The sequence below is a fragment of the Faecalibacterium sp. An122 genome, from assembly GCF_002160895.1.
Classification (GTDB): Bacteria; Bacillota; Clostridia; order Oscillospirales; family Ruminococcaceae; genus Faecalibacterium.
Map to the genome: position 1 here is coordinate 1 of NZ_NFLL01000006.1, position 55,889 is coordinate 55,889.

Annotated in this window: 62 protein-coding genes and 4 pseudogenes (1 of these 66 running past the window's edge); 40 read left to right on the forward strand and 26 right to left on the reverse strand. The window is 47.9% G+C overall.

Annotation, left to right across the window (positions count from 1 at the left end; all coding sequences use genetic code 11):
• Window positions 1-322: 322 nt before the first annotated feature.
• The 13 genes and pseudogenes from B5E67_RS05780 to B5E67_RS05840 all read right to left on the reverse strand — a co-directional run bounded on the left by B5E67_RS05780 (window position 323) and on the right by B5E67_RS05840 (window position 12,093).
• The gene (locus B5E67_RS05780) at window positions 323-676 is read right to left on the reverse strand and encodes a hypothetical protein (protein WP_087383824.1); all 354 of its coding nucleotides are present in this window, start codon (window positions 674-676) and stop codon (window positions 323-325) included.
• A gap of 130 nt (window positions 677-806) precedes the next feature.
• A complete protein-coding gene (mobC, locus tag B5E67_RS05785) occupies window positions 807-1,151 on the reverse strand; it encodes a plasmid mobilization relaxosome protein MobC (protein ID WP_087383826.1) in 345 nt (114 codons plus the stop codon).
• Entirely contained in the window at window positions 1,148-1,885 is a 738-nt protein-coding gene (locus B5E67_RS05790) for a DUF3848 domain-containing protein (protein ID WP_087383828.1), read from the reverse strand. The genes mobC (B5E67_RS05785) and B5E67_RS05790 overlap by 4 nt, the downstream gene beginning before the upstream one ends.
• Window positions 1,882-3,375, reverse strand: a pseudogene (locus B5E67_RS05795) (helicase C-terminal domain-containing protein); the annotation flags it as partial. The gene B5E67_RS05790 and the pseudogene B5E67_RS05795, both read right to left, overlap by 4 nt.
• A gap of 104 nt (window positions 3,376-3,479) precedes the next feature.
• Complete coding sequence (locus B5E67_RS05800; protein WP_087383831.1) at window positions 3,480-5,258, reverse strand: reverse transcriptase/maturase family protein; 1,779 nt, start codon at window positions 5,256-5,258, stop codon at window positions 3,480-3,482.
• 533 nt (window positions 5,259-5,791) lie between these two features.
• Window positions 5,792-6,067, reverse strand: a complete 276-nt coding sequence (locus tag B5E67_RS05805; protein ID WP_242956802.1) for a hypothetical protein — start codon at window positions 6,065-6,067, stop codon at window positions 5,792-5,794.
• Window positions 6,068-6,071: 4 nt separating this feature from the next.
• Window positions 6,072-6,314, reverse strand: a complete 243-nt coding sequence (locus B5E67_RS05810; protein ID WP_087383834.1) for a hypothetical protein — start codon at window positions 6,312-6,314, stop codon at window positions 6,072-6,074.
• Window positions 6,315-6,875: 561 nt separating this feature from the next.
• Window positions 6,876-6,965 carry a hypothetical protein gene (locus tag B5E67_RS15830; RefSeq protein ID WP_242956814.1) on the reverse strand — a complete coding sequence of 30 codons (90 nt, stop codon included), beginning with the start codon at window positions 6,963-6,965 and terminating at the stop codon, window positions 6,876-6,878.
• Between the two features lie 257 nt (window positions 6,966-7,222).
• A complete protein-coding gene (locus tag B5E67_RS05820) occupies window positions 7,223-8,221 on the reverse strand; it encodes a DUF5677 domain-containing protein (RefSeq protein ID WP_087383837.1) in 999 nt (332 codons plus the stop codon).
• Window positions 8,222-8,772: 551 nt separating this feature from the next.
• A pseudogene (mobQ, locus tag B5E67_RS16030) lies at window positions 8,773-10,344 on the reverse strand (MobQ family relaxase).
• A gap of 150 nt (window positions 10,345-10,494) precedes the next feature.
• Complete coding sequence (locus B5E67_RS05830; RefSeq protein WP_087383840.1) at window positions 10,495-10,821, reverse strand: DUF3784 domain-containing protein; 327 nt, start codon at window positions 10,819-10,821, stop codon at window positions 10,495-10,497.
• 309 nt (window positions 10,822-11,130) lie between these two features.
• Entirely contained in the window at window positions 11,131-11,439 is a 309-nt protein-coding gene (locus B5E67_RS05835) for a DUF3847 domain-containing protein (RefSeq protein WP_087383843.1), read from the reverse strand.
• 66 nt (window positions 11,440-11,505) lie between these two features.
• Entirely contained in the window at window positions 11,506-12,093 is a 588-nt protein-coding gene (locus tag B5E67_RS05840; protein WP_087383846.1) for a TetR/AcrR family transcriptional regulator, read from the reverse strand.
• A 118-nt stretch (window positions 12,094-12,211) separates the two neighbouring features.
• Between B5E67_RS05840 and B5E67_RS05845 the strand changes: the two genes are divergently transcribed.
• Complete coding sequence (locus B5E67_RS05845) at window positions 12,212-13,219, forward strand: sugar phosphate isomerase/epimerase (RefSeq protein WP_087384103.1); 1,008 nt, start codon at window positions 12,212-12,214, stop codon at window positions 13,217-13,219.
• Between the two features lie 138 nt (window positions 13,220-13,357).
• Here the strand turns inward: B5E67_RS05845 and B5E67_RS05850 are convergent, their stop codons facing one another.
• The 10 genes from B5E67_RS05850 to B5E67_RS05900 form a co-directional block, all read right to left on the reverse strand.
• Window positions 13,358-13,639 carry a DUF6809 family protein gene (locus tag B5E67_RS05850; RefSeq protein WP_087383849.1) on the reverse strand — a complete coding sequence of 94 codons (282 nt, stop codon included), beginning with the start codon at window positions 13,637-13,639 and terminating at the stop codon, window positions 13,358-13,360.
• A gap of 13 nt (window positions 13,640-13,652) precedes the next feature.
• Window positions 13,653-14,027, reverse strand: a complete 375-nt coding sequence (locus tag B5E67_RS05855; protein WP_087383850.1) for a TnpV protein — start codon at window positions 14,025-14,027, stop codon at window positions 13,653-13,655.
• The gene (locus tag B5E67_RS05860; protein WP_087383853.1) at window positions 14,024-15,916 is read right to left on the reverse strand and encodes a recombinase family protein; all 1,893 of its coding nucleotides are present in this window, start codon (window positions 15,914-15,916) and stop codon (window positions 14,024-14,026) included. The genes B5E67_RS05855 and B5E67_RS05860 overlap by 4 nt, the downstream gene beginning before the upstream one ends.
• Before the next feature lie 8 nt (window positions 15,917-15,924).
• The gene (locus tag B5E67_RS05865; RefSeq protein WP_087383856.1) at window positions 15,925-17,535 is read right to left on the reverse strand and encodes a recombinase family protein; all 1,611 of its coding nucleotides are present in this window, start codon (window positions 17,533-17,535) and stop codon (window positions 15,925-15,927) included.
• A complete protein-coding gene (locus B5E67_RS05870; RefSeq protein WP_087383859.1) occupies window positions 17,536-19,245 on the reverse strand; it encodes a recombinase family protein in 1,710 nt (569 codons plus the stop codon).
• A gap of 15 nt (window positions 19,246-19,260) precedes the next feature.
• Complete coding sequence (locus tag B5E67_RS05875) at window positions 19,261-20,895, reverse strand: recombinase family protein (RefSeq protein ID WP_087383861.1); 1,635 nt, start codon at window positions 20,893-20,895, stop codon at window positions 19,261-19,263.
• A 209-nt stretch (window positions 20,896-21,104) separates the two neighbouring features.
• The gene (locus B5E67_RS05880) at window positions 21,105-21,347 is read right to left on the reverse strand and encodes a DUF6870 family protein (RefSeq protein WP_087383865.1); all 243 of its coding nucleotides are present in this window, start codon (window positions 21,345-21,347) and stop codon (window positions 21,105-21,107) included.
• A 520-nt stretch (window positions 21,348-21,867) separates the two neighbouring features.
• Complete coding sequence (locus B5E67_RS05885) at window positions 21,868-22,476, reverse strand: hypothetical protein (RefSeq protein ID WP_143405391.1); 609 nt, start codon at window positions 22,474-22,476, stop codon at window positions 21,868-21,870.
• Between the two features lie 310 nt (window positions 22,477-22,786).
• Window positions 22,787-23,518 carry an ImmA/IrrE family metallo-endopeptidase gene (locus B5E67_RS05895; RefSeq protein ID WP_087383872.1) on the reverse strand — a complete coding sequence of 244 codons (732 nt, stop codon included), beginning with the start codon at window positions 23,516-23,518 and terminating at the stop codon, window positions 22,787-22,789.
• Window positions 23,515-23,775, reverse strand: coding sequence for a hypothetical protein (locus tag B5E67_RS05900; protein WP_004611994.1), 261 nt, complete (start codon window positions 23,773-23,775; stop codon window positions 23,515-23,517). Before B5E67_RS05900 ends, B5E67_RS05895 begins: the two co-directional genes overlap by 4 nt.
• A 204-nt stretch (window positions 23,776-23,979) precedes the next feature.
• On the opposite strand from B5E67_RS05900, the gene B5E67_RS05905 reads away from it, so the two are divergent.
• The 16 genes and pseudogenes from B5E67_RS05905 (at window position 23,980) to B5E67_RS05975 (ending at window position 34,640) form a co-directional block, all read left to right on the forward strand.
• Window positions 23,980-24,399 carry a helix-turn-helix transcriptional regulator gene (locus B5E67_RS05905; RefSeq protein ID WP_087383877.1) on the forward strand — a complete coding sequence of 140 codons (420 nt, stop codon included), beginning with the start codon at window positions 23,980-23,982 and terminating at the stop codon, window positions 24,397-24,399.
• Window positions 24,400-24,444: 45 nt separating this feature from the next.
• Window positions 24,445-24,954 carry an ImmA/IrrE family metallo-endopeptidase gene (locus B5E67_RS05910; protein WP_087383880.1) on the forward strand — a complete coding sequence of 170 codons (510 nt, stop codon included), beginning with the start codon at window positions 24,445-24,447 and terminating at the stop codon, window positions 24,952-24,954.
• Between the two features lie 27 nt (window positions 24,955-24,981).
• On the forward strand, window positions 24,982-25,788 hold the full coding sequence (locus tag B5E67_RS05915; RefSeq protein ID WP_242956804.1) for a hypothetical protein: 807 nt from the start codon (window positions 24,982-24,984) through the stop codon (window positions 25,786-25,788).
• A gap of 25 nt (window positions 25,789-25,813) precedes the next feature.
• Window positions 25,814-26,530, forward strand: a complete 717-nt coding sequence (locus B5E67_RS05920; RefSeq protein WP_081338398.1) for a hypothetical protein — start codon at window positions 25,814-25,816, stop codon at window positions 26,528-26,530.
• 4 nt (window positions 26,531-26,534) lie between these two features.
• Complete coding sequence (locus B5E67_RS05925; protein WP_069432487.1) at window positions 26,535-26,840, forward strand: carboxylate--amine ligase; 306 nt, start codon at window positions 26,535-26,537, stop codon at window positions 26,838-26,840.
• 48 nt (window positions 26,841-26,888) lie between these two features.
• Window positions 26,889-27,431 (forward strand): annotated as a pseudogene (locus B5E67_RS05930) (zeta toxin family protein); the annotation flags it as partial.
• Between the two features lie 67 nt (window positions 27,432-27,498).
• Window positions 27,499-28,506, forward strand: a complete 1,008-nt coding sequence (locus tag B5E67_RS05935) for an O-acetyl-ADP-ribose deacetylase (RefSeq protein ID WP_087383884.1) — start codon at window positions 27,499-27,501, stop codon at window positions 28,504-28,506.
• A 10-nt stretch (window positions 28,507-28,516) separates the two neighbouring features.
• Window positions 28,517-29,062, forward strand: coding sequence for a hypothetical protein (locus B5E67_RS05940; RefSeq protein ID WP_087383887.1), 546 nt, complete (start codon window positions 28,517-28,519; stop codon window positions 29,060-29,062).
• A gap of 10 nt (window positions 29,063-29,072) precedes the next feature.
• Entirely contained in the window at window positions 29,073-29,450 is a 378-nt protein-coding gene (locus B5E67_RS05945) for a hypothetical protein (protein ID WP_087383890.1), read from the forward strand.
• On the forward strand, window positions 29,437-30,798 hold the full coding sequence (locus B5E67_RS05950) for a hypothetical protein (RefSeq protein ID WP_087383894.1): 1,362 nt from the start codon (window positions 29,437-29,439) through the stop codon (window positions 30,796-30,798). The genes B5E67_RS05945 and B5E67_RS05950 overlap by 14 nt, the downstream gene beginning before the upstream one ends.
• 20 nt (window positions 30,799-30,818) lie before the next feature.
• A complete protein-coding gene (locus B5E67_RS05955) occupies window positions 30,819-31,202 on the forward strand; it encodes an MmcQ/YjbR family DNA-binding protein (RefSeq protein ID WP_087383897.1) in 384 nt (127 codons plus the stop codon).
• A gap of 26 nt (window positions 31,203-31,228) precedes the next feature.
• A complete protein-coding gene (locus B5E67_RS05960; RefSeq protein WP_087383900.1) occupies window positions 31,229-32,737 on the forward strand; it encodes a DNA methylase in 1,509 nt (502 codons plus the stop codon).
• Between the two features lie 37 nt (window positions 32,738-32,774).
• Window positions 32,775-33,251, forward strand: a pseudogene (locus tag B5E67_RS15845) (GrpB family protein); the annotation flags it as partial.
• 6 nt (window positions 33,252-33,257) lie between these two features.
• Complete coding sequence (locus B5E67_RS15850) at window positions 33,258-33,671, forward strand: cytidine deaminase (protein WP_242949209.1); 414 nt, start codon at window positions 33,258-33,260, stop codon at window positions 33,669-33,671.
• A gap of 14 nt (window positions 33,672-33,685) precedes the next feature.
• Window positions 33,686-34,240 (forward strand): dihydrofolate reductase family protein, encoded by a 555-nt coding sequence (locus B5E67_RS05970; RefSeq protein ID WP_072849752.1) that lies wholly within the window; start codon window positions 33,686-33,688, stop codon window positions 34,238-34,240.
• Window positions 34,203-34,640, forward strand: coding sequence for a hypothetical protein (locus B5E67_RS05975; protein ID WP_242956806.1), 438 nt, complete (start codon window positions 34,203-34,205; stop codon window positions 34,638-34,640). Before B5E67_RS05970 ends, B5E67_RS05975 begins: the two co-directional genes overlap by 38 nt.
• 249 nt (window positions 34,641-34,889) lie before the next feature.
• Here the strand turns inward: B5E67_RS05975 and B5E67_RS05980 are convergent, their stop codons facing one another.
• Together B5E67_RS05980 and B5E67_RS05985 are read right to left on the reverse strand one after the other, a co-directional pair.
• The gene (locus B5E67_RS05980; RefSeq protein ID WP_055273837.1) at window positions 34,890-35,282 is read right to left on the reverse strand and encodes a hypothetical protein; all 393 of its coding nucleotides are present in this window, start codon (window positions 35,280-35,282) and stop codon (window positions 34,890-34,892) included.
• A gap of 20 nt (window positions 35,283-35,302) precedes the next feature.
• Entirely contained in the window at window positions 35,303-35,827 is a 525-nt protein-coding gene (locus tag B5E67_RS05985) for a helix-turn-helix transcriptional regulator (RefSeq protein ID WP_055273835.1), read from the reverse strand.
• A gap of 384 nt (window positions 35,828-36,211) precedes the next feature.
• Between B5E67_RS05985 and B5E67_RS05990 the strand changes: the two genes are divergently transcribed.
• From B5E67_RS05990 to B5E67_RS06070, 18 genes are all read left to right on the forward strand, one after another.
• A complete protein-coding gene (locus B5E67_RS05990; protein WP_055273915.1) occupies window positions 36,212-36,400 on the forward strand; it encodes a hypothetical protein in 189 nt (62 codons plus the stop codon).
• Window positions 36,400-37,491, forward strand: coding sequence for a site-specific integrase (locus tag B5E67_RS05995; protein WP_087383906.1), 1,092 nt, complete (start codon window positions 36,400-36,402; stop codon window positions 37,489-37,491). Before B5E67_RS05990 ends, B5E67_RS05995 begins: the two co-directional genes overlap by 1 nt.
• Window positions 37,481-37,813, forward strand: coding sequence for a hypothetical protein (locus B5E67_RS06000; protein WP_055273831.1), 333 nt, complete (start codon window positions 37,481-37,483; stop codon window positions 37,811-37,813). The genes B5E67_RS05995 and B5E67_RS06000 overlap by 11 nt, the downstream gene beginning before the upstream one ends.
• Entirely contained in the window at window positions 37,806-37,952 is a 147-nt protein-coding gene (locus B5E67_RS15590) for a hypothetical protein (RefSeq protein WP_156337954.1), read from the forward strand. Before B5E67_RS06000 ends, B5E67_RS15590 begins: the two co-directional genes overlap by 8 nt.
• On the forward strand, window positions 37,945-38,907 hold the full coding sequence (locus B5E67_RS06005; RefSeq protein ID WP_055273829.1) for an AAA family ATPase: 963 nt from the start codon (window positions 37,945-37,947) through the stop codon (window positions 38,905-38,907). The genes B5E67_RS15590 and B5E67_RS06005 overlap by 8 nt, the downstream gene beginning before the upstream one ends.
• 280 nt (window positions 38,908-39,187) lie before the next feature.
• Window positions 39,188-40,327, forward strand: coding sequence for a plasmid recombination protein (locus B5E67_RS06010; RefSeq protein ID WP_055273912.1), 1,140 nt, complete (start codon window positions 39,188-39,190; stop codon window positions 40,325-40,327).
• A gap of 24 nt (window positions 40,328-40,351) precedes the next feature.
• A complete protein-coding gene (locus B5E67_RS06015) occupies window positions 40,352-40,729 on the forward strand; it encodes a TnpV protein (protein WP_055273827.1) in 378 nt (125 codons plus the stop codon).
• A gap of 202 nt (window positions 40,730-40,931) precedes the next feature.
• Window positions 40,932-41,504, forward strand: coding sequence for a helix-turn-helix domain-containing protein (locus B5E67_RS06020; protein WP_055273826.1), 573 nt, complete (start codon window positions 40,932-40,934; stop codon window positions 41,502-41,504).
• A gap of 3 nt (window positions 41,505-41,507) precedes the next feature.
• Window positions 41,508-42,224: an NAD(P)H-dependent oxidoreductase gene (locus B5E67_RS06025; protein ID WP_055273824.1), complete on the forward strand. Its 717-nt coding sequence runs from the start codon at window positions 41,508-41,510 to the stop codon at window positions 42,222-42,224.
• Window positions 42,225-42,368: 144 nt separating this feature from the next.
• Complete coding sequence (locus tag B5E67_RS06030) at window positions 42,369-43,340, forward strand: helix-turn-helix transcriptional regulator (protein ID WP_055273822.1); 972 nt, start codon at window positions 42,369-42,371, stop codon at window positions 43,338-43,340.
• Between the two features lie 289 nt (window positions 43,341-43,629).
• Window positions 43,630-44,208 (forward strand): TetR-like C-terminal domain-containing protein, encoded by a 579-nt coding sequence (locus B5E67_RS06035; RefSeq protein ID WP_055273820.1) that lies wholly within the window; start codon window positions 43,630-43,632, stop codon window positions 44,206-44,208.
• Window positions 44,195-44,926, forward strand: coding sequence for an ABC transporter ATP-binding protein (locus B5E67_RS06040; protein WP_055273818.1), 732 nt, complete (start codon window positions 44,195-44,197; stop codon window positions 44,924-44,926). Before B5E67_RS06035 ends, B5E67_RS06040 begins: the two co-directional genes overlap by 14 nt.
• Window positions 44,923-45,654: an ABC transporter permease gene (locus tag B5E67_RS06045; protein ID WP_055273816.1), complete on the forward strand. Its 732-nt coding sequence runs from the start codon at window positions 44,923-44,925 to the stop codon at window positions 45,652-45,654. Before B5E67_RS06040 ends, B5E67_RS06045 begins: the two co-directional genes overlap by 4 nt.
• A 27-nt stretch (window positions 45,655-45,681) precedes the next feature.
• A complete protein-coding gene (locus tag B5E67_RS06050; RefSeq protein WP_055273814.1) occupies window positions 45,682-46,353 on the forward strand; it encodes an isoprenylcysteine carboxylmethyltransferase family protein in 672 nt (223 codons plus the stop codon).
• A gap of 164 nt (window positions 46,354-46,517) precedes the next feature.
• Window positions 46,518-46,994 carry an MGMT family protein gene (locus B5E67_RS06055; RefSeq protein ID WP_055273812.1) on the forward strand — a complete coding sequence of 159 codons (477 nt, stop codon included), beginning with the start codon at window positions 46,518-46,520 and terminating at the stop codon, window positions 46,992-46,994.
• A 356-nt stretch (window positions 46,995-47,350) separates the two neighbouring features.
• Window positions 47,351-48,010 (forward strand): hypothetical protein, encoded by a 660-nt coding sequence (locus tag B5E67_RS06060; protein ID WP_087383909.1) that lies wholly within the window; start codon window positions 47,351-47,353, stop codon window positions 48,008-48,010.
• A 260-nt stretch (window positions 48,011-48,270) separates the two neighbouring features.
• The gene (mobC, locus tag B5E67_RS06065; RefSeq protein WP_004611979.1) at window positions 48,271-48,600 is read left to right on the forward strand and encodes a plasmid mobilization relaxosome protein MobC; all 330 of its coding nucleotides are present in this window, start codon (window positions 48,271-48,273) and stop codon (window positions 48,598-48,600) included.
• Window positions 48,561-49,928, forward strand: a complete 1,368-nt coding sequence (locus B5E67_RS06070; protein ID WP_087383913.1) for a relaxase/mobilization nuclease domain-containing protein — start codon at window positions 48,561-48,563, stop codon at window positions 49,926-49,928. Before mobC (B5E67_RS06065) ends, B5E67_RS06070 begins: the two co-directional genes overlap by 40 nt.
• A 57-nt stretch (window positions 49,929-49,985) precedes the next feature.
• Here B5E67_RS06070 and B5E67_RS06075 read toward each other — a convergent pair whose 3' ends face one another.
• On the reverse strand, window positions 49,986-50,321 hold the full coding sequence (locus B5E67_RS06075) for a helix-turn-helix transcriptional regulator (protein ID WP_087383916.1): 336 nt from the start codon (window positions 50,319-50,321) through the stop codon (window positions 49,986-49,988).
• Window positions 50,322-50,474: 153 nt separating this feature from the next.
• On the opposite strand from B5E67_RS06075, the gene B5E67_RS06080 reads away from it, so the two are divergent.
• The 5 genes from B5E67_RS06080 to B5E67_RS06100 form a co-directional block, all read left to right on the forward strand.
• A complete protein-coding gene (locus B5E67_RS06080) occupies window positions 50,475-50,936 on the forward strand; it encodes an SLOG family protein (protein WP_087383920.1) in 462 nt (153 codons plus the stop codon).
• On the forward strand, window positions 50,917-51,375 hold the full coding sequence (locus tag B5E67_RS06085; protein ID WP_143405392.1) for a hypothetical protein: 459 nt from the start codon (window positions 50,917-50,919) through the stop codon (window positions 51,373-51,375). Before B5E67_RS06080 ends, B5E67_RS06085 begins: the two co-directional genes overlap by 20 nt.
• 155 nt (window positions 51,376-51,530) lie before the next feature.
• Complete coding sequence (locus B5E67_RS06090) at window positions 51,531-51,737, forward strand: helix-turn-helix transcriptional regulator (RefSeq protein ID WP_087383925.1); 207 nt, start codon at window positions 51,531-51,533, stop codon at window positions 51,735-51,737.
• An 84-nt stretch (window positions 51,738-51,821) separates the two neighbouring features.
• Window positions 51,822-54,587 (forward strand): type I restriction endonuclease subunit R, encoded by a 2,766-nt coding sequence (locus B5E67_RS06095; RefSeq protein ID WP_087383928.1) that lies wholly within the window; start codon window positions 51,822-51,824, stop codon window positions 54,585-54,587.
• 12 nt (window positions 54,588-54,599) lie between these two features.
• Window positions 54,600-55,889: the 5' portion of a type I restriction-modification system subunit M gene (locus tag B5E67_RS06100; RefSeq protein ID WP_087383931.1), read on the forward strand. It continues 279 nt past the right edge of the window; 1,290 of the gene's 1,569 nt are visible here — the first part of the coding sequence; it begins with the start codon at window positions 54,600-54,602; the stop codon falls past the right edge of the window.

A 55,889-nucleotide genomic window follows, 5' to 3' on the forward strand; every position in this document is an offset into this window, starting at 1 on the left:
ACGATGAATCGTCATGCTATCACTTCCTTGCACTGCCTATGATAGAATCCTTTTATGTCTTTTTCTTGTCTTTTTAACACTTTTTTGGGCGTTTTTGAGTTTTCAGATACACCCTAGGGCCAGAATGGCTACGACAGGGGCTGCTGCAATTTTCAGCAGAAGTTTGAAGATAGAGAACAGAGCAGTCATTTTCAGAGCCTCCTTCGTTGTTTTCTGTATTGATTGTCCCAAATTCATGCTCAAAAGGCAAGGATGTCAAAATTGATTTTTAACTAAAAAGAGATGGCCCTCTTTTCAGAGAAAGCCATCCCGGTAATATAGGTTATTCTAATTCTTCATCAAGCAGATCATCCAGAAAGTCCAGCTCCTCATCCTCTCCATCATCCTCATCTACAAACATTTCTCTCGGCGGAAAATGCATTTCATACACATGCTGAGCAAGAGCACGCACTTCTGGACGGCGGTCTTTGGTCCTGTTTCTAAGCCAAGATATCTGATCTCTGGATAACCGCCACGGCAGATTCAGCAGCCGGTTTATGGTCATCATCTCGGACTGCTTTTCAGGCGGCAGAGAAGCGCAGGCTTTACAGATATGGGCAGCATGGCCCCTGTCAGTGAATTTTTCGTTTGCCTTATATTCTCCGCAAACCTTGCAATAATGTCCATGTTTCTTCATAGGATGACTCCATTACAGAATTGTATTGACTGTCGTATTTTATTATCGTCCATCCTTGCCCAGATTGCAAGAAGCGGATAAAAGAAAAATAGGGAGAGACGATGCAGACGCACCGCCTCTCCCCTTTTTCTTATGAGATATTTGCCAGCTGTGTCAGGATCGTATGCACTCCTTCCCAAATCTCCTCCTGACGCCTGGAGAGGTCAGCTAAATCTTCCTGATAGACGCGGCCGGTGGAATTGACCCTTCGGACAAGTTGATTGAGGTTGTTGCTGCTGCGCCGCAGGAGAGAAAGCAATTCTTTCAGCTCCGGCAGATCGAGTTTAACTGCATACCCGTCCAAAGCCATCTTCCGCAGATAAGCTTCCCGGTTGAAAACACCCAGCTGCCCCATCTTTTCCTCAATCTGTTTCAGCTCCTCGGCTGTCACCCGGAAATTGAGCTGGATATTCCTTTTCCGCTTGGGGGCAGTCATCTTTCCGGCTCCCACTTCTTGGGAGGCGCCGCCTTGGTCTTACCGGCGGCAGGCTCCTGCCGCAGCTGCTGGATCACCGACGGCTTTTCCCGTTCCCGAACCAGGTCCCGGACCTGATCCACAAACAAATTGACGAGTCCGGGATGGCTGTCCACCACCCAGTGGGAGCGCCGGTTTCCATCCTCGCTGCCCTCCGGCATGGGCACCGTCTGCGCCCATGCTTTGTTCTCGCAGGAGAACCGGACATCCCAGTCCTTGTCCTGTACCGTCGCAGCAAGGACAGTCTGAACCCGCTCAGCTCCAAACTGGTCCAGGATTTCCTGCGCCGCTGCTTTGGCGTCCAGCCGGTTTTCCTTATATTGAGCGCCAATCGCCGCTTCAACGGCTTCCTTGCAGGAGATATTGAGACGTTTCTCCTGCTCTGCCTTGGCAGCTTTCACCTGTTCTGCCCTGTTTTCAAAGCAAGACCAGATTTCCTCCATGTGGCTGGTTTCCATCTTCTCATACTGATGGTAGAGATCATCCAGCGGCGAGGGAGAGGCCAGCAGGGCAGCAGCCTGGTCGCTGGTCAGGTCGTTGTACTCCAACGAAAGCAGGATATCTTCCCGCATCGTATATTCATAGGCATGATTCAGGATCTCCCGAGGAGACTGGGACAGCAGCCAGTCCTCGAACTTCTCCTGCTCGGTAAACATCTTCTTGTAGAGGGCTGTGTTCAGTTCTTCGTTGGTCATCGGACATCCGCCTCCTTTTCATGGGTTTTGGGTTTGGTGACAGAGGGCTTGCTGGCAGCAGTGGCTTTCAGTTCGGCCAGCACCGAAGGACGGGCACTCTTGGCCATTACCTGTTCGGGCTGGGGCTGCCCCTTGCCATCCAGATTCAGGGCAGTATCCAGTTCCACAAGGCGGGCCGATTTGACCCGCAGGTCATCCTCATAGGGGAAAACCTTTCCCGCTTCCTCCTTGGCTGCGGCCTGCTGCTGATACAAATTGTCCAGCTTCGCTTGGGTCGCTTCCAGACGATAGGGCATCTGGGCAAGTGCGTTGTCGATACGGGTAAGATTGCCGCGGGGGTCGGTTCCAAGACTTACCCGATGGGTCATTTGGCCTTTCAGCATCAGGGTAACTTCCTGCTTCCACGCATCAAACGCTGCCGACATGGCAAAGCCCCGGTAGCTGCCGAGCTGCACCGGGTCGGTGCCCTTCAGCTCCTTGCAGAAATCCAACAGAGCAGCGCCCGCCTTCTCCTTGTCATCCAGCACAGTGCCCCGAATTTCCATCCCGGCAAACCCATCCTTCGGGTGAGGGTGAGCGGCCAGCGTTTCCATATCTGCCTCAAATCCCTGAATGAATCCCTTGTGCTTTTCAATCTCCTGGGGATAGAATTTCAGCAGCTGATCTTCCAGCCGATACTGCTTGCTCTTGTGATCGGCCTTCATCAGCTTGAGCTTGGAAACCTCCACATCCAGGTCCATCCGTTCTTTGATCCGGGGATCACCGGCACACAGGGCCTTGATCTCCGCAAAGGAGAGTGCCGTTTCATCCACATCATCGCAGGAGCGCACCGGGCTTTTACTGCTCATGATCTGGCTGATGAACTTCTGCTTGTTCTCCACCGTCTGCCAGAGGTAAGCGTCAAAGGTTCCCTCTGTCACATAGCGGTACACATGGACAAGCGGATTCTTGTTGCCCTGACGTTCGATACGGCCCTTGCGCTGGGCAAGGTCTCCCGGACGCCACGGGCAATCCAGGTCATGCAGAGCCACCAGCCGGTCTTGTACGTTGGTTCCGGCTCCCATCTTGGCGGTACTTCCCAGCAGGACACGCACCTGCCCGGTGCGCACCTTGGCGAACAGTTTCTTTTTCCGCACCTCGGTGTTGGCATCGTGAATAAAGGCAATCTGTTCAGCGGGCATCCCGCGGGCGATCAGCTTTTGCCGGATATCCTCATAGACCGTAAAGGCCGGCTTTGCCTCAGCCAGCGGCACTGCCTGCTCCAGCGAATGAAGGACAGGATTGTCCACCGCCTTGGCTGCCTTTTTGGACGGGGCTGCCTGGGGCGTCGAGATATCACAGAACACCAGCTGAGTCAGCTTGTCGGCCTGGCCATCCTGCCAGATCTGCATGATGTTGTCCACGCACCGGTTGACCTTGGTGCCGGGTTCGTCCGGCAGCAGCTGGTTGATGATCCGCTGGTCCAGCCCCAGCTTGCGGCCATCGCTGGTGTCGGGTAGGATACCGGCGAGGTAGCAAGTGCCCCTTTTCCGTTATCCCCCCTCGGAACCGGACTTGATACTTTCGCATCATCCGGCTCCCCAGTAATTTCATTTCAAGAACGTGTATTTAATGTTCCATTGTGGATAGCTGTGTGGCATTCCCGACATACCACCAGCGTTTTTCTTTGCCGCGCAGCCATAATCTGAACCCAGACCGGCGGCGCGGACTTGCCTTTGGTCTTTAAATCCGCCAGCTTGCGGATATGATGCACTTCGATATCTTTTCTGCTCCCACACAACTCACAAGTATCTGCTGTCAACCGCTTGATGAGTTCTGTGCGCCCTCCATATACCTTGTAGGGCTTGTCCTCTATGACGGCTTTGCGTTTATGGGCCAGTGAAATTCCTCCCCAGGTAGCTACCAATGGCTTTTTGCCGGGGCGCTCCACAACCACTTGCAGACAGGGGACTGTTTTTCCGCTTGTGCTTGTGGTTGTAGTTTTATACTTTGCCTTTTGCTTTTTGATGGATGAACGATGTTTACAAGCCAATGTTTTCAGCAGAGAGGTTTCCATGATCCAGTAGAGTTTGGAAAACCAAGATAGATTTTGGGCCAGAACATAATACTGTACCAGTCCTCTATATTCCTGCTGAAACCTTTGAACGATAGAGAAATCATCATCGTGAAGCAACGCATTTCTGTGTGTCACTTTTCCATTTCGCTTGAACGACCTGCATCTATCCTCAATCACCCTTGCCGGAACAAACAATGCGATCGCACCATTGGCTCCTCTGCGGCCTTTGGGGTCAAGATAATCATTCACCCTTTGCGCCTTTATTTCATAACCAAGGAACTTGGCAGCCTGGCTACTCGCATTGGTAATTAAGGTCTTTTCCTGCGACAATTCCAGATGAAGCTCCTTTTCGAGAAAATCGTGCATTGCCGCCTTGATTTCCTCAGCATCCGCTTTGGAGCCTGTAAATCCAATGAGAAAATCATCCGCATAGCGGACATATCTGCATCTGCGATAGTTTTCGTCATACGGATCAACCGCTGGAATATTTCGTCGCTCAACTTTAAGTCTGTGGGCAGTTTGAATATCGCTGTTCTTTCTCGCCTTGCTGATTTCAGCGTTCATCCGACTATACACAGGATTTGCCTTTTGCCGCTTTCCCCGTGTGTTGTTGGGAATCAGGACTTTCTCAATCCACTGGTCAAACTCATTGAGGTAAATATTCGCCAGAAGTGGACTGATAACGCCGCCCTGCGGAGTTCCACTGATTGTCTGATTAAACTTCCAGTCCTCCAGGTACCCGGCTTTCAGCATGTTCGCTACCAGCCGGATAAATCTGCCGTCATGGATATTTCTCTCAAGTATTTTCAGCAGAACAGCATGGTCTATTGTGTCGAAGTATTTGGAAATATCCCCTTCGATAAACCAGCGTGTTCCTTTCCATACTTGAATTTCCTGCAAGGCCGTATGACATCCCCTGTTGGGCCGTAATCCATGAGAATGTGTGCTGAATTGCGGTTCATAGTACGCTTCCAGAATCTCGCGCATTACTTCCTGCAACAGCTTATCTCCCCATGTTGGAATGCCCAGGGGACGCTTTTTCCCGTTTTTCTTTGGGATATATTCACGCCTTGCTGGTTTCCACTGATACTTTTCTTCTCTGAGAAGCTCAATCATCCTGTCAATTTTCTGGATTGACATACCATCAACTGTTTCTTCGGTGACGCCTTTTGTCATTGCGCCGTTATTCGGGTATAACTTTGCATAGGCGTTCAGATAAAGATCGCGGTTGAATAAGAGCTTATAAACTCTTTCGATGGGTTTATGCTGTTTTCCACGTTCTTGAATGACTGTTAAAACAGTTTGGGCTGTACGCATCTCACGCACCTACTCCTTTCTAACAAATCGAAATTACCTGCCGTCCTTCGCCATGTGAGCGGCTTTCCCGCTTCCGATTTTACGGCCATCCCTGTTATTTCAGGGTTCTCAGACTACTATGACGGCTCCGTGACCATGGGGGTCGCCCCCTTTAGGCCATCCTGCCATTCGTCAAAAGTGTACGTGTCGAGTGTTCCTTAGGTTCCTCGTTCGTTCCTTTATTCCTGCCCATTGCAGGCTCTTTCACTGCAAAAAGTTACTCACCCAAAATCAACAACAGCGAGCATACAGTGACACCGGTATCAGTCGCTTTCCGGTGGGCGATGCTTTGCACCAAGTCGGAACTGAGGTTCAGGCAGTTTAGCTTTAACCATAGAACACGGAACTTGCGGAGCGTCGAGACCTTGCGGCTAGTCCCTTATCCGCTTTGCCAACATGCGATTGTCCCCTTTGAGTTTCCTCGCCAGGTAGGTTGGTTGTTCCCATCATTTACTTTTAATAATGTCCCCTGTAGGGGAAATACACTTTTGCGCTTAGCAGCGCACGATTTTCAGCATATTGTCCTCGGACGGGTCCACATTGCCGACGTGAACGGCGGCGGCTCGCTTGGAAAGCTCGGCCACCATTCCTTTCTGAATCTCAGAGGGCTTCACCACCACCGTCTCAAACTTAGCCTCCGGCACCGGCAGGTGAAGCTGGTCCGAAGTTTTGATGTCAGCGACTTCCTTGAACATATTCATCAGTTCCGGCAGGTTGAAGAACTTTGCAAAGCGGGTACGCGCCCGGTAGCCGGTGCCTTCGGGAAGCAAGTTGTCAAGAGGTTTTCCGCATTTTTTCTAAATGATCCAAATTGGAGTGTCTGGCTTCGTTGAGAATGTCCCGCGCACAGGCTTCACGAAGTGCAGTTTCCAGCGTTTTTCCGTTGTTTTCTGCTGTTAGAATACGCACAATGAACCGGGTCTTTCCGATTTTCATAGAAAAAGAGCCGCCCGTGATGGCGGCTTGACAATCCAGTGTATTGACGGCGGTAGCGCCGTTGCGTTCGATATCGTTCATTCTATTCCTCCTTCCCTTAGGGAAAACGTTGTCAAAATATTCAGAAGGAATATCTTCCGAGTTTTTGTCTCAAAAATTGGCGGTTTTAATATCATCCAACATCAAAGCTTCATTTTGCCCTCCAAAGCGTCTTTTGCAGTCTGGTTGAAGTGAATCCTACCACATAGGTGGTATTTCAATCTTCACAATGAAAGTGCTTGCTGGGGTCGTTTGCCCTGTGGTCAAAGTCCGTGTTTCTTGCTCCATGTCTTCATTCCCCCTTTAAAAAGTTCAAACAAAAAGGCACCTTCTCTCCAAAAGAGTCAGGTGCCTTTTTGTCATATTTGGGTTATGTAATCTAAATGCTCCTTATCCTTAATAAAGTAAGTTTGATTTTATCTTGAATAATTACAAATATTTATATTCTGGCAGGTCATTGCAAATAGCCGCCCGCAGTCGCTCCTTGTAGGAGAACTAGTGCTCCAACTCTAGTCCATCATAGTGAAGAAAACAGTTCTTCCTATAGATCCTTGGGCTGTTGATCATAAGCAGGTCATTTTCCAAACATACCCAGTCAGAAAGCTACCGCACCGCCCGAGCCGAGCCGATGAGATCCCGAAACTTATGGAAGCAATCCATCGAAGTGGAGTTGTAGTAGATGTGGTTATGAATGTGCTGGCAGTCTGTGTGGATAGCAATGAAAAAGGCACACTTGCCCTTTGTTCAGCGCATCAACAGTCTGTAGTCGTACTCATAGGAGGAAATCAATTTGCCTCCTTGCATCTTGTCCAGGTTGTGTCCATAGTCAAATCGCGCTTTCAAGGATTGAGCGATGATTTCATCCTTGCTGATCTTGTATTTTTTGAAATAGATTGTGGCCGCAGGCAGTACCTCTACTGGTAAAAAACAGTCAGATTGCCTGAGAATTTCTATAATTCTATATTTTCCTGATCTTCCTTGCTACTTTGCGCATCCTTTATCATATCCAGATTATGAATTACAATATCTCGGTTTTCCTGAAAGACACGAAAGAACTCTCTAAACTCCTGCTTTTCTTCTTCCCCGTCATTAAGATATTCAGATAGAGTAACTAATCCTACCATAGAAAACGTACAGGCTAGTGAAAAAGTAGAACTCCCCCCCACGGGATTTCTTATATATTTCAAACTAATTCCATTTTCGTCAACACTCTTATCCATTGTTGAATTCAATGCGTGCGTTTCATATGAAAGTCCTCCATATATGCCCCGATAATATTGTTCATATCCTACTTCTTTCATTAACCCATAAAAACTCGATGCATTGCTACAGACTTCATACCATTGAATATAAATTTTTTTCTTTTTATTGTGCCCTTGCTTTTGTTTTAATTTTGCTTTTCTATCATTGTCTACTTGTTGAAACACCTCTTTTGATTTAATTATTCTTTCAAATGCGGCTTTCTTCTTTTTATATTGTTTATAGCCATCGTTAAACTGGTTTTCTCGTCCATTTTCGAGAAGCATATTTCGATAATTTGAGTTTTCCGAGAACAGTTCATCTCCTAATTCTATCTCCTGATAATGGTGCTCTAATGAATATGCCGCAGCCCTTTTCTTAGTATCTTCTTTTAATATGAATTTCATGCTTATGATATTTTCAATCAGTGACCTCAATATGATTTGAGCTTGAGTAAACAGACCAACTGAATAAAGTACATTGATTGCATCCAGCTGCTCCATAATTTTTCTAACAAATAAGCAAATAACCATGTTAACAAAATCATCTTGCCCGGAAGTTCCATAAGAAATTTCGTTTTCGATTTCTCCATACCTGGTTATTATAGATGATAAAACAGCACCAACCTGATTAATAGCACATTTCACTGGCTCACTTTCTTCAACATTGAAAAACATGCCCTTAAACGTTCTTAAATAATCATCAACCATTGTTATTCTCCAATCTATCTATTTTACAAACAAATGATATCAGTCAATCATCAGCTTGTTTAACTAGTGTATCATATTTCTACCAATAAGCTACCACTTTATGAGATAAAATGTTCTAAAATAAAAAGCCGTGGAGTAGCCACAAGGTTACTCCACGACAGGACAGAGTTCCATCACCGCTGGCAACTTTTTCAACAGATCAGACAGTGTCCCTCGATCAGCGACTGCACCTCCGGCGTCACCATCACAGGGAGCTGAACACAACTGCGGCATTTACTTACACTCCCCGCCTCCTGTGCTTGTTGGGGGCATTTACCTTGTTCAGCTCCTTTTCTGGAGATTGGAGGGCAGTGTCGGAGTATTGTTCACTATTCCATCAATTTATAGTTCTATTCATTTAAAATCGCTTCACGATTTTCAAAGATAAGGTTTTCAGTTTTTACAAAGAACCTGCTGATGAAAACATCACGTCCAAACTGTATTGGAATATCTACAACCACTAACCTCGGTCTCCCCTGGAGGTAGGGAGAGGCTGTCAAAATTTCTCCTGCCTAACGTTGGCAAGCCGTCTCTCTGAACGTTTCCTCCCGTCCTGTTTTGGTCTTCTCTCCTTTCTTATGAAGCTGCTCCACCACCGACTGCTTGCCCTCGGCCTTGTCCACCGCTTCCACCTGTTTCGCTCCCAGAACCTGACTGACCCAGTAGCGGGTTTCATTCAGCGGTTTCAGCTCTGCCTGCACCTGTTCCAACTGCCGGGCAAAGGCTGCGTGATCTGCTTGCAGCTTGCTGTACTCTGCCTCCAGGGCATCCAGATTCACATTCAGGTCAATATGCTGCGCTTTCAAATAGCGATAGGCTTTGTTGTAGGCTTTCAGTTCTTCCTGGTGGCTCTCGGCAAAGGCAGCCTGCCGCTTCTTCCAGCCGATCTTCAGGTACTTATCATGGACGGGCTTCTGTTCCCGGCAGACTGCAACAGCGTTCTGAATTCTGGCAATGTCTTTCATCCGCTTTTCGGCCTTTCGCATACCAGTACTGGCCTGGCTGGCTTTTTGCTTCACGCTAGACAGGACGGTGTTCAACTGCTCCAGGGTCGAGATCTTATGCTGTTGGAGATATGCAACAGCCCTTGCCACATCCTTCAAATCCTTCAGGTCGCCCTTCTGCTGACCGGACCAGGACCAGTCAGTTCGTTCTGTTTTCCGCTGGTTCAGGTAATCATTGAGGAGGATTCCAAGGTCTGTGGAAGCTGCTTCCTCTTTCAGCAGCTCTTTCTCTGCCTGGATCAGTTCCTCAATCCAATCCAGCAGGCCCCGAATGGTTTTGCGGATGGCGGACAGCATCTGGTTGGCGGCCTTGATATCCCGATTCAGATTGCCGATGTTGGTCTGAATGCCACGCCGTTCCATCTGGGTCACCGCAGGCCCCATGTGGACGGTGGGAATCACGTCCAGGCCCTGCCGCTCATAGGAGCGCAGGTCGAGCCGCTCTGGCCGCTCTGCTGCTTCCAGATAACGGTTGACCGTGTCGGCCCATCCCTGCCGCCAGATCTCTGCATACTTCTGGTCGTTTCAGTCAACGGTGTTTTCCTTATGGCTTTTCCAGTTTCCCGACGGGAGCCGGATGCGTTCGCCGTTTTCATCCAGGTCATACACTTTCCGGCTCTTGGGGAGCCACCTCCCATGCTCGTCCATAGCTCTGAGGGTCAGCATCACATGACAGTGAACATTGTGTCCGGGTGGATTCGGGTCATGGATGGCGAAGTCAGCGATCATCCCTTTGGAAACAAACTGCTTTTCGCAGTAGTCCCGGACCATTTGCGGGTACTGTTCCGGTGGGACTTCTTTGGGCAGGGCCAGCACGAAGCGCCGGGCCAGTTGGGCGTTCCATTGCTTCTCAGCCGCTTCCACCGAGTTCCAGAGAGTTTCCCGGTTGGCGTACTCCGAAGGGGCGTTGGAGGGCAGCATGATCTCGGTATACAGGATGCCGCGCTTACCAGAATAGTTTTTGGTTTTCTGATCGTACTCCGAAAACAACTTCTCGCCGCTCTGGTAGGCGGCACCGGCCACAGCCGACTGCCCCTTGCTGCGCTGGGTGATGGTGATGTCAAAGTGTGGGTTGGGCATAGCTGTCACCTCCTTCTAGACAAAAAGAAAAGCAGGAAACCATTTCTGATTTCCTGCTCGGTGGTGTCGTCGTAGAACGATTGGTATTCAGTTTTGAAAGTTCAAGTTATGCTAATCAAAAGATGGTCTAAGAATAGTTTTTATTAAAGGTTATTTCCGATATTTTTTAGGATTTATCTTCGGCATTATAATTGACAAAATGACCATTACCGCCACTATTCCGAGTCCAATACACAAAATAACATCATTATAATTAAAGCTGCCGTACAACAATAGGAACGCACCTATTCCGCAAAAGACAACACATCTTCCAAACAAATGGCACATCGCTTCTTCATTGTAGGTTTCTTTTTCTGCTTTCCTCATGGTATTCCAGCCAGCAAGAAACCAAGTGCCTTTTTGGTTATAAATGTTCACGCCCCATATTACTGCTCCCAAAGAAATGATAAGCGTAAGAACTATTTTAAATATGTTCATAATCAGGCTCCTTTCTTAGAACGGATGTTTTGGAAAATCCTGATTTTCTTTTGATTTTATTATACTATAATTGGCACCCTTTTGGAATAGCTGAATTATAAATTTGCTGGACGGGAACAGCTTGCAGCGCAATGTGTTTCCGGGGGGCAAATCCACAAAGGGGTAGCTGGCGTAAGCCAGCGCAGGGGAAGTGTAGCTTTCCCCGTGATGATTGGAACAGATTGAAAAGCTGTGTAAATCATCCGCTTTCTGCAGGAAGCCCCCGGCAGGGCGCAACGCACCGGCTCGACCGGTGTATAATTGCGCCCTTCATTCTGAAGGGTTTGGATCTCCTCTGGCTTCTTGTAAATCGTGAATCATCTTTGCCAGGGCCAGCACAACCTCCTGCTGATGGAACGAAAGCTTCAGTAGCTCCATCACTTGGTCATCGGTCAGCTCTCCCGGGCAGATCAGAAAACTTTCCAGCATTCCGCCGCGCGTACAGAGGCGATGGGTACGGGCCTTGCGGGTCAACTCCGGTATCCTGTGCTCCAGCATTTTCTCCTGGTGCTGGTAGTACCGAAGTTTCTGTTCGGCCTTTTCTTTTTGGGCTTTCATGCGGTCCAGTTTTTCATTCATAAGTCTCTATCTCCTTTATAAATAATGAAAGCGGCAGGATCGTCCAACCGGACGCCTGCCGCTGTTTTATTTGTCATCCATCTTCTCTGGGCTTTGCCGGGGTGACCCCATCACTTTGGAGAGGACCGAGAAAATCATATCCACTTCTTCTTGCGGTGATATCGTACAGCCTCCCAGCAACCATTCCAGCACCAGATGCAGCGTACCATACTGGATAAAAGAAGCGTAGGCCTGCTTTTCCCTCTGAGACATGGAAGAAGGTAACGCGGACACCATCCTCGTCTGAAAATCCGGCAGCTGGATTTTGATCTCACGGAGAAAGCTGTAGTCGCACTCTTTCAGGAGGAGGCCGATCTGCCTCTGGTTCTCCTCCAGGTATTCCAGCGCGTGGCACAGGGCAGCCCGGATGCTGCTGCCCGCCTGCAGGTAGGTCATCACATGGTCTGCAGTGTGAAGGACCAGCTCGTTCAAAATGTCTTTCACTACGTCTGACTGACAGCCATAGTATTTATAGAAGGTGCTGCGGTGGACCCCAGCCTTCTGACAAATTTCGGTGATGCTGATTTTCTGCACCGGTTTATTTTGAGCCAGCTCCAAAATCGCTTTGCGAATGGCATCCCGGCTTCCTGTATTACGAATCCCCTGTGTTTTCATTCTTTTCTCCTTATAACGACAGAATCGAAGGATTTGTCGCTTGTGGTTCCGCGCCTGTCTGCTATAATTATTTTAGCTTCCGGAAGCATTTTTTCAACCCATTGAGATGGAGGAAAAGATGAAAGCTAAACTTCGCAAATTCGGTATCGGCCTGGGAATTATCCTGCTTGTCCTTATTCTGGGCGCAGGGATCTGGACCGTATCCAAAAACAGCAAGGTGAACCATATCATCGACACGCACCGAGACCCTGTTATCACCGAAACAGTCCATACCGGGCCCAAACGCTCGGTGCAGCAGATTATGATCGGTTCCCTGTGCACCAGTTACGACAATGCCCTGCAGGTGCTGAAGAATATCAAGGCCGCTGGCTACGACGGCATCGAGCTGAATGATTTCATGATCCAGAAAACAGCCCTGGTGGTCAAGGTCCTGACCCAGGCCGCCGGGATGCCGGTGGGCAACGGTGGCAGTCTGGACTGGCATGCTCTGATCAACGAAAGCGGGCTGGAAGTGACCGGCCTGCACAGCAACCTGGGCAGCATCCAGGCAGATCCCAAAGCCGTCGCAGACCTGGCCAAGAGCTACGGCACCGACACCATCATCATCACCGGCATGTACCGCTTTGACTACAGCAGTGAGGAAGAAGTGCTGGATCTGGCCCGGCAGCTGAACGAGGCCGGCCAGGCCCTTCAGAAAGAAGGCATCCAGCTGCTCTATCACAATCACAACTGTGAGCTACAGCATGTCAACGACAGCCAAACAGCCTATGATCTCATCATCGAAAACACCGACCCCGCCTATGTCAATTTTGAATTTGACAGCTACTGGATGGCCGACGGCGGCGCCAATGTAGAAGCCATCATGGAAAAGCTGGGCACCCGGATGAAGAAATGGCATGTGAATGACCGTGGCCATGTCCAGGCCGGCCCTTACATGACCCCCATCCTGACCCAGGATGCAACCGAACTTGGCAACGGCAACATGGATCTTGAAGGCCTCTATGAAATTGCTATGGCAAACGGGGTAGACAACATCGTGCTGGAGACCCACCAGAACTGGGTGAATGGCGACCCCATCCAGAGCCTTCAGGTGAGCGGCCAGTACATGGACAAAACATTCCGCTGAACGCTTCTATCATCTGCCCTTTTGCCAAAGGGTCACCCCATAGAAAAGACCGGCATTTGTGTGTCAAACACACTCTGCCGGCCTTTTGCTGTCTGAGTGATAGCGGCAGGATCGTCCAACCGGACGCCTGCCGCTGTTTCATTTGTTATTTATCTTTTTGACCTGCTCCACCGCCTCCTGCTGCACCAGCAGCCCTGCTGAAAAACCAACCTTAAAGTGGCACTCGTTCTCCTCGCCCTGGGCGATGGAAGCCTGATCTTGGAGTTCTTCCACCAGGTCGTAATCTTCTTTGCTCAGCTTTTCGGCCAGCCGATCCATAATCTTCTCGCAGGCTTTCAGTGCGTTCCGGTATTTTTCAGACTTCGGAACAACCGTTTCGCTGGGGTAAAAGTTTCCGTTATAAATCGCTTCCAGAATCATCGTCCTGCCCTCCTCATACATAGATCATCTCAGCCTGGATAATCTCCTCCGCCCGGCTGCGGATAGAGTTCATGGCCTGCACCCAGCTCACCGGGTCAGTTGCTTTCAGTTCCTCTGTGATGCTCTCGGCCTGGGCCATCTGCCGGACAATCAGGCGGCACCGTTCGGCGGCCTGCTCATCCAGGTCGGCCAGAATGGTGTACAGCCTGCCGGACAGAAGCAGTTCATTATAAAGGAGAGGACGGTAGGTTTTCAGATATTCCCTATGTAACCGGCCCCAGTGGCCGATGGGGCAGGTTTCTTCCGGCAGCTTCAGCTCCGGCAGATAGCAGTCGCCGGACAGCGTGTAATCGATGCCGTTTTCATGGATGTTCGGTTTGAGCTTCATGCTGATACCTCCTGTTCTTTTCTCCTGTGATAAAATTCCAGGGTGACTTTGTTGTGGTTTATTCTCTGGCAGTCCTCAGAGCAGAACTTCTGTTGGCTGTGGGTGGGCCAATAGAGCTTGCCGCAGACTGCGCAGGTGCGCTGACGGTAGTAATGGTCCCCACGCTCGGCTTCCCGCCGTTTCTGCTTCTCGGCTTGCTGTGCAGCTTTCCGGCAGTCTTTGGAGCAGAAAATTTGCCGGTTGCTTTCGGGGACGTACTCTTTGCCGCAGTGGGGGCAAAGTTTTTTCTTCACGATTTCGCCGCCGTTTTCAGCGATCTTCTGCGCCTTGCGCTTTTCCCGGTAGGCTTTGGAGCGTGCCTTCTCCTTCGCGATCCGCTCCGCCTGGGCGCGTTCCTCCTGCTCCTTCATCTGTGCAAGTTCTTCCTCGGTGTAGGCAATGTCGATCTGTCCGGCGTAGTTGAAATAAATATCAACCTGCTGTGTTCTGGCATTGCCAACCCCTTCTGCCTCATGCACGATGATTTTATCAATCATCTCCCGGAACATAGCGTCGCTCACCTCGTCACTCTCCTGATACTTGTGAACCAGTGCAATGAACTGGTCGATCTTGAGCTGCGTCTTACTTTCCTCAGAAATGTGCTCCTCCAATTCTGAGATTTTGACCTCAATTGCCGCCTGCTCCTCGTCATACTGCTTCATAAGCTGCCGATACTGGCGTTCAGGGAGGATACCAGACACATAGTTCTCATACAGACTGCGAACAAGGTCAGACAGTTCCCCGTATCGCTTTTGCAGCTGCTTTATGTCGGACTTTTTCTGCTGTGGCTTCGACTCCTGCTGGGCATTCCAGCGCGATTGAATCTCCTCGGCAAATGCCTGTTCATCGTTCAGAACACGGTGGGTTATTCTCTTGATTGTGGTCGCAATCAGGGTTTCCACCTGTCCCGCTGAGATGCCGTGTGCTGTGCAGGAATCTGTCATTCTGGAATAGCCGCCGCAGCGGAAGCTGTATTGCACAGAGCCATCCGTTTTGCTGTAGTGGGTCTGCAAGGTCATTCTTCTGCCGCAGTCGGCACAGTAGAGATAACCGCTCAGCCGGTGGCTGTGTGAACCCCATGCAGAAGCTCTCTGCACCCGCTTTCGCCGTTTCTGAACGCTGTCCCAAAGCTCCTGCGAAATGATTGGCTCATGGGTGTTGGGGAATACATAGTGCTCATCCGCCCCCGTTTCTTGCCGCTTATGGTTTTTGAAATCCTTGACAGTGGACTTGTGAAGAACCGTATGTCCGATATACTCCTGCCGGTTGAGAATCGTTCTGACAGTCGATACCGACCAGATATATGGGTCTTCAAACTGCTGGCCATTGTACTGCTCCGGGTGATTCTCCTTCTCATAGGCGGAGGGAATCAGCACCTTTTCTTCCGAGAGGATTTCAGCAATTGCGCGGGGGCTTTTGCCCTCGTTCGCAAGCTGGAAGATGTGCCGGACCACCTCTGCGGCCTCCGGGTCAACAACAATCGACTGCTTATCGTCTTTGACCCGGTTGTAGCCATAGGGGATGCTGCCGGAGCAGCGTTTCCCATCTTTCATTCGAGCGTCAAAGATGGCTCGGATTTTGTTGCTGGTGTCCTTGGCATACCACTCGTTCATGATATTAAGGAACGGGGCAAAATCATTGCTGGAAGCATTTTGACTGTCGATTCCGTTGTTGATGGCGATGAACCGCACGTTCTTCTGCGGGAACATCACTTCGGTGTAGAATCCGACTTGCAAATAGTTTCGGCCAAACCGGCTCATGTCTTCTTGTGTCAAGTAGGAACTAAAAAATTTTTGAGATTTTACAAGCCGTTCATAGGTGGAAAACCACCCGTGAACGGCTTGTAACATTCTGCCTATTAGATTTCTGAATCCTCAAAGATGTCTTTGAACTTCCAGACGATTTCGATGCTGTCATGCCCATGAACATAGATGGCGGAAATCAGGGCATGAGCAAGCTCGTATGTAAGCCCTGCGCCTTTCTGGTATTCGCCGAGCACCGCATCAAGCCTCTCATCGGAGCAAGGATGTTCAGAGTCAAGCTCTTGCATCCGCTGATGACCTTGCCGGATTGCTTCTTCATTCTCAGACATCTTCGTGTCTGTTTCTGCTTTCCGCTTGAGATATTCAGCCTTTGTGATGCTGCCGGAAGTGTATTTTTCATACAGCCGGAGCTTCACTGCCTTGAGCTGTTCGGACTGTTTCTGCAAATCGCGAATTGTGTCCGCGCATTCTGTGATGGCAGATTTCCTGCACTTGCTGATCTCATGTTCTTTGACAGCTTTCTTTTCGACCAGTGTGAGCATTTGCCCAATCGCTTTGTAAGCAGTGTCCTCAATCCATGCCTCGCTGTATCTTTCACCAACCGGGCAATCCGTATCGCGGTCATGCGTTGAGTGGGTACACTGATAGAAATATCCACCCTCATTTCGGAGCTTTCGCCGGGTAAGGGCGCGTTTGCAGTTTCCGCAGCACACAAGACCTTTGAGGGGATAATAGCGCAGATTCCTTTTGGGATTCTTCTCGCCACCCCGGATGACTGCCTGAGCCAGCTCAAACTCTTCCTTGCTGACAATCGCTTCGTGCATCCCTTCGACGATGATCCAGTCCTCTTTCTTTTGAGAAATAGTTTTCCGAGAACCTACGCCGCCGGATTTTCGCTTGTGGCCGACCGTTGCCCCAGTGTAAACATAACTCGTTAGGATCTTGTAGACCATAGAGGCCGTCCAGCTTATCTTTTCGCTCATGCGGCTATACTTTTTCTTGTCAGGATGTTTGCCTTTGAAATATTGCCCGGGCGTAGGGATGTTATCATCGTTCAGGCCAAGGGCAATCTGTGAGGTATTCCGTCCTTTAAGGGCTTCGTTAAAGACCCTGCGCACGACCTCTGCGGCCTCCGGGTCAAGCTTGAGCTTGTTGCGGATTTCGGGATGAAGCACATAGCCGTAAGGAGCGTAGCCGCCCACATACTTGCCTTGCTTCATCATCTGGATTTTCGCGGTTGTCGTTTTGACAGAAAGATCCTTGCTGTATGCGGCATAGATGATGCTGCGCATGACAACCTCAAGGCCACCGGTTGTTCCCTTGTAATCGTCGCTGTCATAGCCGTCGTTGATGGAGATAAAGCGAACGCCCATGAACGGGAAAGTGCATTCGAGATAATTGCCCGTCTCGATGTAATCACGAGAAAAGCGGGAAAAATCTTTGACGCAGATCAGGTTGATCTCCCCGTGCCGGACTTTCTCCATCATCGCCGAGAACTGAGGACGATGAAAATTTGTCCCGGTATAGCCATCATCCGCGAACTCAAGCCTCGGATATTTGGAAAGCGTCGGATGGTTGTCAAGGTAGCGGTTGATGAGCATACGCTGGTTGCCGATGCTGTCACTCTCGGCCTTGCTTCCGTTTCCGGTATCTTCATCAGCCATAGAGAGGCGGATGTAGATGCCGATTGTGTAGTCTTTGTTCATTTACATCGCCTCCTGAACTTCTTTGATACTCTGAATGGTCAGCTCGTAGATGTCACCGTACTTCATGACCAGTTCCACAGCGCCGCCCTCATGGACTTTGACCAATTCAACAGCCTCGTCTACTAAATCCTGAGAGAGCTGCGTTGCTGTGCTGACGGATTTCATCAAGGTAATCCACTTGTTATCGACCGACATAGCTTCGTCGAACTTGCTCCGGCGCTGTACTGCCTCGTCCAGACGGCGGGACAGGTCAGCGTATTGTTCGTCATAGCTCTTCTTGGCAAAGGAGTATTCCGTTTCATCCAGAAGCCCCTCGGCATAATCCTCGTAGAGGCGTGTCCGCTTCTTAGAAACGCCGTTGAGCCGCAGATTCAGGCTTGTAATGAGAGCATTCTGTTGATCGCGGATGTTTTTCTCGCCCTCGCTGCCCCTGAGCTTATCCAGCAGCTTGTCATAGTCAAGCGCTGCTTCGACTTGAAGCTGGATTGCTGCAAGCACATTGGCTTCAAGCGTGTCCTGCCTCGTATAATGGGAAGTACAATGCTCATAGCGCCGACCTACTGAGGTACTGCATTCATAGAAGGCATACCAGCGCTTCCGCTTGTCCTTGTCGATCCGTTTGCGGTGGAAGTACATCTTCTTCCCGCAATCAGCGCAGACGATTTTCCCCTCGAAGAGGTTTACGAGCGTTGCCCGGATTTCCTCGGTTTTCTGCATACTCGTCTGGCGAGCCTCAGAAGCCGCTTGGAGGATGTCCTGCACCTTCTGGAACTCTTCACGGGAAATAAGCGCTTCGTGTGTGTTCGGGAACACAATCCACTTGTCTTTGTCCTTGACATTATGGGATTTGATACCCTTGTAGATCGCCTTCATGGAGCGGCCAAGGACGGTATCACCCACATAATGCGGATTGCTCAGGATGCCGTACAGCGTTGAACTGTACCAGCCTTTGCAGGAGCAGCCGTCGCCTTTGCGGGTTCCGTTCTGGCGTTTCCGCAGCTCCGTATTTGGCGCACCCAGCCGGTCAAGCTCGTTAAGGATCATCGGGATTGACCAGCCCTCGATTTTCCACTGGAACATGAGCCGCACATACGGCGCTGTCTCTTCGTCAATGACCATGTTTGTATGGTCTTCATTCCACCGGTAGCCATACGGAAGGTTGCGCTTCTGGAAGGTTCCTTGCTCCATCTGTGCTTTCAGGGCGGTGGAGACTTTCCGGGAAATATCCTTCGAGTACAGGGCGTTGATCATGTTTTGCAGTGGGATCATCAGGCTCTCATTTGAGCCGTCTGTATCGAAGTTGTCGTAGTGTTCCTTGATGGCAATAAACCGCAAGCCAATCTGCGGAAAAATGCGCTCAAGGTAGGTTCCGGTTTCTATGTAGTCACGGCCAAAACGGCTGAGATCGCGGACTACAAGGCATTTGATCCTGCCGCTCTTGATGTCGGTCATCAGGCGGTTAAACTCCGGCCTGTCGAAAACCGTCCCCGTTCGTCCGTTATCCACATAGACATCGACAAGATCAAGATAAGGACACCCTGCGATATAGGACTTGCATATCTCAATTTGATTGGTGATGACATCCACCTTTTCAGATTTGCCGCTGTTCTCCACGGAGAGACGGGCATAAATGGCTGTCGGGAAGATTTGCAGCGGTGCTGCTTCGCAAACCGGCTCTGCGGCTGCGATTTTTCTGCTTTTTCGTGCCATACGCTCATCCCTCCTTTATCCGGCAATGGCAAGTTCGTCGGCATAGCCGAGAACATATTCAAGTGTCTGCTGATACTCGTCTTTGTACTTGAAGACAATCTCTATCGCGTGATCCTCATAAATCAGGATGCGGTCAACCAGCGCCATAAGGACGCGGCGGTTCAGTTCTTCAATGTTTTCATACTGTTTGAAAAGCGTTACCCAATTCCGTTCCGTAGCCCCGGTTGTGACCGACTGCTTCATTTCTTTCCTCACGCGGAGAAGGGCTTCCTGCTTTTCCTCAATGATTTTGGTGTAGCTGTTGCGGAACTCAAAGTATTCCGACTTGTCGATGATCCCGTCCGAGAGGTCTTCATACAGCCGGAGCTTGAGCTTCTGATACCGCTCAATCTCTTCTTCGAGCTTCGCAATCTGTGCCTCATAGTTAAACGCTTTGCGATTCTGGGAAGGAAGCCTCTCAATCATCTCAAGCGCTTTTTCCAGATTGACCACAAGCTCGATCTGGTCATGGATGGCACGGAACACCTTTTCCTCAACCTCTTTTGCGCTGATGCTGTGCGGACTGCAGGTCCGGCTATGTTTGTTCGTCGAGCAGACATAGTAGATGTATTTCTTTGTCTTCGACGGGACGGTCTTGCGTGTCATAGACTGCTGGCAGTCTCCGCAGAACAGGAAGCCGGAAAACAGGTGTGCCTCATCCTGATCAGGCGAGCAGCGCATATCCCGCTTCATCATGGTCTTGACGGCCATGAAATCCTCATAGGAAACAAGCGCTTCGTGCGCCCCCTCGACCTTGACCCACTCGGTTTCGTCTTTCGGCTGCACAACGCGCACCTTGTAGTTTGGCGTACCGCGCTTGCCTTGGGCAAGGACACCGATATATACCTCATTGGTGAGGATGCGCTGGACAGCCTTGTAAGTCCACTTTGCAGTGTCGCCGGTCTTGAAGACGGTATCGAACTTCACTCCCGCCGAGTGCTTATACTCCATAGGGGAAAGCACGCCCATCTGATTCAGCCTTGCGGCAATGCGACCGATGGAGAAGCCGTCCTTGTACATGGCAAAGATCATCTGCACATACTCGCTGACGGCCTCATCGACGATAAGCTGGTTTTTGTTATCCGGCGATTTCTTGTAGCCATAGGGAGCGAATGCCCCGACGAACTCACCGTTCTTTTGCTTGACCTCCAAGCTGGATCGGATTTTCATAGAAATATCCTTGCAGTAGGAGTCGTTGATGAGGTTTTTGAACGGGATGACAAAGGAATCCGACTGCGGATCGCCGGTCAGGCTGTCGTAAGCGTCGTTGACCGCGATAAAGCGGATGCCGAGCTGCGGGAATATCTTTTCCAGATACCGCCCGCCGTCGATGTAGTTTCTCGAAAAGCGGCTGAGGTCTTTGACTACGATGCAGTCAATCGCGCCTTTACGGATTGCGTCTTCGAGCTTCTTGAAGTTTGGACGATTGAAGGAAACGCCGCTATAACCATCGTCAACGAACGGCTCACAGACAATTTCCAGATCGTCATGCCGCGCAATGTAGTCCTCGCAAATGGCTCTTTGGCTTGCAATGGAGTTGCTTTCAACTTTGTCCCCGTCTTCACGGGACAGACGGCAGTAAATCGCCGTCCGGTAAACTTTTCCGGGCATAAAAATAACCTCCGTTTTCTGTTTGGTGTGATACATCAAATCAGAAAGACGAAGGCTTCTGCTTCTTGTATGAGGAAAACACGATAAAGCCACATGACCCTCAAGGGCAGCGGCTTAGTCCATGTATTCTTTTTTGACCTGACTTCATTGTATCACAGGCTCAATCGCTTGTCCATAGAACCGGGCGAAAAGATTCAGTTTGTTCATAATCAAAGTCCTCTCAGATAATGTTCCAGACAGTCCTCCAAGGTGGTGTCTGTCTTCGAGAAGCTAATCTTCACGACGGTCTTCCCGTCCAGATAGCAATACGGGTTTCTGATCTGTCGGATAAAATCCCGCAGCCGGTCATCCTGCGCAGCCGCAGGCTCAAGCCGGATGCTGTCCCGCTGGACAAGGGTACTGCGGTCAACCGTCTTCGGGTTGACGCTTCTCAAGGCTTCTACGCTCATCATATTACAAACACCTCCCTGATGATGTGAATTGTATTCAGGACAAAAGGATATGGCGGAGCGCCGGTTAGGGACACTCCGCCACATAGTTTTCATCCTGAAAACTTGTATGCTGAATGTAGCTAATTGGTTTGTTTCGTGTTCCGGCATATTTGCAGCTCGCACCCCTGCCAGAAGAGCCTTGCGGCTCCGGGAATGCTACGGACTACCAACGGTTAATCGGTATCATGGGACTCTCACCCCTCCGAGGAACGCTCCGAGCCGCCCCCGGCAATCCGGGGACGGAAGTATCATTATACCCAACTTCTCCATCATCGCGAACAGCCGCACCACACGGCAGTTTAGCCTCTCTGTTGATCGCTCGCTTCCGTGAGAAAGGTCTTGGCGGCAGAAGGCAAGTCGCTTCGAGAAAAGAGGAAAGATCCGCAGCACTGGATATTCTGTTTTCAAGGTACTGTGAAGCGGGTCTTGATTGACCCCTTCACTTTACAACGGACATTTTTTGAGCGAATTAGCGGGTCTCTCAAAAAATTTTTTTGAATTTTTTTCTGATCGCATCCCGCGTGTCTTTGACAGTGGAAAACGAAAGGCCGTTCTGCTTGGCATACGACAGCATACTCATGTTGCCGCGCATACAATTCATGTACACATCAAGCTGCGGCTTAGTCAGGCTGCGGATAAATTCCTGTTCGAGCAAGCCGGTGATGATGTCTTCCTCCATCTTTTCCGGGGACTCCAGCCATGCGGATGCCTTTACATCATCTTCCGGCACAGCGTCCAGCGACAGCACAGTGGAAGGCTGCGCATTCTCGCTGCCTTCGCTGTCAGATGCTCCCCCGGTATCGTAGGAGCGCCGGAGCTTCTTTTCCTCATTGCGGAGTGCTTTCATGACCTCGCGGTCAACCTCCGTAGTCTCGCCGGTGGCCTTCACGCGCACCATGCACTTGCCGTCCTCGGTAGTCCAGAGGTCGTAGTCGAACTCAACGGGTGTTTTGGGGATTCTTTTCATTGTCTTGTCCTTTCCGCTGGCTCGGAGCAGCGGATGGACAAGACTAAAAAAGAGCCGCATGACGGTGAGCTGATCTTCCCATACCGATAAAACAGAGCTTAGAAAACTCTGTTCATGCGGCATTAGGAAGACTCACCAATCAGCGGCTCCACAGCACAGCTATAAAATATTGAATTGTATTTGTTATCTCCTTACCTTCTGTGAAGGCGGAGGTATAACCGTCTCATGTTGATCACATCAAATACGGTTTCCCGGCCACAGGCTTTGCACTTGGCCTGTATGTGACCACGGGAATCCTCGAATACAGCGATAGCGTTATGCCCACAATATGGACATTTCACCATGCGCATCTTCTGGTTGACAATGGCGCATCGCGCCCTGCGGATTTTCTCCTGCATCTCCGGTGAAGGCTCTGAGACACGAATGCTTTTCTTCATGCCCACACCTCCAAAGGATCGTTGTACTCGCTGTATGGCCGTGTTTCCAAGTGGCCGAGCTGTCTCAGCCGGATGACTGCGGCTGTCTTGGAAACGCCGAACTGCTGGCAGATCATATCAAGGGCAACCTTATCCCAATAGGCATAGGTTCCATCATAGCTGACGAGTTTCCGGCCTCTGGCATAGTACGCAACGGCAAGATCAATTTCCCGCTGGGGCATCAGGATGGCCGCGCCTAAGACATTGGCTTGCCATTCATTCCAGTCCTCGCGGGTCTTTAGCTCCCGGAGCGAATAGGCTGTCCGGGCGGAGTATTTCCGCCGACAAGCTTCCCGGATTTTGTCTGTCTCCATCTGGAACAGGATTTGATGGGCACACTCATGGGCAAGTGTAAACCGCCGTTTCCCGCAAAGCTTGCGAATCTGTGAAGGCTCGATAAAGTTCCTGTCCATCAGGACTTCGTTTCGGTGCAGCGGGATTTTGCGCTGAAAGCCTCTGTCCTCTACGATGTACTCGGTATCGGTGTAAGCGGTCAGTCCGCAAATGCTTCCGTCCTCAGACAGATAAGCGAACGAAACATTCAGGCCGAGATATTCGCGGGCAAACTGGTCAATCGGCGTACCGCGAGGCAATCGCCTCCCATCCGTATCGGGTCCGAAAAAGAACTCGTTAAAATCTCTTGTGACCGCCGCAGCGATTTCTTCAATCTCTTTGTGCGATAAAATCATCTTGCTCCCTCCTTTGCTTCTACAAACCATTTTGTTCCCTCCTGAAAGAGGTACGATTCCCTCCCACGGATCATCACAGTATAACGAATACCGCCGCCTCCAACTTTTTTAGAAGCTGCACGGCATTTGTACAGGATTTGGTCAATCTGAAAGATCAGGCCGTTTTCCCAACGGATAAACCGAGGATGACATACTCCTTCTTCGTCAACATCCAAGTTGACCGAGACATACGCCTTTCGGCAATGTGTGTTCGTCATAGCCTACCTCCATGTGCTCTAAAAGTTACGCAAAACCGGGCATAGCTTCCGTATTCCTGTTGACATACACACTGTTCGTGTGGTATCATAATCACGAACGGGGCGTTCGCGTTGATAACAGCATAACATGAACAGATATTTCATGTCAATGCCTTTTGCGAAATTTCTGTTCGTGTCCATAATTGTTTTAGAAAGAGGTGCCTTATGAGTTTCAAGGATAAGCTGAAAGAGAAAAGGTTGGAAGCGAACCTTACGCAAGTGCAGCTCGCCGAAAAAGTATCTGTGACACCGAGAACCATCCAGCACTATGAGCTTGGCACTCGCAAACCCACAAAGCTTGATATTGTGGAAAAGTTGGCGAAAGCGTTGAATACCACGCCAGAGTATCTGCTTGGGCAAAATGGCTTGCTGGTGGTAGCGGCTCATGAACAGGGCGGCTCCAAAGCAGCCAGAGATATTGACGAGCTTGTCAGTGAAGTGACCGGTATGTTTGCCGGTGGACGCCTCAGTGATGAAGCGCTCGATGGCGCGATGAAAGCGTTGAACGATGCTTACTGGATCGCCAAAGCGAAAAACAAGAAATACACTCCGAAGAAATACCGTAAGGGGACGAGCAAACAGTAAGGTGCTTCGCTGTTTGCGATGCCTCCATCAGCGGGAGGTGAGACGATGAATGCTGAAAATCTCTCGAAGGTCGGCAGCAGACTTGTGAAACGCTGCGGGACACGAGATCCATTTCGCATAGCACGGCAGCTTGGCATTGAGGTCATGTTCTGTGAGAACTTCGGCCCTCTGAAAGGAATGTACCGGGTGATCAAGCGCAGCCGATTTATTTTCATAAACGAAAACCTGAGCGGACGGATGCAGCGGATTGTCTGTGCTCATGAGCTTGGGCATGACCAGTTGCACCGCAATCTGGCAAAAGGAAGTGCAATACAGGAGTTCATGTTATATGACATGACCACGAAGCCGGAGTATGAGGCGAACATCGTTGCCGCTGAAATCCTGCTCGACACCGATGAGATTCTTGAGTACATCTATGATTACGGCTATACATCCGAGCAGATTGCACGGGCAATGGGAACAGACATCAATTTGGTTGCCTTGAAAATTGCCCACTTGGCGGAAAGCGGATATGATCTCCGGCGCATTGAACATAGGAGCGACTTCCTGAAATGAAGACCTTAGAGGGAGGCGACGAACGATTTGAACTATGACTCCTATCTTGCCCGTGCCATAGAGATTTTTAACGACAAGATGGATGCAGACTTTTCCCGCGATAATGTCATCCTTACCTGCTTTATGACCGACGATCAGGAAGAAATCTTTGAGCAGTTCTGCGCTCAGTATTTCCCTTACCGGCTAAAAGACCGGTATCAAGAGGAAGGTTATTTTGACTTTCGGGCATCCTCTTTTATCGGGATGGATAACGGCGGCAAGGACGGCATCCTGCTCCGCACGGACATACCCTATCATCCGGTTGAACTGCTCCACATCTTCCTGCATGAGCTGGCGCACATCTACTGCGCCCACCATGAACTGGACGGGAAGAGCTTCTATGACGAATACTGCATGGACTACGCGCCAACCAAACAAGAGGACGGCATCATCAACGCCGGATATGCGGTTTGGCGGGAGTGCATTGCAGAGATCATCGCCATTGAGCTTGACGATAACTGCAAAATCGTCCCTCTCAAGAAGAAGGCAGATGTACTCCGTCAGCTCAAAAGCGAAATCGAACCGGTAGACGGAAAGCTGGCGGTCAGTGAAATTTTGACGGCTATCATGACCAGCTCAGAGATTGAAGCATCCCAAACATGGGAAGAAGCAGAAACGGCCATCCAAAGCCTGAACCTGTTTGATACCCCGCCGGAGATGGACTTATTCCGCCTTGTCTACGCCCAGCTAAGAACCACCTTCCTTGAGGTCGATGTGGGCTTCATCCATGAGCTGGGCTATCTATACTTAAATGTACTTTCTATGGCCGTCATCCGCAATTTGCGCCAACACTGATTTGTTAAAGTTGGGAGTGAGTAAAATGATGGAGAAAATGGAGAACATTGTGTTCGACCGTAATTATGAAGAAGACGAGCCTGACCCACTGGCTCAAGCTATTTTTGACCGGGTAAACGCCCCCGGCGGCTTCTTAGAAGAATTTTCAAAGAAGATGGATGCCATCCCGAAGGTGATTGTTCCGAAGGATAAGGAAAACTACGAGTATCTGTTGGGAAGATGCGACGAGTTTGCAAAGCGTCATCACGGCAAAATTCATGGTGTCGTTGACTTTGAGCATTGGGACGCCCACATCGACCTGACGCTGCCCATGCTTGAGTTTGACGATCCAGAGGATATGTCGCTTCTAAAAGACATCGGGGAAAAGGCGCATTATTGCTGCATTACCACACAGGAAGACGGCAAATTCCATTTTCATGTCATGATCAATTATTTCGAGGAAATTATGTCAGAGGAATACGGCGACTATCTGAAATTTGAAACGCTTGCTGAGGACGATGAACTGGCGGCTATGCTCAATATGGGCATCAGCGAAGAAGATGAAGCCGTTGTCCGTCTGATTGGGGAAATCCTCGACCGGTTTGACAATGAAACTCATGTGGACAAGACCACCGCATTTAAGGCAGTAGCCAGCTACTTAATGCAGAACGACCCGGATGCGATCAGTTATGAGCTGATTGCCGCCACACTCACCGCCTTATTGGAAAAAGTATTGGACGATGAAAAGCACGAGGAGGACTGAAACAATGAAATATCTTCTCTACCGCTCTTTTGGAAATCTTGAGAAAGATGTCAAGAAGCACGAGCTGGTTGCCGTTGAGTATGGAAAAGACATTGACGATGTGGCCGATGCGCTGATTAAAGCGGCAGCGGATGACCTTGCCGGTATGCCGGAATACGAGCGCTGTGAGACAGCGGCCTATGCACCGGAGCCAATCAAAGATTTTCGGAAGGTCCGGCGCTATCAGTATGAGATGACGGGTATCGTCTATCCGCCGAATGCTGATAAGAACATTCTGATCGACTTTGGCATTGTAGAAACACAAGAATAAATAAGCGTGCTTGCTCTTCTAAATATCTGATATAAAGAGCAGCAAGCCCTAAATAGGAGCAGTGAAACAAAAGTGATTATTTTGATTACCGGTGCGTCTCACACAGGAAAAACTCTGTTGGCTCAAAAACTCCTCGAAAAATACAACTATCCGTATCTGTCGATTGACCATTTGAAAATGGGGATGATTCGCAGTGGAAACACACAGCTTACACCTGTGAGCGCTGATACCGAATTGACGATGTTTTTATGGCCGATTGTCCGGGAAATAATTAAAACCGTGATTGAAAATCGGCAAAATTTGATTATTGAGGGATGCTACATTCCATTTGACTGGAAAAAAGATTTTACTGACGAATACCGCAAAGATATACGAGGCTATTGCCTTGCGATGAGTGAAAACTATATAAGAATGCATTTCGATGACATAAAACAATTTGCAAATGTTATTGAAAACCGTTTAGATGATGAGGATTGTACTTTAGATAATGTTTTGAAAGATAATGCGCGCACCTTGTCTCTTGCGAAAGAAAATGATCTGGACTATATACTGATTGATGGTGAATACAAAATAGATATGGCGTTATTTTGATGACTTCCCATTGTAAAGTTGACAATGAAGATGGGTGATTTTGAAAAGTTGAAAGGCGGGTGGTATTGTGCCCCTTCAAATTGTACGAAACGACATCACAAAGATGGAAGTGGATGCTATTGTCAACGCGGCGAACAGCTCTCTTCTGGGAGGCGGCGGTGTTGACGGCTGCATCCATCGGGCTGCAGGACCGGAGCTGCTTGCCGAGTGTAAGACGCTGGGCGGCTGCGAAACCGGCAGTGCAAAAATCACGAAGGGATATAGACTGCCCTGCAAGTATGTGATCCATGCCGTCGGACCGCGCTGGCGGGACGGTAAACACGGAGAACGGGAAAAGCTCGTTTCCTGCTACCGCACTTCCCTTCTGCTTGCGAAGGAGCACGGCTGCGAGACGGTTGCCTTTCCGCTGATCTCATCGGGTATCTACGGCTATCCGAAAGACCAGGCGCTCAAGGTCGCTATTGACACGATCAGCGACTTCCTTCTGGAAAATGACATGACCGTCTACATTGTCATCTTCGACCGCAAGACATATCAGATCGGCGAGAAGCTGTTCTCTGACATTGCTGCATACATAGACGATAACTATGTGGACGAGCATACCGACAGCCGTTCGGAGCGGTTGCGCCGGATGCGGATGCTTTCGGACGAGCCGGAAGAAGAGACATTCGGTGCCCCACTGGCTGCTCCAATGGCGGCAAGTGCAAAAACACTGGATGATGCACTTTCGCAGATCGACGAAAGCTTCTCCGAAATGCTGCTTCGGAAAATTGACGAGAAAGGCATGACCGACGCGCAGTGTTACAAGAAAGCGAACATCGACCGCAAGCTCTTCTCGAAGATCCGCAGCGACCGGCTGTATAAGCCGTCGAAGCCCACGGCGCTTGCCTTTGCGATTGCCTTGGAACTTCCGCTGGATGAAACGAAAGAAATGCTCATGAAGGCGGGTTTTGCCCTCTCACACTCCAACAAATTTGACATCATCATTGAGTATTTCATTGAGCAAGGGAACTACAATGTCTTCGAGATCAATGAGGCTTTGTTCGCCTTTGACCAGAGTTTGCTCGGGGCGTAAGGAGATAGATATGGGTAATTATGTAAAGAAGAAAAAGGATATGGTCTTTCAAAGTGTCGATTCTCTGCAACAAGTGGTCAATGTTCTGAATGAAGCCGCTGTTGCAGTAAACGACAAAACAAGAACTATCCGGCATAGCGCAATTCCAGAGGTTTTGACGGGAGCTTTAGGCGCTGGAATTGGAGGTGTAGGTTCCTTCCTTGCGCTCTACGGTCTGGGTACAGTAGGCTTATCTGCGGCTGGTATCACTTCGGGTCTTGCCGCGGCAGGGGCTATCGTTGGCGGAGGAATGGTGGCGGGTGTGTTCGTCTTGGCTGCTCCGGTAGCTGCCCTTGCTGCGGGAGGGGTTGGTGTTGCCGCTCATCTCAAGAGCAAACAGCTCAGGCAAGAGAAAGAACGCCTCTATAAAGAGGCCATTCAAAAGCACGAAGGTATAATCAAGGCGCTAAAAGAGGAAGCCGATGCAGCCAAAGAGCGCATTGACTACTTGCAAAGCCTTAATATCCTTCTACAACAAGCGATCAAAGATTTGAGCAAGGATTTGGGCGTTGCATAGGAGGACGAATATGGGTAATCTGGTGTTCAACAGTAAAGACTCCATGCAAAACCTCATAAAGCTTGTGAACGAAGCTGCCGAGGCGGTTGGAAAGGTTTTTGGCGGTGGAAAAGGGACCGGAGCATTTGTTTTGGCTGCTCCTGTGGCTGCGTTGATCGTCTCCGGTGTTGCAGAGTACATAGATGATAAACAACAAAAACAGATCCAAGCTGAAAAGGAGCGTCTTCAAAGAGAGGCAATAAGTAAGCAAGCGGCACTTATTCAAGCGTTAAGAGACGATGCACAGTTGAGCCGCGAGCGTCAAGATTACTTGGAGTGCCTGAATCAGCAGCTACAAAAAGCATTGGAGGATTTTCAGAGAGAGGCGGTACAGGATGAGCAAGTATAACTATTCGGATTTTGAAAGACAGTTGAATATGGTACTTGCACATCAGTCTGCGGAACTTTCTGAAATACATTTCCCCTCTACTGAAAGTGCCGATGCTTGTATCGAATCCAGCGAAGCGTTGTTGAGAAAGCTCGGTTATAAAATTGAAAAGCCTAATTTGCAGGTTGCCCCATCTAATCGTGTGGTGGTGCTTGTTCCTAAATGGGAATCCCTTTGCGTTGAAGCCGAGCGTCATGTTGGCACAGATTGCGATTTGGAATCACTTTTTACAGAAGATGAGTTGAGAGAAAACTCTGCCGCTGTCAGGAAGCTCAATGCCGAATATGCGGCACTAAATCGTCTTGACAGAATGGATGTTGCAATCAGTGCTTTTGCTGCATTGACAAGCGCAGCTATTGACCTTCTTCTTGTGGGGATTCCGAAGAAGGGTCCAGAAGGATTGTCGGCTGGGACGCTCTCAAACTATATCCGAGACTATTTTGAGAAAAAATACCCGGAAGACGAAATGCAAAAGTTGGCTAACAGCAAAGAAAGCAAAGTGCCTTACGATGCGCAGGACAACCGGAATACCACTGAGTATGTTCAAGGCTTATCGGCATACTATCATCGGCTTCTCTCTCTGGGGCATGATCCATTGCTGGGGCTTGTTGTTGGCGTAATTGATATTCTTACAGGCAGGATGACAACAATCGACAAAGCCGGTAACATTGTCTCTCAGGTTATGGAGAATTATGCCGACCGGAAAGAGAGCGATATTTTTGCAGCGATTGCCAAGCAGATCATCCATTTCAAGACGGACATAACAACCTCGATGGGCTTACCGGCTCCGCTGATGGGACTTTTCAATCTTTTGCAATTTGGAAGCATCGGCGAAGAAGAACAGACGATTGCCGAGATTGTTCAAGGTATGTACTACGAGGGATATGACTTTATCCATTTTTGTTCTCAGTCCATTCCCGTTATGGTGTCCGAGGTAATCGTTCGACTTGGTTATGCGATAAAGCGTATCAAAGAAGGCAACAGCATTCGAGCATCTATTCCAATTTCGCTTAACCGAGAGAAACATCCCAAGTTGGCAACAATGCTGTTTATAGCTCATGCAGGAGCTACGGCTGCGAATGCCGGAAAGATTTACTTCACGACAAATCCGATGGCAATAAACTATCCGCAGTGGCTTGCATTCGCCAAATATTCGTATTCGCAACTTAAATGGGTGATCATCAATAAGCCCGAGGCCCAAAACGCCTATGTGATGGGAAAGTTGAATGACGAATTGTTTAGTGTGATTGACAGCACAAACGCGATGTTTGAGGATTTTACTAAAGACTACATTGTAGTCTTTGAGTGACTGAAACGGAGGCGCGTTTATTGAACCGCGAACAGTTCATACAATACATTTCAGACGAATACGGCGTTAATGAGGAATACCTCTTCGCAAAGCATCCGCTCTTCTGTGTGTTCCGGCATTCAAATAACCGTAAATGGTTTGCGGTTGTGATGGATGTGCCTAAGAACAAGCTGGGATTAGAGGGCGCAGATGCTCTTGATGTGGTAAACCTCAAATGCGACCCCATCCTCATCGGCTCGCTGCGGAAAGAACCCGGCATCTTCCCGGCTTACCACATGAGCAAAGCGAACTGGGTCTCAGTCGCCTTAGACGGCAGTGTGCCGGATGAACAGATAAAAATGTTGCTGGATATGAGCTATGACGCAACCGCGCCCAAGATGAAGAGAAAAGCCAAACAAAGCTGATACCGTTGAAAGGAGGCAACCGGAGCATGAAGCAGCGCACCTATATCGCCATCGACCTGAAAAGCTTTTATGCTTCGGTCGAGTGCCGTGAAAGAAACTTAGACCCGCTGGACACAAACCTCGTCGTTGCGGATGAGAGCCGGACGGACAAGACCATCTGCCTTGCGGTCACACCCTCCCTCAAGAGCTACGGCATCTCAGGGCGCGGGAGGCTGTTTGAAGTCAAGCAGCGTGTCAAGGAAGCAAACGCCGGACGGCAGCATGACGCGCCGGGACGAAAGCTGGAAGGCTCGTCGTACCTCTTCTCCGAGCTTCAAGAGAATCCGTCCCTCGCCATTGACTTCATCATTGCCCCGCCGCGCATGGCGTACTACATGGAGTACAGCACCCGCATCTATCAGGTTTACATGAGGTATGTTGCGCCGGAGGACATCATCGTCTACTCCATCGACGAGGTGTTCATGGATGTCACCGACTACCTCGCCACCTATAAGCTGTCTCCCCATGACCTCGCCATGAAGATCATTCTGGATGTCCTCTCGACAACCGGTATTACGGCAACTGCGGGAATTGGCACAAACCTCTACCTCTGCAAAGTGGCGATGGATATTGTCGCCAAGCACATTCCAGCAGATAAGAACGGAGTCCGCATTGCCGAGCTGGATGAGATGAGTTATCGCAAGACGCTTTGGTCACACCAGCCCCTCACCGATTTCTGGCGGGTAGGCAAAGGATATGCCAAGAAGCTTGAAGAGAACGGGATGTTCACGATGGGCGATGTTGCCCGTCGTTCCATCACAGATGAAGACTTGCTTTACAAGCTCTTCGGCAAGAATGCGGAGCTGCTGATTGACCACGCATGGGGCTGGGAGCCTTGCACGGTTGAAGCTGTCAAGGCGTACAAACCGGAAAGCAACAGCTTGGGATCGGGACAGGTGTTGCACCAACCTTATGAGGCAGACAAAGCGCGGCTCGTTCTCCGGGAAATGGCAGACCTTCTCTCGATGGACTTGGTTGACAAAGGCTTTGTCACTAACCAGCTCGTTGTCACGATAGGCTATGACATTGAGAACCTGACCGACCCGGAACGCAGGAGGAAGTATCGCGGCGAAGTCGTGAAGGATCACTACGGGCGGCAGATACCGAAACACGCCCACGGCACAATCAATCTGGAACGCTTCACCTCTTCCACGAAGCAGATTATGGATGCCGCCGGGGAATTGTTTGACCGGATCACAGACAAGAGCTTGCTCATCCGGCGGCTGAACATCACAGCGACCCATGTGATTGACGAAGCCTCTGCTCCTTCTTCTAAGGACAGTTATGAACAGCTTGACCTCTTTACCGATTATGCTGCGCTTGACGCGAAGCGCAAGCAGGAAGACGAAGAGCTGGCACGGGAAAAGAAGGTACAGCAAGCCATGCTCACTATCAAAAAGAAATTTGGGAAGAACGCCATTCTCAAGGGGATGAATCTTTCGGAAGGTGCGACGGCAAAGGACAGGAACGCGCAGATCGGTGGGCATAAGGCATGAGTAAGCAAAACTATACAGTCATACGGAGGCACTACAAATGAGCCAGCATATTATCGTAAATGATTACAACCCAATATGGACAGAAAAATACAAGGAAGAAGTTTCACTAATTCAACCCATTCTCGCAGAGAATTGCGTGGCACTTTATCATATTGGAAGCACATCTGTTCCCGGATTGGCGGCTAAACCGATCATTGATATTATGGCGGTGGTCAGGAGTCTTGCGGAAGTAGATTCGGTCGCGGAGAAGTTTTCCGATGTGGGCTATGAATACCTTGGCGAGTTTGGAATTGTGGGCAGGCGTTATCTGCGTAAGGGCGGCGATGAGCGAACGCACCAAATCCATATCTTTCAGGCGGATGATTGGAATAACATTGGTCGGCATCTTGCATTTCGTGACTATATGCGCACACACGAAAAAGAGCGGGACAAATATGCAAAAATAAAAAAAGACCTGGCGCTGCGATTTCCTTATGATATAGACGGTTATTGCGACGGGAAAGAGTCTTTTGTCAGCAAGATGGAAAAGTGTGCTGTTTCTCAATTCGACGGGTCGTGGGACAAATTGTATCTTGCAGCAAGAACGGTGCAGTATGAAAGGAAAATTTCCTCTCTGATTGAAGCCGGAGCTGTTTCAGCGGCACTTCTTACGGCAAAGGGAAATATCTATGTCGGAGTTTGTATTGACACCGCTTGTTCTCTTGGAATGTGCGCAGAAAGAAATGCGATTGCCAACATGATTACGAACGGCGAATGGCAAATTTCAAAGATAGTGGCCGTCATGCCGGATGGAAATGCCGGTATGCCGTGTGGCGCTTGCCGGGAGTTTATGATGCAGTTGGATCACGCGGCAACGGAAATAGAGATTCTATGCGACTACGAAACCAAAAAGGCGGTGAAGCTAAAAGAGCTGCTCCCTGATTGGTGGGCGTGAAGGAGGACAAAGCATTGAGGCAAGTTGTGCTTTATATTGCTATGAGTTTGGACGGCTATATTGCAGATCAAAAAGGAAGTGTGAATTGGCTGTCCGGGCAAGACGATAACATAGATAACGAAGATACCTATTCTGAGTTTATCAAAGATGTCGATACCGTCTTAATGGGTTGGAAGACATACAATCAGATCGTAACGGAGCTTTCTCCTGATGAATGGGTTTACTCTGGGCTTGACACTTATATTTTTACCCACCGTTCTCTGGAAGACAAGGATGACATCCATTTTACGGGTGAGCAACCGGAACAACTTGTGGAAAGACTGAAAAGCGAAGAAGGGAAAAACATCTGGATTTGCGGCGGCGCAGAAATTGTGAATCAGCTTTTGAAGGTCGATTTGATTGACCGATTCCATATTGCTGTCATCCCTGTGTTGCTCGGTTCAGGTACACGGCTCTTTCCTGAAAGCCAAGACAAGAAACTGCTCAGATTGATTACAACGAAACAGTATAATGGCATTTGTGAGTTGTTGTATGAGAAAAGAAGCGAAAGGAAAAACAATGTACAATAGCGGCGGTTACGAGGACATCATCAATCTTCCCCACCATGTCTCATCAAAAAGACCGCAGATGCCGATGCTGGACAGAGCCGCACAGTTCTCTCCTTTCGCCGCTCTCACCGGGTACGATGACGCAATTCATGAGACCGGACGGCTGACGGATCAAAAGATCAATCTCAGTGAAGAGGAAAAAGAGGCGCTGGATAGGAAGCAACAGATCCTTATGGAAAGGCTTGGTGACCATCCTGCGCTGATCGTTACCTACTTCGTCCCGGATGCAAAGAAGTCCGGCGGGGCGTATGTGACAAAGAGCGGAAACCTCAAAAAGATAGACGAGTTTGAACGCCTGATGATGCTCATGGACGGGACGAAAATCCCGCTGGATAATGTCGCTGACATCGAGTTCGAATAAAACGAAGTACCGTAAAAACCCAGTATTTATGCGGGTTTGCGGCGTTTACAGAAGTCTTTTGATAACAATTTGATAACAGCCATACAAGATCCATTATTCTTGCAATCCGGTGGTTTATGGGTTACAGAATGATTGACAAGCGGTTGTGTGGCAAAAGAAATCCATATTAGAAAGCCCTTAGCTGTGGGTAGTAACTCATAGCTAAGGGCTTTTTGTCGTTCTTTCAACTTGCTTTAAAGAGAAAGGAAATTATTCAATGATTTTTCGGTTGCCAAAATACTGTGTCAAAATTAAAACTAAAGCGATGCAGGCAAGCAGTCCATCTTGTATGCCAAATGGAAGCATAAACATCATCAATATCATAGTAACAACACAGTTTATTACGGAAAGGGCGAGTCCCCACATTCTATTTTTTAGAAGTCCTATAGCACCGATGATTCGCATAACACCGAAAATCGCACCCATAAATAAAATCATATATAGGTTGTCTTGGAAATATTGGAGCTTAAAAGAAAAATATTGTCCGATGTCAAATTTGCCAGAACCCAAAATTAGCGCAGGAAGGGCACATAAAACACCACCGATTTCCATAAATCCACCGTGAATTATCATTAACCAAGCAGCTATTTTATATCGTTTCATGCTGTAACCTCCTGCTGACTCTATTTTAACTTATCTTTGAATACTTCGACTAATGCGTCGCTTAATTCCTGCGAAGGAACTTTCGCCCAGATTTGTGTGGTATCGTATTTCGGATAGTAGTAACGCCAGCGGTCATAATCATCCTTGCTGATTTCACCGGCAGAGAGCTTGTCCGCCTGCTCTTTCCAAGCATAGAGCATTTGCAGCAGCTCGTAAGCCTCTTTGCCCTTGTCCTTATTGACTTTCAGGCAAACCTCTCCGGCTGTTTCGCTGACGGTCAGCCCATAAACATCTTCAAGGGTAAATAAGGTGTGCATAAGACCGATCTGACTGTCAATGTCAGGAACATCAAGAGCCTGCGGGGAAACATCAAGCGCCTGCGCCAGTGCAGCCGTTAAATCCGCCTTCGGTTTGCGGGAGCCGGTTTCATATTGCGCCAAGCGCACATCGGCGCTCCTTTCGGGAAAGCCGACAGCCGTACCAAGATATTTTTGCGTCATACCACGCAGAAGTCTGAAAAAATGGATTCTCTCACCAATCGCCATAGTGTTTACACTCCTTGCTTATGTATCTGCAACCAGTATAAGAACCTGTCAAGCGCCGGGTAGTATTTTCTGCGAAAATCTCCACCCTCTCCTGCTTGACAGAACCTTGAACTGGTCGTCAATTCATTCTACGACCAGTATAGCAGATATGTTTAGTGAAAGTCAAGAGAAAATAAAACAAAAAAGTTTAATATTTTCTCCAAAACCGCTTGACAAAAGCAAATATGCTTAGTATAATGAAAAAGCATTAAGCAAATAAGCTTAATAAAATATCCGTCGTGTGTCACGGTAATGGCACATCCGCCCGGGCGAATCGGAAGGCGGCAAGAAAGTATTCCGACACGAAATAAATGAATTTGAAAAACAGAAGGGAAGGTGATGTATATGGAAAACCGGTTTATCCGTGCCGATGATGTGGCGCAGGAACTCAATGTATCCAAGCCCTATGCCTATAAGATCATCAGGAAGCTGAACGAGGAGCTGAAAGCAAAGGGATTTATTACGATTGCGGGACGTGTCAACCGCCAGTATTTTTATGAAAGGCTCTACGGAGCCGGAAAGGAGAAGGAATAATGCCGGTATTCAAAAATGAGGACAATGGTACTTGGTATGTGATGGCAAGGTATGTGAACTGGAAAGGAGAGCGCAAACAGAAATGCAAGCGTGGCTTTACCACAAAGAAAGAAGCGCAGGAATGGGAGCGGATGTTCCAGTTGCAGAATTCCTCTGACCTTGATATGAGCTTTGAGGCTTTCACAGAGCTGTATATCCGAGATGTGAAAAATCGCCTGAAGGAAAACACCTGGCTGACGAAGGAGCATATTATCCGCACAAAGATACTGCCCTTTTTCGGTAAGCTGAAAATCAGCGAGATTTCTACAAAAGAAATCATCACTTGGCAGAATGAAATGCTTGCCTATCGTGACGAGAAGAAAAAACCGTACTCACAGACTTATCTGAAGACGCTGCACAATCAGCTTTCCGCTATCTTCAACCATGCTGTGCGTTACTACGAGCTGCGTTCCAATCCCGCCGCAAAGGTGGGAAATATGGGAAGCGAGGAACACAGGGAAATGCTGTTCTGGACGAAAGAGGAATACAAGAAGTTTGCCTTTGAGATGATGGACAAGCCCGTTTCCTTTTACGCCTTTGAAATGCTCTACTGGTGCGGTATCCGTGAGGGCGAGCTGCTGGCGCTGACTCCTTCGGACTTCGACTTTGACAAGGAAACGGTCACGATCAACAAATCCTATCAGCGTTTGCACGGGGAAGATGTGATTACTACGCCGAAAACAAAGAAAAGCAACCGTACCATTAAAATGCCGCATTTTCTCTGTGAGGAAATGCAGGAATATCTCGGTATGCTCTACGGACTCAAAAAGAAAGACCGTATCTTTACAGTAACGAAAAGCTATCTTCATCACGAGATGGACAGAGGTGCAAAAGCCGCAGGCGTGAAGCGTATCCGTATTCATGACCTTCGTCACAGCCATATCAGTTTGCTGATCGATATGGGATTTTCGGCGGTGGCGATTGCCGACCGTGTAGGACACGAAAGCATTGAAATCACTTATCAGTACGCTCATCTGTTCCCGTCCAAACAGACGGAAATGGCGAAGCGATTAGACGATTTAGGGAAAGGAGATTTTGAAAATGTCAGCTAAGAACAGAGACAACAAAAACCGTTGGAGAAATATCACGGTGGGATTTCGGGTATCGCCCGAAGAAAATGAACGCATTAACAAAGCGGTCGCCTTATCGGGACTGCCGAAGCAGGAATACTGCTACCGTCGCTGTCTCAATCAGGATGTGGTGGTGCAGGGCAATCCGAGGGTGTATAAGGCTCTAAAAAAGGAGCTTGCCGCCGTCCTTGCGGAACTGCAAAGGATTGAAGCTGGAAACGGTGTAGACGAAGAGCTGCTCAATGTCATTGAACTGATTTTCGTTATTCTCGGCGGCTTGAAAGGAGAGGTACAGGATGAATAAGCAAAAAGAAATGACCGCCCGAAACACATCTGTTGGCGCAGATGATAGGCAGTCACTCCATGTAACTAATTACAGTATAACCAATCCAAACGGAAATATCAATGCTTTTCTTCTGAAAGGCGGTGGCAGGAATGGCTGAACTTAAAATCATTAGTATGGATGAAGTCCAAAGCAAGGAAGTGAATTGGCTTTGGTATCCATATATCCCATACGGGAAAATCACAATCATTCAGGGCGATCCCGGCGAGGGCAAAACAACTTTGGCATTAAGACTGGCGGCGCTTCTCTCAAAGGGAGAAGCACTGCCCTATGACGATACCGAGCGTGAGCCTGTTAAGATTATCTATCAAACTGCCGAGGACGGACTGGAAGATACCATCAAACCGAGATTGGAAGCGGCTGAGGCAGACTGTACGCAAATCAAAGTCATAGACGAATCAGAAGCCGCACTCAGTATGCTGGATGAGCGCATTGAAAAAGCAATCATAGAAGTCGGCGCAAGGGTGGTAATCCTTGATCCGATTCAGGCGTATGTGGGAGCAAATATCAATATGAACAATGCCAACGAAGTCCGTAATGTGATGGCGCAGCTCGGACGAATCGCAGAAAAATATGACTGCGCTATCCTGTTGGTCGGTCATATGAACAAGGGCAGCGGAAATAAATCTTCTTACCGTGGGCTTGGCTCGATTGACTTTCAGGCTTCGGCAAGGAGCGTCCTGATTGTCGGAAGAATTAAAGACAATCCGCAGGTCAGAGTGATGGTGCAGGACAAGTCCTCCCTTGCTCCAGAGGGCGAAGCGATTGCCTTCGAGCTGGACAAGGAAAACGGATTCAAATGGATCGGTCATTACGATATATCGGTTGACGATCTGTTGAGCGGTATTCCAAAAGAGAAGAAATCCGAACAGGCTGAAAATTTAATCCTTGAGTATCTTTCAAAGGGCAAATATCCGCAGCAGGCATTGCTGAAAAAAGCACGGGCGGCAGGCATTTCCAAGCGTGTGCTGGATGAAGCAAAGAAATCACTGAATGTCCAATCGGTTAAGGAAGGCAGTCAGTGGTACTGGCAGCTTCCCGAAAAAATGGAGTGAGGTTTTTCAAGGTTGCAACATTGCAAAGGCAGGCACATCTGCAACCTTGCAATGTTCCTTTTTCGGGAAGTGATAAAGTTTGGACGGGGTTGCAAGGGTGTCCTTTTCAAAGGACAGCCCTTGCCCCTCGGAGAGCGCAAAACCTGCTTGCAGGTTGCATTTTTGACGGGCTTGCCTGTCAAAAGTGCTTTTGCGTTACTCTTGGCAAGAGTAACAGAACCGAGGAAGAACGATTTTTAAGAGATTGGAGGTGTAATTTATGCAAAGAACGATCAGCGCAATGGTCGGAAAAGGCTCAGTCAACCACAACAGCCGCAAATTCAAAGCGGAGAATGTAGACGGCAACCGCACTCATCTCAATATAGATTACTGCAACGAGCCGATAAGGAAAGTGTATCACGAATTATTCGATGATGCGCTGAAAAGATACAACGACAGGCAGACAAGAGCTGACCGAAAGATAGAAAACTACTATGAAAAAATCCGCAGTTCCAAACAGGAAAAACCGTTTCACGAACTGATTTTGCAGATAGGCGATAAGGAAAATATGAGCGCTGAAAGCGAAAACGGGACGCTTGCCCGACAGATTTTAGATGAATACTATCGTGGGTTTCAGGAGCGAAATCCGCAGTTAAAAGTATTTTCGGCTCATCTGCATATGGATGAGGCAACACCGCATCTGCACATTGATTTTGTTCCCTTTACCACCGGCAGCAAGCGTGGACTGGATACAAGAGTGTCGTTGAAACAGGCGCTTGCAGCACAGGGCTTCAAGGGCGGTACTCGTGGAGATACCGAGTGGAATCAATGGGTAAGGGCAGAAAAATCCGCCTTAGCGTTTGTTATGGAACGCCACGGAATTGAGTGGGAACACAAGGGGACTCATGAAAAACATCTCTCTGTTTTGGATTACAAAAAGCAGGAGCGAGAAAAGGAAATTAACGCTCTTGAAGATAAGCTTGTCGAGAAAAAAGATGAGTTTCGTGTTATGGCTGACCGTATTAAAAACTTTGATAATGGCGAAAGAGCGTTGCAAAATCTTGATGAGAGTATCATGAACGGGCCTGAATATCAGCTCCCTGAGCCTTCTGCGATGATGTCGGCAAGGAGCTACAAGACAAAGTTTGTTGAGCCGCTTGTAGCCCGATTTAAATCTTTAATCAGCACCTTATTTGCACGATATTTCAAGGCGTTGGACAGTTATCACAGGTTGAACATCACAAACGGAAATCTATATCGTGAAAACGAAAAGCTCTCAAAAATTAACGGTAAGCTTACCGAAGAAAACACAAGGCTGAGGGCTGAAAACAAAGATTATTCGCTGCTTCGCAGAGTATTCGGACACAAACAGATAGACAGCTTGCTTGAACAGGCGAGAAATCTCAAAGGTCAAAAGCGTGATTACACACGCTCAAGATAAATCATTTTTCAGGAGGAAAACAAAATGGCAAAGATGATTTTTGAAGAACTGGGCGGCACTTATATACGGCAGGGAGATTATTTTCTTCCTTGTCTGTCTTTACCCGCCGAAAAAGAAACCAAGCCTATCGGCGTATGGGGGCAGCGGCATTTGCGCTATCTCAAACAGCACCGCAAGGTGCTTTATACCAACCTGCTTACAAGCGGCAAGCTGAACAGCTATCTTGTGGATATTGACGAGCAGGCGGAAGATACGTTTCTTCGGCTGGTAAAACAGATAGCGGAGCGAGAGGGCTTAACCGAACAGCTAAAGGCAGAAAATTCAATGCTGTGGGTACAGACAATGAACAGTATTCGTAATAGAGCAATGGATATTGTAAACGAGGAAATTATCTATAATTAAAGCATTATAACGCATACAACTGTAAAATTGTGGCGGGTAGGGATAAACTCCTTACCCGTCTTTTTTTGCTCTCTTAAACGCTTAAACAGGGCGGTTTGACACCGAAAAGCGTTACATACTTCACTTGTTAGTCACAATCTCTTGACTTTTTGAACTGCGTTCAGCATAATGTATTTGAACAATGTTCAAAAGGAGGTATAGTGTGGATAATAAAGAAGCCATTATACAGGCGACGATTAAACTAATTGAGGAAAAAGGGGAACATTTAGACGAAGTTACAGTCCGTGAGATATGCAAAAGAGCAGGCGTTGGATTAGGCCTTGTAAATTATCATTTTGGAAACAAGGATCAACTCATCGAGCAATGTATTGAGCGTATGATAAACGGAACAGTTGAGCATTTTCAGAATATACGAGAGAAAACAGACGGCTTTACTCCTTTTGAGAAGCTCACTTATCTCGGCAATATAACCCTTGATTTTCTGTTTGAACATTATGCCATTTCCAAAATTTCTGTTCTTACCGATATGCAGTCACCGAAAGAAAATGACAACACTTACAGAACTTATGCGGCATATCTTCCGCTTGTTGCAGCCTGCCGTCCTGACCTTGATGAAGCGGCGATAAGACGAAAAACGCTGTATTTGATTACCGTTATGCAGCAAATGTTCCTACGATACGAAATTATATCGCAAATATTGGGGATTGACCTTAGACAGAAAGAAAACCGCAGGAATTTTCACACACAAGTTTTACACGATATTTTGGAGGTATAAAGAGTGAATATAACAGTGATAAACGGAACGGAAAAACACGGCGTTACCTATCGTCTAAAAGAGATGTTTTTAGCAGACTTTAGTGATAATGCGAATATTACAGAATATTATCTTCCAAAGGATTGCCCCGCTTTCTGCGCTGGCTGCACAAACTGTATCTTAAAGGGCGAACAGAAATGCAAGGATGCTGAATATATCAGGAAAATTGAAAAATCACTTTTGGAAGCGGACTTGATTGTGATGACATCGCCTGCATATGTCTTTCATGCGACCGGTGCAATGAAAGCGTTACTTGACCATTTTGCCTATCGTTGGATACCGCACCGTCCTGCTCCTGAAATGTTTGGAAAACGAGCTGTCATCATAACACAATGCTTGGGCAGCGGAGCAAAATCTGCGGCAAAAGATATGAAGCACAGCTTATCGTGGTGGGGCATTTCCAAAATCGAGATATTTACCGGTGCATTGATGAGCGATATCGTCTGGGAAAAATTGCCGCAAAAGAAACAAGCCGAGCTTGCGGGAAAGCTTCAAAAGCTGTCTCGGAAGTTTGCTCATATAGATTATACAAAGCCCGCATATACAAATTTGATTACGAAATTTAAGTTTTTCTTCTGCCGTATGATGCAGAAATCCATACATAGATCAGATCCCGAATACCTTGACGGAAAGTATTGGGCGGAGCAAGGCTGGCTTGCCGACAGCAGACCGTGGAAATAGTTTGTATTGTATGGAAAAATACTTCTGCAACCGCAGGTTGACACATTTCAAACCGCCGTTTGGTGGTATGCAACCTTTGAAAAGAGTATCCTATACATAGAAATAGGGCGATTGCACTACAGTATCAAACGGAGGTAAATGATTATGATTTTAGCGGATAAGATTATTCGATTGAGAAAAAGAAATGGCTGGTCTCAGGAAGAACTGGCTGCAAAAATGAATGTGTCCCGTCAGGCGGTATCCAAATGGGAGGCTGCACAGACTACACCGGATTTAGAAAAAATTCTTCAGCTTGGAAATTTGTTCGGCGTGACGACCGATTATCTTCTCAAGGACGAAATGGAAGATGAGGAGTTCACAGATGAAACAGATATACCTGTGAAACGGATTACTTTGTCACAGGCAGATCATTTTTTGAAATGGAGAAAGTCTGCGTCCGTAAAAATTGCCGTAGCAACTTTTCTTTGCGTTATTGCGGTAATCCCTCTTTTGCTTTTGGGAGCTGTGTCCGAGGTTGCTCTCTCCATATCTGAAAATGTCGCCGGAGGGATCGGGCTTGTTTCTCTGTTCGTTTTTGTTGCTGTTGCAGTTGCGATCTTTCTGCACTGCGGCTTTAAAAATGCACCCTATGACTTCATTGATAAAGAACCTTTTGAAACAGAATATGGCGTAACGGGAATGGTTAAAGAAAGACAAAAAGAATATAGACCTGTCTATGTAAGGAGCAATATGATTGCAACCGGTATCTGTATTCTATCCCCCGTTCCTCTGCTGGTCGGTGCGTTTACCGAAAACGAATTTTTAATCGTTATCATGCTGGCAATTACTTTGCTGCTCGCCGGAATCGGAGCAGGAATATTTATCATAGCCGGCGTTCGATGGGCGAGTATGCAGAAGTTGCTGAAAGAGGGTGAATATACACCCCAAGAGATAAGGAAAAGCTACATTAAGGAAACGATTGCAACAGCGTACTGGCTGTCAGCAACAGCTATATACCTTGCCTGGAGCTTTTTAACAAACGCATGGGAGACTACCTGGATTGTGTGGCCGGTGGCAGGGGTCTTGTTTGCAGGTGTTATGGCGATCTGCCGTTTATTCACAGACAAGAAAGATTGATAAAATCCTATCGCATTTTAAGGGCAGAAGTGATATTAACACGCTTAAGACGAAGAATGACAACTGCAAATAACGCAATGTAACGCATACAACTGTAAAATTGTGGCGGGTAGGGATAAACTCCTTACCCGTCTTTTTTGCTCTCTTAAACGCTTAAACAGGGCGTTTTGACACCCAAAAGCGTTACATATTCCGTTTCACTGTTATAGCTGCTTGACAAAAAGCAGCTATTTCCATATAATAAGAAACAGATGTTGCGTAATAAATGTTGCCTTAAGGAGATGAACAAATGCCCCCGAAATTTAAGTTTACAAGAGATGAAATAACTAATGCCGCTTTGAATGTAACACGGAAGAATGGAATATCTGGATTGACCGCAAGAGCGTTGGCTGCGGAGCTTGGATGCTCTGTCAAACCGATTTTCGGACTGTTCAAAAATATGGAGGAAGTCGGGCAGGAGGTTTTTATAGCTTCTGACCTGCTGTATCAGAATTATTTGCGTGAAGATATGGCTAAGGGAAAATATTCCCCCTATAAGGCAAGCGGCATGGCATATATCCGCTTTGCCAAAGAAGAAAGGGAGCTTTTCAAGCTGCTTTTTATGCGTGACCGAAGCCGTGAAAAAATAGAAGAAAACAAAGAAGAAATCAGACCCCTTATGCAGTTAATACAGCAAAATTTAGGGATTAGTGAAGATGAAGCATATTTGTTTCATCTGGAAATGTGGCTCTATGTTCACGGTATTGCTACGATGATAGCCACTTCCTATCTTGATTGGGACGATGAATTTATCAGCAGAGTGCTTACCGATGCTTATATGGGACTTAAATACCGCTATACGGAGGGAAAAGACAATGCAGGCAATTAAAACTGTTCAGCTTACAAAAAAATATAAGGATGTAACCGCCGTAGACGGCCTTGATTTGACGGCCCGGCAAGGCGAATTATTTGCTCTGCTTGGCGTAAATGGGGCAGGAAAAACGACCACAATTAAAATGCTTACTTGCTTGACAAAGCCCGACAGCGGCAACGCCTTTGTGAACGGCAACAGTATTGTTACTGATGTGGCTGCGGTGAAAAGTATCATAGGCGTATCTCCGCAGGAGACAGCCGTTGCCCCAAATTTAAGTGTAAGGGAAAACCTTGAGCTGATGTGCGGTGTTCACGGTTTTACAAAAGAGAAGATGCATGCTAAAACCAAGGAGCTTTCCGAACAATTTGATTTGACCGCTATTTTGAGCAAAAGGGCAGGTAAATTATCGGGCGGTTGGCAACGCAGGTTAAGCATTGCAATGGCTCTTATCAGCGAGCCGCAGATACTTTTTCTTGACGAACCGACATTAGGGCTTGATGTTCTGGCACGAAGCGACTTATGGGATACCATTCGTACACTTAAAGGGAAAATAACCATTATCTTGACCACGCACTATATGGAGGAAGCGGAAGCTCTTGCAGACCGTATCGGTATTATGAAGGACGGCAAGCTGCTTGCGCTCGGAACAGCGGAGGCATTGAAAGCAAAGGCGGGAACGGAAAAATTCGAGGACGCTTTTGTTGCTATTGTAAAAGGGAGTAAAAAATTATGAGATTGCTTGCATTTTCGGGTAGAACGGCAAAAGAAATACTGCGTGACCCGCTTAACCTGTTTTTTGGCTTAGGCTTTCCTCTTGTCCTTATCGGTTTGCTTACTGCAATACAGGCAAATATTCCTGTGCCGATGTTTGAGCTTGACAATCTAACCCCCGGCATAACGGTATTTGGATTATCCTTTATGACTTTGTTTGCCGCTGTCCTTATTTCAAAGGATAGAGAAAGTGCATTGCTGCAAAGGCTTTATACTACTCCGCTTACCGCTTCGGATTTTATTTTCGGCTATACCCTGCCAATTTTACCGATTGCAGTAGCACAGGGGGTTATTTGCTACATAGCGGCGGCTCTGCTCGGCTTGAAGCTGACAATCACTGTTTTATATGCCTTGCTGTTTCTCATTCCCGTAGCATTGTTTTATATTGCTTTGGGGCTTATCTGCGGAAGCGTTTTTAATTCAAAGCAGGTCGGCGGTATCTGTGGAGCGTTACTTACCAATTTGTCCGCTTGGATGTCGGGGATTTGGTTTGATGTAGACCTTGTAGGCGGCGTATTTAAGAAAATCGCAAATGCTTTGCCTTTCATCCATGCTGTTGAATTGGAACGGGCTGTCTTTAGTGCGGATTATTCGGGTATCCTGCCGCACCTTTGGTGGGTGCTCGGTTATACCATTGTGGCTGTTGCAGGGGCTGTGCTTTTATTTTTGCGGCAGATGAAAAAACAATAATAGTAGCCGACAAAGGAGGGCGGTACAATGACAATAAAATTATTTTGCAATGCAATCATAAAATTTGTGCTTGGAATTATTCTTGTAGGGCTACTTCTGTTTCTGCCTGCGGGAACAGTGCAATATCCCAACGGTTGGTTGCTTATGGGAGTTTTGTTTGTTCCTATGTTTGTCGCCGGTATTGTGATGATGTTCAAAAACCCCCAATTATTAAGTAAGCGTCTTAACGCTAAGGAACAGCAAAGCGAGCAAAGTCTTGTAATAAAACTTAGCGGCTTGATGTTTGTTGTTGGCTTTGTATTGGCAGGGCTTGATTTTCGTTTTGGCTGGCTGTCGCTTCCTAAAACAGTGCCTTACATAGCGGCTGCTATATTTTTGATTGCGTATTTGCTTTATGCAGAAGTCTTACGGGAAAATACATATCTCTCCAGAACGATTGAGGTGCAGGAAAATCAAAAGGTAATTGATACAGGACTTTACGGTATTGTCAGACATCCAATGTATAGTGTAACAATTATTCTTTTCCTTACAATGCCATTGATGCTTGGATCAATACTCTCTTTCGTTGTGTTTCTCTTTTATCCTCTGATTATCGCAAAAAGAATAAAAAACGAAGAACAGGTACTTGAAACCGAACTTGACGGATATGCAGATTATAAAAAGAAAGTTAAATACAGGTTAATACCTTATATTTGGTAGTCTTAAATTATATTATTTAGAAAAAGGTAACAGGGATTAAATTGCTATCAGCTAAGATGCAGAGCTGGAGAACTGAGTATTAAATTTAAAAACGGAAATTTTAAAACCGTCTCATTGCATAGGTTTTTTCATTGACTTATACTTGTGTACAGGAGGTGCTTACAATGGCAAATGAAGATAAAAAAGATTTTAATGCGATGCTGCATGATAGTAAGGATATGCCCAAATTTCAGACGATCACAGATGAAAAAAGCATAGAGAAGTATGGCGGAAACAAAATGTATTTTGCGCCGCCGATTGATTATGATAAGGTTATGCGTCTTGTGCCGTATGGAAAACTGCTTACTGTTGGTGCGATAAGAGAATATTTTGCAAATGAAAATGGAGCCGATTTTACAGAGCCGATTACAGCAGGAATATTTGTTTCGATTGTTGCGTGGGCGAGCTATCAGCGTTCCAAGGATGTAACACCTTATTGGCGCACCTTAAAGGCGAATGGGGAATTAAACGCCAAATATCCCGGCGGCATAGAAGCTCAGAAAGAAAAGTTGGAAGCGGAAGGACATACGATTGTCCAAAAAGGCAGGAAAAATATCAGATACTATGTTAAAGACTATGAAAGAGCTCTATTTGTGTTATAGATGTCTTTGGGAAACGATTTTAATATCTTGATTTTCTAAACAAAATCGCTTATAATGTGAGCCAGAACATATTGTTATTATCCGCAGTTTCAGAGCCAGTGTTATCAACCCCGATAACAAATTGATAACATTAGCCCATATAGGCAGGATAATATGGATACATCAAATATTCAAAAGCACCACGAATACGACAGAGAATAATCTCTAAACAAAATTGATTAGGCTTTGTCGAGAGCGAATTGTTCCGCGATATGTTTTGAATGTCGCTTTCCATGCGACCAAACCGAAGACGATTTCTCCTATACTGTGACTGTAAGCAAAAGCAGTCACAGTTTTTCTATATGGGAGGATTCATCATGAAAAAGAACTTAACCGAGATCGTCTTTATCCTTGACCGCAGCGGCTCTATGAGCGGGCTGGAAGCCGACACCATCGGCGGCTTCAACTCCATGATCGAGAAGCAGAGAAAGGCAGACGGCGAAGCGCTTGTCTCCACAGTCCTCTTCGACAATATGAGCGAGGTGATCCATGACCGCGTGAACATCCACGACATCAAGCCGATGACAGACAGGTACTATACCGTCCGGGGCTGCACGGCTCTTCTGGATGCCATCGGCGGTGCGATCCATCACATCGGCAATGTCCATAAGTACGCCCGACCGGAGGATGTCCCGGAGCATACGCTGTTTATTATCACCACGGACGGAATGGAGAATGCGAGCCGGTTTTACAGCAGCGACCGGGTGAAGCAGATGATCGAGCGGCAGAAGGCAAAGTATGGCTGGGAGTTCCTGTTCCTCGGCGCAAACATTGACGCGGTGGAAACGGCGCGGCACTTTGGGATCGTAGCTGACCGAGCCGTCAATTACCACTCTGACAGCGCCGGGACGCAGCTCAACTATGAGGTGCTGAGTGAGGCAATTTCCGCCGTCCGTTGCAGCGCCCCGCTCGGCGCAGATTGGAAGCGCCGGATTGACGAGGACTACGAGAAACGCGGTAAAGGGAAAAAGAAATAAGCTGCACAAGCATGAGGGAAGGCGCTTTCGAGCGCCTTTTTTCTCTTCCATACCGCTAATTTCCTTATAAAATGTCCGTTGTAAAGTGAAGGGGATTTTTACGGGGAGAAGCACCGGGAATACGATTTTGAGAGAATAGCAAGCACAGCCGGTGTCCGTACACACGGCGATTTTCGAGTAAAGGAACCCCGCCCTTACTCTTCAAATGCTTGTTGGGATGTCTCCCAAACCCTCTATCTTTACGAAAGGACAAATTGCCTATGGCAAATAGAACGAGGCCAATACGCATTGAGTTCTGCGTGTCGGAAAATGAGCATCGGATCATCAAATCAAAGATGGCGCAGCTCGGAACAAAGAACATGGGCGCATATCTCAGGAAGATGGCGATTGACGGCTACATCATCAAGGTGGACTACACCCAGCAGAAGAAGCTTGCCGCCGCTGTCAGCCGTGCAGCGTCAAATATCAACCAGATTTGCCGCCGTATCAATTCAAAGGGAAACCTTTATGAGGATGATGTCACCGAGCTGAAAGAGAGGCAAAAGGAAATATGGCAGTTACTAAAATCAAGCCAATCCGAGGAACTGTAAACAAGGCGCTTGCCTACATCCTCGACCCGGCGAAGACTGACGATCAGCTCTATGTTTCCTCTTTCGGCTGTGCTGCCAGCGACGCGGCGGCAAATGAATTTGAGTGGACGCGAAACCTCGCCGCCCAGCAAGGAATGCAGATGCCGAAGGTGATTGCCCGACACCTGATTCAATCATTCGACATCGGAGAAGTCACGCCGGAGATGGCTCATGAAATTGGCAAGCAGTTTGCCGACGAATGGCTGAAAGGCAAGTATGAGTATGTGATTGCCACCCACATCGACAAGGGGCATTGCCATAATCACATCATCTTCAACGCTGTCAATTTTGTAGACTATCATGCCTACCGAAGCAACCGGCGAACCTACCGGGAAATGCGCCAACTCAGCGATGAAATCTGCAAGGAGCATGGGCTTTCCGTGATCCCGCCCTCGCAGAGCAAGGGCATGGACTACAAGGAATACACGGAGGCCAAACGCGGCACGAGCTGGAAGCAAAAACTCAAGCAGACCATCGACCGCTGCATCATCACAGCGAAGGATTACGATGAGTTTTTGAAGCTCATGCAGGAAGCCGGATATGAAATCAAGACCGGAAAATACATCTCCTTCCGTGCTGAGGGACAGGAGCGTTTTACCCGTGCAAAGACCATCGGAGACAACTACACCGAGGACCGGATCAAAGAGCGCATTCAGGGGCGCGGGAACCGCAAGCGCCAGATGCAGACCTCTCGCTGGGGGATCTCCCTCATCAGCGACATTCAGGAACGCATCCAACTCATCGGCAGCAAGGGTTATGAGCACAAAGCAAAGCTCACCATTCTCAAGGAGGCTGCGCGTACCCTCAACTATCTGACCGAGAACAACCTTCTGCAATATGCTGACCTTGAAAAGAAAGCCGAGGACATTCACAGCTCCTATGCCCGAACCGGTGATGAGTTGAAAAGCGTTGAAGCCAGACTGCGCGAAGTCCAGCCGCTTATCAAAAACATCTCGAACTACCAGCGTCTCAAACCAATTTATGATGCCTATATGAAGGCGGCAGACAAACCGGCGTTCAGAGCCAAACATGAAGCCGAACTTGTCATCTATGAGGCAGCAAAGAGCACCCTTCTCGCCATACAGGGCGACGGAAAATTGCCGAGCTTGAAATCTCTGCAAGCCGAACAACAACGGCTCGTGGACGAGCAGCAGCGCCTTTATGACGAACGCGCCAAGTTGAAAAAAGAAGCTCGCCTGATTGACACGATGAAGGCGAATGTGGATGATTTCCTCAGTCCCTCGATGGCAAAGGAACAGGAGAAATCCCGCAGCGGAGAACTCGAATAAGCAAAAGAAAAAGGCTCACCGAAACCTACTGCAAGATTTCGGTGAGCCTTCGTTATTTCAGGGCTTAACTTGTTTTGAATGCTTGATCATCGCGTCGATGACATCATAAATCTGAGAGCGATCCTCCGCAGGAAGTTTATCAAGCTTTTGAGCCAGAAGCGAATCTTTTACCAAATACCCATTGTCAAGGACATCCGCAAGGATCATATCCGCTGAAACGCCGAGAGCGTTGATTATGGAAATCAAGGACTCAAGAGAAGGCGTTTTTTCGCCGCGCTCTATTGCGCCCACATAGTTAATACTCAGGTCGGCTTTTTCCGCAAGGTCCTCTTGACGAAGCTTCCTCATCAGGCGGTATTTGCGGATATTTTTGCCGACGGACTCAAGCCTCATCACAGCACCTCCTATCAGCGTGTAATATACACTAATAGTATAGGTGACACGGCTATCACTATACACATTCTATGCGGAAGTCGCCAACGCTAATAGCGTTGATTTGTTCATGGAGTTGTGCTATCCTTTTATTTTGAAGAGGTGTATCTTGAGATGGGAAAAGAAGCGACAGCGACCTTCATTGGTCACAAGGAATGCTACGGTGTCCAAGCAGAGGATGTCCGTCGAGAAGTTGAAAAGCTTATCGCCTCCGGGGTTACTGACTTCTTAAATGGCGGCATGGGCGGGTTTGATTGGATGTGCGCAAGGGTTGTCTTTGACCTGAAAAAGAGCTATCCGCAGATAAGGAACTACCTTGTCATCCCCTACCTCACTTTCAACATTGCCGAGCCAAAATACTTCGATGACATTATCTATCCAGAAGGCTTTGAGAAGTATCATTTTAAGGCTGCGATCCCAGCAAGGAACCGGTATCTCGTTGATAACGCTGCATACGCTTTGTGCTATGTGACTCACGGCTGGGGAGGCGCTGCGCAAACACTCGAACGCGCTCAGAAAAATGGGCTGACAATAATCAATTTAGGAGAGAGGAACGATGGGAGAGATAATCTATGAGAAACACTTTCACAAAGAAACAATAGAGGAACTCAAGAAAGAAAGAACCGACCTCGTAGAAGCCTTCGGAGAAGATGCAAAGCAAGCACCTTCGTTCAACGAAATCATGAAAAAGATTTATAGCAATGTAACTTACCTTGCCTTGCCGGAACGCGAGAAAATGGCGCAAACTTTCATCGAAACAGCCATAGAAATCTCAAATGACTATGAGCTGGATATTGAGATTGAGGAACATCTGAGTCACATTTCTGCCACCTACTATTTTGATTGCGGCGCGTGCATGGGCTTCCTTAGAAGAATTATTGAGATGTCGGATGACATCTCCTTCTTTGACCACATTAAAGGTTTTGATATGGTCATGTCCCTCGACTTTTACACAAAGGCTGTATTCAAAAGGGACCGGCTTATTCAGCCCCAATGGTCTGACCTGAGCCGCTGAAAGGCGCTCAGGTTTCATTTGCCCCCTAATGCTTCGAGAGCTTGCAACTTTTTTGTAAATACTCGAAGAAATGCGTTGTAGACACCAAGCGTTTCTGCTACAATGTAAATTGTGTTTTTGTACCCGTCACAAACCGCAATATAAGGAGCGTTTGTATGAGAATAAGCTACAAGAAATTATGGGTGCTGCTCATCCAAAAAGATATATCCAAGGCGACGCTGCGCAAGGATGTAGGGCTATCCACAGGCACTATGAGCAAACTCAATAAGGGAGAGGAAGTCGCGCTGACAGTTTTAATGCGTCTATGCGACTACCTTGATTGCGACATCGGAGATATTTGCGAAGTGCTGCGCGACGAATAAGATGTTCCCTACGGTAAAAACAGTTAGATAAAATTCGGGGGTCGTTGGGCATCCAAACGATCCTCAAGTAATGGAGATGAAGATATGGCATATCAAAGCGAAGCAGAGCTTGAACTGCAATTCATAGATCAACTGAATAAGCAGGGATATAGCACCGTTTCTGTTCCCGACTATGATGCGTTGGTCGAAAACTTCAAGGTGCAATTCGAGGCGTTCAATGCAGATAAGCTCGATAAGCCGCTCACAGATAAGGAATGGGAACGCATTCTTAATCTGATGCTTGGCAAATCTGTTTTCCAAAGTGCAAAAATCCTCAGAGACAAATTTGTCTTAGAGCGAGAAGACGGGACGAAGGTGTATCTTTCGTTTTTTGACAGCGACCACACCAAGAATATTTTTCAGGTAACGCACCAGACGACAGTTGTCGGAAAGTATGTCAATCGCTACGATGTGACGCTCCTTGTCAACGGACTTCCCTTGATTCAGGTGGAATTAAAGCGAAGGGGCATCGACATCCGAGAAGCGGTCAATCAGGTGATGCGCTACAAAAAGCATTCCTACAACGGTCTGTACCATTTCATCCAAATCTTCGTTGTTTCCAACGGTGTAGACACGAAGTATTTTGCAAACTCGGATCGGGAGATGCTGCACAGCCTCGCATTCTTCTGGACAGACTTCGACAATGTGCGGCTTACCAATTTGAAGGATTTCTCGATTGCCTTCCTCGCCCGTGACCATATCATCAAGATGCTGACGCGGTATATGATCCTGAATGATACGGATAAACTGCTTATGGTCATGCGCCCCTATCAGGTATATGCGGTCGAAGCTCTTGTCCGGCAAGCGACATTGACCAACCGCAATGCCTATGTTTGGCATACAACCGGCGCGGGAAAAACGCTGACTTCCTTCAAGACGGCGCAGATCCTCGCAGCCAATCCAAATATCAAAAAGGTAATCTTTCTCGTTGACCGCAAGGATTTGGACTCTCAGACCACGGAAGAGTTTAATAAGTTTGAAAATGGCTCGGTAGATGCCACTGACCGCACCGATGTCCTTGTGAAGCAGATGCAGGATAAAAACCGGCAGCTTATTGTAACCACCATGCAAAAAATGGCGAATGCTGTCAAGCGCCCTCAGTATGCAAAGATCATGGATGCGTACAAAGATGAGAAGGTTGTTTTTATCATCGACGAGTGCCACAGAAGTCAGTTTGGCGATATGCACAAGGACATTGTGAGACACTTCCAGAAAGCTCAATTCTTTGGCTTTACAGGAACACCCCGCTTTGAAGTCAACGGAAAAGTAGAAGGAAAAATCACGCAAACCACGGAGATGCTGTTTGGGGAGTGCGTCCATAACTACCTGATCAAAGACGCTATCTTTGACAACAATGTCCTTGGCTTTCATGTGGAATACATAAAGACGATGGAAGGCGATTTTGACTGGGACGATCCCACGCTGGCAGATGCCATTGATGTCAATGAGCTTTATCTGTCCGAAGAGCGTATGTCGCTCATTGCCAATCATATAGTCCAAAATCATAAAGCAAAGACACGGAACAGGCAATACACCGCAATCTTCGCCGTTTCGTCGATTGAGGCGCTGATCAAGTATTATGACATCTTCAAGAGCATAAAGCACGACTTGAACATCTCCGGTATCTTCTCTTATGGGCAAAACGAGGATGCAGAAGGCAAGGATGAGCACAGCCGCGATGCTTTGGAGAGGATCATCAAAGATTATAACGAGATGTATAGCACCAACTTCTCGACCGATACCTTCGCAGCCTATCACAAGGATATTTCTGACCGTGTGAAGGGCAAGAAGACAAAGCCATTGGACATCCTGCTTGTGGTCAATATGTTCCTCACCGGTTTTGACAGCAAAACGCTTTCCGTCCTCTATGTGGACAAGGACTTGAAGTATCACGACCTGTTGCAAGCCTATTCCCGCACGAACCGCGTGGAGAAAGAGACAAAACCCTTCGGCATTGTCATCTGCTACCGCAACCTCAAAAAGCAGACGGATGACGCGCTTACTTTGTTCTCAAAAACGCAAGATACTTCCGGCATTATTGTCCCGGACTATGACTTCTTTGTCGAGAAGTTCAATGAGATGGTCATAAAGCTCAAAGAGATCGCCGCCACTCCCGCAGCCGTGGACACCATGCAGAGCGAGGATGATCAAAAACTCTTCGTTGTCACCTTCCGCGAGCTGACCAAGTATCTGCAATCGCTGCATACCTTTATCGAGTTCAGCTTTGACCAGGATGCACTCACGATGTCTGAGCAGGAGTATCAGGATTATAAGAGCAAATATCTGATGCTCTACTCGAAGCAAAAAACAGACCGTGAGGTTGTCTCTGTTCTGAACGATGTGGACTTCTGCATTGAACTTATGGAGAGCGACCGAATCAATGTCGCCTACATCATGAATCTCATCCGCAACATCCACTTTGATGACGCGAAGCAGAAGGACTATGACATCAAGCACATCAAAGATGAACTTGGAAGGACAGACAACCCGCAGCTGCTCAAAAAGGTTGAGATCCTGCAATCGTTCTTGGACACGGTTGTTGCGGGGCTTAACAGCGCGGATGAAATTGACGCTGCCTACAACGACTTCGAGAACGCGGAAAAACAAAAAGAGATTGAAGCCTTTGCCCATCAGGAGGACATCGACTCTAAGGTGCTCACCGACTTCATCTCAGAATACGAGTTCTCCGGTACGATGGATGCCGGAAACATCCGCGACCGGCTCACAAAGCCGATGCCGCTTTTGAAGAAGCGTTCTTTGGTCAACCGTATCGTGGACTTTATCAGAAAACACGCCGAGAAATACCAATAAGGAGAATAAGAAATGGACAACTCTATTCAGGCTCATCAGAAAGAGCTTTGCAACAAGCTCTGGGCAATGGCAAACGCCCTTCGCGGCAATATGGAAGCCTATGAGTTCAAGAATTACATCTTGGGCATGATCTTCTACTACTACCTTTCGGACAAAACCGAAAAGTACATGGTCAACCTTTTGAAAGATGACGGGATCAGCTATGAAGAGGCATGGGCTGATCCTGAGTACAAAGAAGCTGTCGTAGAGGAAGCTCTGCGTGACCTCGGCTATGTGATTGAGCCGCAATTCCTCTTCCGCAAGATGGTCAAGATGGTCGAGAACCGTTCCTTTGACATCGAGTTTTTGCAGAAGGCTATCAACTCCCTGATGGAGTCCACCATAGGTAACGACTCTCAGGAAGACTTCGATGGCTTATTTTCCGATATGCAGCTTGATTCTACAAAGCTCGGGCATACTGTAAAGGATCGCAGCTCTGTAATGGCGAAGATTATCTCTTCCCTTGACGAAATCAACTTCGGCGTGGAAGACACCAAAATTGATGTGCTGGGCAATGCCTACGAGTACCTGATCGGTCAGTTTGCTGCAACTGCCGGAAAGAAAGCCGGTGAGTTCTATACCCCTTCGGGTCCTGCCGAGCTGCTTTGCCGCCTTGCTTGCCTCGGGTTGACGGATGTGAAAGATGCTGCCGACCCGACCTGTGGCTCCGGCTCGCTGCTGCTGCGTCTTAAAAACTACGCGAATGTCAGAAACTACTATGGGCAAGAGTTGACCTCAACTACATACAATCTCGCCCGAATGAACATGATTCTGCGAGGCATTCCGTACCGCAACTTCAATATCTACAACGGCGATACTTTGGAGCATGACTATTTTGGCGACAAGAAGTTCCGCGTTCAGGTTGCTAATCCGCCATACTCTGCGAATTGGTCTGCTGATATGAAGTTCATGGAAGATCCCCGCTTCAACGAATATGGCAAGCTTGCCCCGAAAAGCAAGGCGGACTTTGCCTTTGTGCAACACATGGTCTACCACATGGATGAAGACGGACGAGCCGTTGTCCTGCTTCCTCATGGTGTTCTCTTCCGTGGTGCTGCCGAAGAGGTGATCCGCAAGCACCTCATCCAAAAGCTGAATGTGCTGGATGCAGTCATTGGCCTTCCGGCAAACCTCTTCTTTGGCACAGGTATTCCTGTCTGTGTCCTTGTCCTCAAGAGGGAGCGTAACGGTAATGCGGATAACATCCTGTTTATCGACGCTTCCAAAGACTTTGAGGCTGGAAAGAATCAGAACATCCTCCGG

Bases quoted from the DNA above. Each gene is read 5' to 3' on its own strand.
- B5E67_RS05900 (WP_004611994.1), bottom strand. From the start codon at position 23,775: ATGACGAACACACATTGCCGAAAGGCGTATGTCTCGGTCAACTTGGAT.
- B5E67_RS05845 (WP_087384103.1), top strand. From the start codon at position 12,212: ATGAAAGCTAAACTTCGCAAATTCGGTATCGGCCTGGGAATTATCCTG.
- B5E67_RS06015 (WP_055273827.1), top strand. From the start codon at position 40,352: ATGGCAAAGATGATTTTTGAAGAACTGGGCGGCACTTATATACGGCAG.
- B5E67_RS05855 (WP_087383850.1), bottom strand. From the start codon at position 14,027: ATGAAGCTCAAACCGAACATCCATGAAAACGGCATCGATTACACGCTG.
- B5E67_RS05865 (WP_087383856.1), bottom strand. From the start codon at position 17,535: ATGAACAAAGACTACACAATCGGCATCTACATCCGCCTCTCTATGGCT.
- B5E67_RS05945 (WP_087383890.1), top strand. From the start codon at position 29,073: ATGGGTAATCTGGTGTTCAACAGTAAAGACTCCATGCAAAACCTCATA.
- B5E67_RS05910 (WP_087383880.1), top strand. From the start codon at position 24,445: ATGAATGCTGAAAATCTCTCGAAGGTCGGCAGCAGACTTGTGAAACGC.
- B5E67_RS05870 (WP_087383859.1), bottom strand. From the start codon at position 19,245: ATGGCACGAAAAAGCAGAAAAATCGCAGCCGCAGAGCCGGTTTGCGAA.
- B5E67_RS06060 (WP_087383909.1), top strand. From the start codon at position 47,351: ATGAAAAAGAACTTAACCGAGATCGTCTTTATCCTTGACCGCAGCGGC.
- B5E67_RS05790 (WP_087383828.1), bottom strand. From the start codon at position 1,885: ATGACCAACGAAGAACTGAACACAGCCCTCTACAAGAAGATGTTTACC.
- B5E67_RS06075 (WP_087383916.1), bottom strand. From the start codon at position 50,321: ATGAGGCTTGAGTCCGTCGGCAAAAATATCCGCAAATACCGCCTGATG.
- B5E67_RS05820 (WP_087383837.1), bottom strand. From the start codon at position 8,221: ATGGTTGATGATTATTTAAGAACGTTTAAGGGCATGTTTTTCAATGTT.
- B5E67_RS05990 (WP_055273915.1), top strand. From the start codon at position 36,212: ATGGAAAACCGGTTTATCCGTGCCGATGATGTGGCGCAGGAACTCAAT.
- B5E67_RS05950 (WP_087383894.1), top strand. From the start codon at position 29,437: ATGAGCAAGTATAACTATTCGGATTTTGAAAGACAGTTGAATATGGTA.
- B5E67_RS05800 (WP_087383831.1), bottom strand. From the start codon at position 5,258: ATGCGTACAGCCCAAACTGTTTTAACAGTCATTCAAGAACGTGGAAAA.
- B5E67_RS05885 (WP_143405391.1), bottom strand. From the start codon at position 22,476: ATGCCGCATGAACAGAGTTTTCTAAGCTCTGTTTTATCGGTATGGGAA.
- B5E67_RS05830 (WP_087383840.1), bottom strand. From the start codon at position 10,821: ATGAACATATTTAAAATAGTTCTTACGCTTATCATTTCTTTGGGAGCA.
- B5E67_RS05925 (WP_069432487.1), top strand. From the start codon at position 26,535: ATGAAATATCTTCTCTACCGCTCTTTTGGAAATCTTGAGAAAGATGTC.
- B5E67_RS05995 (WP_087383906.1), top strand. From the start codon at position 36,400: ATGCCGGTATTCAAAAATGAGGACAATGGTACTTGGTATGTGATGGCA.
- B5E67_RS06085 (WP_143405392.1), top strand. From the start codon at position 50,917: ATGGGAGAGATAATCTATGAGAAACACTTTCACAAAGAAACAATAGAG.
- B5E67_RS05975 (WP_242956806.1), top strand. From the start codon at position 34,203: ATGAGAAAAGAAGCGAAAGGAAAAACAATGTACAATAGCGGCGGTTAC.
- B5E67_RS05780 (WP_087383824.1), bottom strand. From the start codon at position 676: ATGAAGAAACATGGACATTATTGCAAGGTTTGCGGAGAATATAAGGCA.
- B5E67_RS06010 (WP_055273912.1), top strand. From the start codon at position 39,188: ATGGTCGGAAAAGGCTCAGTCAACCACAACAGCCGCAAATTCAAAGCG.
- B5E67_RS05905 (WP_087383877.1), top strand. From the start codon at position 23,980: ATGAGTTTCAAGGATAAGCTGAAAGAGAAAAGGTTGGAAGCGAACCTT.
- B5E67_RS06080 (WP_087383920.1), top strand. From the start codon at position 50,475: ATGGGAAAAGAAGCGACAGCGACCTTCATTGGTCACAAGGAATGCTAC.
- B5E67_RS05895 (WP_087383872.1), bottom strand. From the start codon at position 23,518: ATGATTTTATCGCACAAAGAGATTGAAGAAATCGCTGCGGCGGTCACA.
- B5E67_RS15590 (WP_156337954.1), top strand. From the start codon at position 37,806: ATGAATAAGCAAAAAGAAATGACCGCCCGAAACACATCTGTTGGCGCA.
- B5E67_RS05880 (WP_087383865.1), bottom strand. From the start codon at position 21,347: ATGATGAGCGTAGAAGCCTTGAGAAGCGTCAACCCGAAGACGGTTGAC.
- B5E67_RS05810 (WP_087383834.1), bottom strand. From the start codon at position 6,314: ATGAACGATATCGAACGCAACGGCGCTACCGCCGTCAATACACTGGAT.
- B5E67_RS05940 (WP_087383887.1), top strand. From the start codon at position 28,517: ATGGGTAATTATGTAAAGAAGAAAAAGGATATGGTCTTTCAAAGTGTC.
- B5E67_RS05875 (WP_087383861.1), bottom strand. From the start codon at position 20,895: ATGCCCGGAAAAGTTTACCGGACGGCGATTTACTGCCGTCTGTCCCGT.
- B5E67_RS05840 (WP_087383846.1), bottom strand. From the start codon at position 12,093: ATGAAAACACAGGGGATTCGTAATACAGGAAGCCGGGATGCCATTCGC.
- B5E67_RS06050 (WP_055273814.1), top strand. From the start codon at position 45,682: ATGACAATAAAATTATTTTGCAATGCAATCATAAAATTTGTGCTTGGA.
- B5E67_RS05980 (WP_055273837.1), bottom strand. From the start codon at position 35,282: ATGAAACGATATAAAATAGCTGCTTGGTTAATGATAATTCACGGTGGA.
- B5E67_RS06045 (WP_055273816.1), top strand. From the start codon at position 44,923: ATGAGATTGCTTGCATTTTCGGGTAGAACGGCAAAAGAAATACTGCGT.
- B5E67_RS15850 (WP_242949209.1), top strand. From the start codon at position 33,258: ATGGAAAAGTGTGCTGTTTCTCAATTCGACGGGTCGTGGGACAAATTG.
- B5E67_RS05920 (WP_081338398.1), top strand. From the start codon at position 25,814: ATGATGGAGAAAATGGAGAACATTGTGTTCGACCGTAATTATGAAGAA.
- B5E67_RS06055 (WP_055273812.1), top strand. From the start codon at position 46,518: ATGGCAAATGAAGATAAAAAAGATTTTAATGCGATGCTGCATGATAGT.
- mobC (WP_087383826.1), bottom strand. From the start codon at position 1,151: ATGACTGCCCCCAAGCGGAAAAGGAATATCCAGCTCAATTTCCGGGTG.
- B5E67_RS06040 (WP_055273818.1), top strand. From the start codon at position 44,195: ATGCAGGCAATTAAAACTGTTCAGCTTACAAAAAAATATAAGGATGTA.
- B5E67_RS06095 (WP_087383928.1), top strand. From the start codon at position 51,822: ATGGCATATCAAAGCGAAGCAGAGCTTGAACTGCAATTCATAGATCAA.
- B5E67_RS05835 (WP_087383843.1), bottom strand. From the start codon at position 11,439: ATGAATGAAAAACTGGACCGCATGAAAGCCCAAAAAGAAAAGGCCGAA.
- B5E67_RS05850 (WP_087383849.1), bottom strand. From the start codon at position 13,639: ATGATTCTGGAAGCGATTTATAACGGAAACTTTTACCCCAGCGAAACG.
- B5E67_RS05960 (WP_087383900.1), top strand. From the start codon at position 31,229: ATGAAGCAGCGCACCTATATCGCCATCGACCTGAAAAGCTTTTATGCT.
- B5E67_RS06000 (WP_055273831.1), top strand. From the start codon at position 37,481: ATGTCAGCTAAGAACAGAGACAACAAAAACCGTTGGAGAAATATCACG.
- B5E67_RS06070 (WP_087383913.1), top strand. From the start codon at position 48,561: ATGGCAGTTACTAAAATCAAGCCAATCCGAGGAACTGTAAACAAGGCG.
- B5E67_RS05985 (WP_055273835.1), bottom strand. From the start codon at position 35,827: ATGGCGATTGGTGAGAGAATCCATTTTTTCAGACTTCTGCGTGGTATG.
- B5E67_RS05860 (WP_087383853.1), bottom strand. From the start codon at position 15,916: ATGTTACAAGCCGTTCACGGGTGGTTTTCCACCTATGAACGGCTTGTA.
- B5E67_RS06035 (WP_055273820.1), top strand. From the start codon at position 43,630: ATGCCCCCGAAATTTAAGTTTACAAGAGATGAAATAACTAATGCCGCT.
- mobC (WP_004611979.1), top strand. From the start codon at position 48,271: ATGGCAAATAGAACGAGGCCAATACGCATTGAGTTCTGCGTGTCGGAA.
- B5E67_RS06005 (WP_055273829.1), top strand. From the start codon at position 37,945: ATGGCTGAACTTAAAATCATTAGTATGGATGAAGTCCAAAGCAAGGAA.
- B5E67_RS06090 (WP_087383925.1), top strand. From the start codon at position 51,531: ATGAGAATAAGCTACAAGAAATTATGGGTGCTGCTCATCCAAAAAGAT.
- B5E67_RS06030 (WP_055273822.1), top strand. From the start codon at position 42,369: ATGATTTTAGCGGATAAGATTATTCGATTGAGAAAAAGAAATGGCTGG.